The following is a 57,671-nucleotide window of genomic DNA, read 5'->3' on the forward strand; positions in this document are numbered from 1 at the left end:
AATAATTAATCCATTTTCCATTTACTTTACCGCTTATAAATTCTTGTTTAGGTTGCGCTAAACTATAATTCAAAAGATCGAAAACGCGTTTTATTTCTGCAGCCATATCTTTGTAATATTTGGTTAAGTTAAAAAATCAAACACAAAAAAGAGGTTAATCTTATTGGTTTTTTAGCAAAACATTCCTGAAAAATTAGCATTAGGTTGTATTAGTTACCCTTCAAGAAATTTGAAATAAACTTAGCAATTACAAAATTACTATGCAAGCATTGTTTTTTATTGTGATTGATATTTCCTTGAAAAACATAAACGGCATTAAAGTTGTTAGGCAGATATTACTATAGAAAACATAAATTTTAAAGAAGTATTATGAAAAAGTTATTTACAATTTTAGGCTTTATTGCCTTATTTGCCTTCACAACGGAAACAGTTAAAGCCCAAAATTATAAAACAGGCTTAGGTTTAGGAATTGATTTTGGTGACGGAGCCACATTAGTAGGGCCTTCCATCAGACATCATTTTAGCTCGAAAGCAGCAATACAAGGTGATGTTTTGTTTGGTGGAAATTCAACCATTATCCAAGGATTTTTACAGTATAATTCTGCAATCCCTGGCGCTAAAGGTTTAGATTGGTATTTAGGTGGCGGACCATCTGTACAATTGTACGATGGTGGATCTAGTTTTTATCTTGTACCAATGGTTGGTTTAGATTACAAATTTAGTGGAGCACCATTAGCTTTGGCTTTAGACTGGAGACCACGCCTATACATTGGCGATAATAACAGCGATTTTAACGCCGGACGATTTGGCTTAGGTTTTAGATACACCTTCTAGACAAAATTAAAACGTAAAAAAAACACCCGCCAGATTTCATCCTGGCGGGTGTTTTTTTTAAGGCTTGTTTTTGGTTACTTACCCGTCCATTTGGCAAATACTGTTTTCTGTGCTGGTGTAGCATTTTCATTAATCGTTGCCTTTAAGCGAACATTTGGATTTTCTTTCAGCGTTAAAGAAATTTCTTTTTCCAATCCATCGCGTTTGATTTTCAACTTCAATACATCACCAATATTCTTCTTATTTACAACTGGAAGTGTCTCTAGCGAAAGCATTGGACTTCTTAATTTGATGGTGGCAAGGGCATCCCCTACGGTAACATCATCTAGCGTAATAATTTCATCATTAACATTAAGTCCGGCAACCCAGGCAGCAGAATTACGGGCTATTGAAGTTACACTTATGGTACCTGCATTGGTTAACTGGCCACTTGCGCCACTTACAGGCTTACCCGGAGTAGCATTTTCTGCAGATACCGTTACGCCGGCATAACCAAAATATTTCTCATACTCGGCATCATCTACTCCATTAACATATTTCTCCCAAAACTTGGTAAAACTTATGCCAGCTACCTTCTCTACCATGGCCTTAAATTCTGCATCTGTATAGCCTCGTTTCAAGGTTTTGCATTGCAGGTACATGGCTTTCATCACATCATCTAAACTTTTCTGGCCTTTTGTAGCATTTATAATCTCCAAATCCATTAATAGACCAATCACTTCACCTTTGTTGTAATAAGAAATTGAATTGTTTCTGGAATTTTCGTTAGGGCGATAACCGATGATCCAGGCGTCGTAGCTGGAAGATGCGGCAGACTGATACTTTGCACCCGGGGTATTTAGCACCGTACCTACACCACCTGCAAGATCACTTACAAACTCTTCTGCAGATGTGAAGCCAGCCCGGTGCATGTACTTATTTTCGTAATAAGAAGTAAAACCTTCAGCAACCCATAAATTAGTAGTGTAGTTTTCATTGTCATAATCGAATGGACCCAAAGCTACAGGGCGCAAACGTTTAACATTCCAAAGGTGATGATATTCATGTGCAACGAGGGCTAAAAACCCTTTGTAACCTGCCTCGGTGTTATATGCGTTTCTTGATGCGCCAAGTGTAGTAGAGTTAAGGTGCTCTAAGCCGCCGCCGCCTCTTAAAAAGTTATGAACAATGAATACATAATGTTTATTGGGATTTTCGCCATAAACCTTTGTTGGTTCTTCAACAACCTTGGCCATGTCTACTTTAAGTTTCTCTTTATCGTAGTTGCCTCCGCCGTACATGGCCACCTCATGGCGAACGCCTGCCGCCATAAACTCGAATACATCTTGATTACCAACTTCAATTGGGCTATCATATAAAATATCAAAATCTGGAGCTTTATAGGTAAACTGAGCGCCTGATACAGGCTCTAGTCCGGTTGAGACTTTACTCCACGATGCGTGAGGAATAATTTTAACAGTGCTTGGAGATTTAATCATTCCATCTGGATGCATAAAAATTCCAGTTGGCGATAAAAATGCATGTGATACATCAATAAATGGTGTACGTACTGAAATATCGAACGCATACACACGGTAATTCACTTGAATATTTGCCGCCTTTGCAGAAAATATCCGCCAGGTATTTTTACGAACTTTCTCTACCTTAACCGCTTTGCCTGCTGCAGTAGCTTTAAACTCTTCAACACTTTTTTCAAATTCTCTGATCAAATAAGAACCAGGTGTCCATACTGGCATTTTAACATCAACATAATCTTTCACCAAGCCAGAAATATTCATCTGTACTTCTGCATAATGCGCTTGAGGCTCTTTAAAAGAAACTTCGAAGCCAATTTTTACCTGCGCCTTCGCTGCCATAATAAACGTTAGTAATACAACTAAACCTAAAATTGATTTTTTATTAAACATATTTACATGTGATTTGCCACAAATTTATATTTATTGATCAGGTTTTCGAATTAAATACTGGAAATTTAGCTTGCGGTATGCTAAAATAATAGGTAATGGTGATTGTGTAAACACATTAAGCATACATTTGGGCTTCTCAAAAATCACTTATTTACAGATTAATGCCGTGCCTCGCCGTTTCAAAAGCACTTTGAGCGCAGGCAGCGTTGGTGCCAGTAGATAAGTAACATCCTTAATACAACGAAATTAGGACTAAACTATTTAGATATTTTTACGCTCTATTACTGAATGTTGAAAAATCTGCATTCCAAAAACACACGACAAATCGAAATATGAAGAAAAGGTATATTTTCTATGCTATTCTGGCCTTGGGCTTAGCTTACTGGATTTATTACAGAATTAGCAACAATAACAAAATTGAAGGCAAAAGCGCCGGTGGCGGTGGACAGGCTAAGGGTGGTAAAGGCGGAGGTGCAGGCGCTCCATTGGTGGTAGATGGTATTATTGTTAAGCCAGTTTCTTTCGATAACGACCTGGAAGTTACCGGTGCTGTAGATGCTAATGAATCAGTAGTATTAAAAAGCGAAATTTCTGGACTTGTAACAGGCATTTATTTTAAAGAAGGAACTAATGTGAGCAAAGGAAGCGTATTGGTAAAGGTAAATGATAGAGATATTCAGGCCCAACTGCAGGAAGCATTAACCAAACAAAAACTTTCTGGCACTAACGAAAATAGGGCCAGACAGTTGCTGGAGAAAGGCGCCATAAGCCAGGAAGAATACGATACGTCGCTGGCAGATCTTAAATCATTTCAGGCACAGTCGCAGTTAATTAGGGCACAGTTGGCAAAGGCAACTATCAGGGCCCCTTTTTCCGGCCGCATTGGTTTACGTAGCATTTCAGCGGGAACATACCTAACTCCAGCTACGGTTATTGCCAACCTGGTGAGCACTAATCCTGTTAAAATTACATTTTCTGTACCCGAAAAATATGCAGGGCAAATTAAAATGGGCTCTTCAATTGGCTTCACTACCGATGGATCGTCAAAAGAATATACCGGCAAAGTGTACGCCATTGAGCCAGGGATAAATGCTGCAACCAGGACGTTGCAAATTAGGGCACTTGCCCCAAATGCAAACAACGAACTTCTACCAGGATCTTTCGCTAAAATAAAATTAGCATTGAATACGATGGAAAATGCAATACTAATTCCAAACCAAGCCATTGTACCCGTTCTAAAGGGGAAAATTGTGTATATCCAAAAAAATGGAAAAGCACAGGAGGTTAAAGTAGAAGCTGGTACCCGAACCGATGAGGATATCGTAATTACCTCTGGATTAAAAGCTGGCGATACAGTGCTAACCACAGGCGCTATGGCATTAAAGAAAGACGCTCCTGTTAAAGTTAAACTGGTTAAGCAATAATTATGAGTATCTCCACAACGAGTATAAAACGACCCGTTCTAGCCATCGTGATGAATTTGCTAATTGTCCTTTTCGGGATTATTGGCTATACATTTCTTGGTGTTAGGGAATATCCCTCTATCGACCCCACAGTTGTTTCGGTAAGGACATCTTATCCGGGGGCGAACTCTGATATTATTGAATCGCAAATTACAGAGCCTTTAGAAAAATCCATAAATTCTATCGATGGGATAAGAAATATATCTTCATCAAGTAACCAGGGTACCAGTAATATTACCATCGAATTTAACCTCGATAAAGACATTGAAGAGGCAGCGAACGATGTTCGCGACAAGGTATCGCAAGCGGCCAGAACGCTACCAAAAGATATTGATGGATTGCCTACGGTAAGCAAGGCTGATGCAAATTCCGATGCCATCCTTTCAATGACGATCCAAAGTGACAAAAGAAATACCTTGGAATTGAGTGATTTTGCAGAAAACGTAATTGCAGATCGAATTCAAACCATCCCAGGGGTAAGTAGTGTACAAATTCAAGGGCAACGCAAATATTCCATGCGGATCTGGATGGACCCTAACAAACTAAGTGCTTATGGGTTAACCTCGCAAGATATTGTTACAGCATTAGATAATGAGAACGTAGAGCTGCCATCTGGAAAAATTACCGGCGCTACAACAGAGCTTACAGTTAAAACCCTCGGGAAGCTAACTAATGAAGAACAATTCAATAACCTTATCTTAAAATCTGATAGCAACCAGGTTATTAAACTCAAAGATATAGGCTATGCGGTACTGGGATCGGAAAATGAGGAAACGGTACTAAGAGAATCTGGGCGACCGATGGTTGCAGTTGCCATTATACCGCAGCCAGGTGCAAATTACCTTGATATCAGCAACGAATTTTATAATCGGTTTGATAAGTTGAAGGCCGACATGCCAGATGATATCAAACTAAATGTATCATTGGATAATACCCAATTCATTAAGCGTTCGGTAACAGAAGTTGCAGAAACCATTGGCTTGTCTCTTGTACTGGTAATTTTAATTATCTATCTCTTCTTCAGGGACTGGGCAATTGCATTTCGCCCGCTAATTGATATTCCGGTATCGCTGGTTTTCACCTTCTTTATTATGTACGTTTTTGGCTTTTCCATTAATGTTTTAAGCTTGCTAGCCATTGTGTTGGCAACTGGTTTGGTTGTAGATGATGGAATTGTAGTAACTGAAAATATCTTTAAAAAGGTTGAAGAAGGCATGTCGCCATTTGAAGCGGCAATTAAAGGATCAAATGAAATCTTTTTTGCAGTAATTTCAATCTCTATCACACTGGCTGCTGTGTTCTTACCCGTAATCTTTTTAGAAGGCTTTGTGGGGAGGTTGTTCCGGGAATTTGGTATTGTAATTGGTGCGGCCGTATTAATTTCGGCATTTGTTTCCCTTACGTTAACGCCCATGCTTAATGCCTACTTAATGAAAGCAGGCGGACATAAGCCATCTAAATTCTACAACTGGACAGAACCTTATTTCATCAAACTAAATGATGCTTATGCATCAAATCTCGACAAATTTCTAACCAAGCGCTGGCTCTCAATACCAATTATTGTTATCTGTGTGGGATTAATTTTTATGTTTTGGAAGGTTTTACCCAAAGAAACTGCACCTTATGATGATAGAAGTGCGATCAACATCAATGCAACCTTACCAGAAGGAACTTCTTTTACGACCACAGATCAGTTTATCATGAAATTGAATCAACTGGTAATAGATTCGGTACCAGAGAAGAATGTGAATATTACCATCACTTCACCAGGCTTTGGTGGTGCCGGCTCTACCAATTCGGGTTTTGTTAGGATGGGTTTAATCAATCCTGAAGATCGTGAGCGATCACAAAAAGAGATTGCCGATATGCTTACGCGTATCACGAAGAAATATACTGAAGGCAAGGTTATTGTAAATCAGCAGCCTACGATTTCAGTTGGAAGAAGAGGTGGTTTACCCATCAGCTACATCATACAGGCGCAAAATTTTGAAAAGTTAAGGGAAAAAGTGCCACTTTTTATGGATGAGGTAGCTAAGAACCCCATATTTACGGTTTCTGATGTAAATTTAAAATTCAACAAGCCGGAGATAAATTTAACAATAGATCGAGATAAAGCCAAAGATTTAGGTGTATCGATCTCTGCAATTGCACAAACTTTAAACTTGGGATTGAGTGGTCAGCGTTTCTCTTACTTTTTTATGAATGGAAAACAATACCAGGTGATTGGCCAGTTTGATAAGAGTGATAGAAAAGATCCCTTAGATTTAAGCTCTGTTTATGTTAGAAGTGATAAAGGCCAGTTGGTGCAGCTAGACAATTTGGTTTCAGCTAAAGAAGAAAGTAGCCCGCCTCAGCTATATAGAAACAATCGTTTTATTTCTGCTACGGTTTCTGCCGGGCTTGCGCCAGGCAAAAGTATAGGCGAAGGTATCGATGCAATGGACGCCATTTCCAAAAAGGTTTTAGATGAAACTTTCTCTACAGATTTAAGTGGTGAGTCTAGAGATTTCAAGGAAAGTTCATCAAATACTGTCTTTGCATTCGGGTTAGCATTGTTGTTGGTTTATTTGATTTTAGCGGCTCAGTTCGAAAGCTTCAAAGACCCCGTTATTATTATTTTAACTGTGCCCATGGCCGTGGCAGGTGCATTTTTATCACTTTGGCTTTGTGGGCAAAGTTGGAACATTTTTAGCCAGATCGGCACAATTATGCTTATTGGTTTGGTTACTAAAAATGGAATTTTAATCGTAGAGTTTGCAAACCAGCTTAAAGAAAAGGGAATTGCAATTCCCGAGGCCATAAGAGAAGCATCGGTTTCTCGTTTACGCCCAATTTTAATGACTAGTTTGGCCATTGCCATTGGCGCACTACCCATTGCCCTGGCTTTAGGTGCTGCAGCAAAGAGTAGAATGAGTATGGGAACCGTAATTGTAGGCGGAACACTATTCTCACTCATCCTTACATTATTTGTAATCCCTGCGATTTATTCTTACTGGGCAAAACCTTACAAACCAAACAAACAATTAAAAGACGCCCATCGCTTTGAACAAGAAGCTTTACATAATGAAGAATAAGATGAGCAAGTATATAAAATTGATTTTCTTGTTGATGTGCCTAACCACGGTTGGTGTTGCACAAGAAAAATTAACACTAAAAGATGCAATCAGCATTGCCTTAGAAAACAACTACGATATAAAAATAAGTAGAAATGATTTGGCTATTGCAGCAAATAACAATAATATTGGAAATGCAGGGATGTTGCCAAACGTTGCAGCGAACTATAGCAATGGCGGCAGCAGGCAAAATACCCGTCAAACGCCAGCTACCGGACCCGACCGTGTAATTACTGGTGCCAAAAGTACAAACAACAGTTATGGTGCAGATTTAAATTGGACCGTTTTTGATGGATTTACCATGTTTGCCAACTACAATAGGCTTAAGGAATTAGAAAAGCAGGGCGAGGTAAACACCCGCCTTACCGTTCTTAATACAATTTCGAATGTGATATCTGCCTATTACGACGTTGTAAGGCAACAGCAATTATTGGTAGCCGCAGATAGTGCAATAGATGTTTCTGTATTGCGTACCAATATTGCAAAAACAAAACTACAGTTAGGAAGAGGTGCTAAGTTAGATGTGTTAACAGCACAGGTAGATTACAATACGGATACCTCTAACTACCTGCAAATTAAAAATGCGCTGCAAGTGGCGAAAGTGCGCCTCAATCAATTAATGGTTAGAGACATCAGCACAGATTTTACAGTCGCAGATAAAATTGATGTAGATACCGGAATTTTGTTTACAAAGCAAGCAGAAATGGCAGCACTCCAGAATCCCAATGTACAGAATGCTTTTATTAATCAAAAAATCGCAGCGCTGAATCTAAAGGCTATTCGCGGAGCCCGTTACCCGTCAATTAGTCTAAATTCGGGCTATAGCAGGGCTCAAAGTACAAGTCCAACGGGCTTTAACCAACAATTTGCGGCAAATGGACTTACATATGGAGTTACTGCATCTTTAAATTTATTTAATGGCTTTTTGCAGCGCCAAAATGAACGCAACGCAAAGATTGAAATTGAAACCTCAAAGCTTGATCTAGATAGAACAAAGCTCGATGTAAATACCCAGTTATTATCAGCTTACCAAAACTACACTACTTACCTGGATTTAATTAAGCTAGAACAACGCAATGTTGATATTGCCAAAGAAAGTTTGGATATTACCCTTACAAAGTACAGGCTTGGAAGCATTGCACCATTGGAATTGCGAGAAGCACAACGCAATGCCATCGATGCACAAAACAGATTTATTGAGATGCAGTTTCAAGCAAAGTTAGCAGAGACTACTTTAAAGGAAATTAGTGGAAATATAGATTTATCCAATTAATTTTTATATTTAAACTCATGATACTTGTTGCAGATAGTGGCTCATCAAAAACAGATTGGATGGGCTATATTGATGGTAAGACCATTAAATTTGATACGCCAGGAATTAACCCTTATTTTTTAAGTGAGGAAGAGATTTCGAAATTGGTTGCCAGAAATGAAACTATGATGCTGTATGCAGATAAGGTAAAAGAAATTTATTTTTTCGGTGCCGGTTGCTCTTCTCCAGATAAGCATGAGGTAGTTTCCAATGGCCTATCTGCTATTTTCAAAAATGCTTTTATCTCTGTTGATCATGATTTACTAGGATCTGTTTATGCTACTTGCGGTAATGCAGAAGGTTTAAACTGTATTTTAGGTACTGGCTCTAACATTTGTTATTTCGATGGAAAAAAGATTCATGATGGCCACCATGGCTTGGGCTATGTTTTAGGCGATGAAGGTTCTGGAACATTTTTCGGAAAGAAGATTCTGTTGTCATTTCTTTACAAAAAAATGCCTGCCGATTTATCTGCCGAATTTAAAAAGGCATTTCCATTAGAAAAGGAACAAATTATCACCAACGTTTATCAAAAACCGTTTCCAAATATCTATCTGGCCAGCTTTAGCAGATTTATGGCTAGCCACAAAGACCATCCATTTATATTGGAGATTTTAAGATCGGGTTTCCAGGAATTTGTAAACACGAATATTAAAGACTATCCTAAGTACACGCAGGTTCCTTGCCATTTTGTGGGTTCTATTGCTTATTATTATCAAGATGTATTGAAATCGGTTTTAGTAAAAAATGGTATTGAACCTGGGAAAATTTTACAAAAGCCGATACAGGAGCTGTTTAATTTTATTATCCAAAAGGAAGGGATTGCACCGCAACTTGGAGGCGTGAATTGAATATGAATTTACGGTTAAAATATTTTTAAGAATTTAAACATAACAAGTTACTTTTTGTTATAATTTTAACGGTAAATAAATTTCCACATACATATGAAGAGAATATTGGTAGTAGATGATGACATTGAGGTTTTAGAGACCATACAGTTAATATTGGAAATCGGAGGGTTTAAAGTGTCTGCACTTAATGATGGCGAAGAGGTTTTTAATCGAATTGAAAATTTCAATCCTGATCTGATCCTTCTAGATATCTCTTTAGGACATATTGATGGGCGTGTATTGTGTGAGCAACTCAAATCGATCGAGAGCACTTCAAAAATTCCAATTCTTCTGATTTCTGGATTGTATGACCCAAAAGATTTCACCACATTAAATTACGGACAGGATGATTTCTTATCTAAACCTTTTCAGATGGATATACTCTTAAAAAAGATTACCAAAATTTTGTCACTTGAGGAAGATCAGCGAAGTTTCTTGCTAAACTAAGCCTTAACAATATCGCAATAGAAGCCAAAAAAAGTAATGTTTTTTGGCTTTTTTGTTTTTGCGAAAACCAGTCTTACCAATAGCAAGCAATCCTTATTAGTAGGAATTGAAAACTATGCTGTCATTTTGGCAAATAACATGCTTTGGAACAAGGCTTGTGATGTGTAATTCAGATTAAACAATTTAATTACATATGAGCATACAAGAAAAAGGAAACATTTCCATCCACACAGAGAATATTTTCCCTATAATTAAGAAGTTTTTATATTCTGATAATGAAATCTTCCTTCGGGAACTTGTTTCAAATGCGGTAGATGCAGTTCAGAAAATTAAAAGACTAGGTTCGCTGGGTCAGTTTAATGGAGAAGTAGGACAGCCCCTAGTTAAAGTTGCAGTCGATAAAGATGCAAAAACCATTACCATAAGTGATAATGGTTTGGGAATGACCTCCGAAGAAATCAAAAAATACATCAACCAGGTTGCATTTTCTGGCGCAAGTGAGTTTGTTGAAAAGTTTAAAGACGCAAAAGATGCAAATGAGATCATTGGTAAGTTTGGTTTAGGTTTTTATTCTGCCTTTATGGTTGCAGATTTAGTAGAAATTCAGACTTTGTCTTATCAGGATGGCGCTGCACCTGCACGCTGGGTTTGCGATGGTAGTACAGAATTTGAGATTACTGAAGGCAATAAAACCACGCGTGGTACAGATATTATCTTGCATGTAAATAAAGATTCGGAAGAGTTTTTAGCTGAATCCAAGCTGCAGGAAATCTTAGATAAATATGCTAAATTTTTGCCTGTGCCTATCCAGTTCGGAACAAAAACTGAGTCGGTAGAAGATGGCGAAGATGAAGAGGGTAAGAAAAAGTATAAAGATGTTACTGTAGACAACATTATCAACACTACTAATCCAATCTGGACAAAAGCTCCTGCAGATTTGTCAGATGAAGATTACCTTAATTTTTATAGAGAGCTCTACCCATTTAGCGAAGAACCGCTCTTCTGGATCCATCTTAATGTAGATTATCCTTTTAATTTAACAGGCGTTTTGTATTTCCCTAAGTTGAAAAACGATTTTGAAATGCAACGCAATAAAATTAAGCTCTATTCGCGTCAGGTATTTATTACTGATGAGGTTAAAGATATTGTACCAGAGTTCTTAATGTTATTACATGGCGTAATCGATTCTCCAGATATTCCATTAAATGTATCACGTAGTTTCTTGCAAGCCGATAGTAATGTTAAAAAGATAAACAACTACATTACTAAAAAAGTTGCCGATAAGCTGGCAGAGCTATTTGCCAAAGACCGTAAATCTTTCGAAGATAAATGGAAAGACATTGGCTTATTCGTAAAATACGGAATGATTAGTGAAGAGAAGTTTTATGATAAGGCTAAAGATTTTGCGTTAGTAGGCAATACTAAAAATGAATTATTCACGCTAAATGAATACAAAGAAAAGGTAGCTCCTTTGCAAACCGATAAGAATGGAACAGTAGTTTATTTATATGCTAACGATGCTGCAAAGCAAGATGCATTTATCCAGTCGGCAAATAAAAAAGATTACGATGTATTGGTGCTGGATTCGCCTATAGATAACCACTTCATCAATCAACTAGAGCAAAAACTCGAAAAAACATCTATTAAACGTGTCGATTCGAGTGTTGCTGATAAATTGATTGACAAAGATGAGGTAAATGAGCATGTATTGAGTGAAGATCAGGTGAAAGAAGTTACTTCTATTTTCGAGAAAGCAATTACAAAACCAGGGATGCAGGTTGAAGTTGTAGCCTTGAATCCTGATGAGTTGCCTGTTACCATTACCATGGATGAATTTATGCGTCGCATGAAAGATATGGCTGCTATGGGTGGCGGAATGGGTTTTTATGGGCAAATGCCAGATAGCTATAAAGTAGCTATAAATGGAAACCACAAACTTGTGAGTAAGATTTTACAGACTAGTGGCGATGAACAGGAAAACCTTGCGAAACAAGCAGTAGATTTAGCTTTACTAGCCCAAGGTATGCTAACTGGTGCAGAGCTTACTGCTTTCGTAAGCAGAAGTGTGGCTCTGATTTAGTTAGATTAACATATTAGTTGATAAAAGGAGAAGCTTAGGTTTCTCCTTTTTTTTTTGGGACAAAAAAAAGTCCGGAAATCAATCAGGACTTTAATTTTTCAGAATTTTTCGGGAACTCTTAGATTAAAATAAAATAGGGTTAGCTAGCTACAGATTTTTGCTCAACGTTGAAGTAATCTTTATGATCTTCAATCATCTTAGCAATTGTTGCTGCTTTTGTATCAGTTAACTTAAACTCGAATAATGGTTCTTGGTTTTTCTTCGATTTAACCATTTTTTCAGTATAAAAGCGATAAACTAGGCCATTGGTAAGTAAACCATATTTCGCTTTTGTTTTACGGAAGTATTTAGATAAACGGGAGTCGTGTATGTCTAAACTATCTTCATGATGTTTGCACTCAACCAAAATCGTCGGCTCTCCATCTTTCATAATGGTGTAATCAACCTTCTTGCTTTTCTTTACTCCAAAATCTAAAACAGCTTCAGATTGAACTTCTGAAGGATCAAATCCTAAGATTTGAATAAAAGGCATAACTAAAGCATTCCTAGTTAGATCTTCTGATTGAACTTGTGGAAGCATTTTTTTGATTCTTACAGCAAATTGGCCGATTTCGTCTTTAAGTTCCATGGTAATATGTATGTTTTAGATGTATTAATTTTTCGGTTGTACATTAATTAAGCGCTTGCAAATGCTTTAATCACCAGCTTTTTCGCATATAAAGCCTTCATTAAAATGGCGCCATTATCTTTCAATTTTTCAAATTTAATGCATGCACCCAATTTGAAAGTAAGCTATCCGATCCTTAATCTCTACCGCTAAAAGTCCTGAATGTTAAAAATGATTTGAAGCATCTTTAGTAAAAACATCAATGCTTACCGTTTTTGAAGTTTACAAGATTTAAGAATCTAATTGTGTATAGAAACTAAATCTTTCATCAAAATCAACCGTTCAAATACATGTACATTACCTCATTAGAGTTAGTACAGGTATTTATTAACAAACATTGGGACAATTATTTAAACAATGAGTTAAGTCTCTGCTTTGTATTTCTCTTTTATTTTTTCAACTCTTTAACCCAATCTTGCATGGCCTGTTTCTTTAAACTTTTTATCAACAGGCTATACAAACTTGGGCAGGCAAATGTTAATTTAACCTGCACACAAACCTGTGCTGGTTAATTGTTTTTGGCAAACATTTTAAAGATTAGAAAAATATTAGAGGGTAATGATTTTTTTACATCAACCATGGAGTATTTTACACGAACACCCAAGTTCTTTAGACGAAACCATACCCGTTTTTTTTTAGGTTTGAAAGGCCAATACAATCCAATTTTTATTTAACTTGCATTGAAATCATTCCAGCACTCTTATTATAAAACACCATGAATCTAAAATGCGTTGTTATCGATGACGAACAGCATGCAATTGAGGTACTTACCGACCATATTGCCGAAATGCCTGGTTTAACAATCTTCAAGACATTTACTAGCCCCATCCAGGCATTAACAGAAATTAGTATCGATGATGAGATCGATTTATTATTTATGGACATTGATATGCCGGGAATCAACGGCTTAGAACTGGCAAAAAATATAAGAGAAAAAGCTAAATATCTTATTTTCACAACAGCGCATCCAGACTACGCGTTGCAGGCTTTTGATGTTCAATCAGACCAATACCTGCTTAAACCAATATCGTTCGCGAAATTTGCGCTAGGGATAGATCGAATTTTAAAGAAAGAAGCAAATAATGCCAAGGCTGCAGCAAAAGAATCAGATCAGGTGGCTGCCCTTTACATCAAAGGCGATCATAAGTATGCTTTTTCTAATATTGCGATTGATGAAATACTTTACATAAAAGCATTACAAAATTATATACAAATCATTACCAAGAGCGAAACGCACACAACCTATCTTACATTAAAGGAGATTGAAAAGGCTTTAGAAAACCATGCATTCATTCGTGTAAACAAATCAAATATCGTGGCTAAAGCTGCGATTAAAAAGGTAGATGGCAATATCATCCGCCTGGTTAATAATGAAATGATTCAAATCGGGGAAGGCTACAAAGAAGCTTTTTTCGCCTATGTACAGAGTAGTTTATTAAAATCTAACAGAAGTCAATAAATTAAAAACTATCTATAATGAAACTGGTCATAACTGAATGACTCATGTCGCCAGTCGGATTGGTAGAGAAACTGTTCTGAGATTTAACGTTTTTGTAGACGAATACTGTCTTTTTAGAAATTTTTGCACTCGGGGATTGATTTTTCATGATTCTAACAACTAATGTATTATAAATTATCGACAATAAAGCTAGTCATTACAGAGTGGCTCATATCACCAGTTGGATTGGTAGAGAAACTATTTTGAGCTTTTACGTTTTTGTAAACGAACACAGTTTTTTTAGAAATTTTACTTGGTGTATTTTGATTTTTCATCTTGTTAAATATTATAAGTTGTCAACGATAAAACTTGTCATTACAGAGTGGCTCATGTCACCAGTTGGATTGGTAGAAAAATTATTTTGAGCTTTTACATTTTTGTAAACAAACACAGTTTTTTTAGAAATTTTATTTGGTGTATTTTGATTTTTCATCTTGGTAAATATTATAAGTTGTCAACGATAAAACTTGTCATTACAGAGTGGCTCATGTCACCAGTTGGATTGGTAGAAAAATTATTTTGAGCTTTTACATTTTTGTAAACAAACACTGTTTTTTTAGAAATTTTATTTGGTGTATTTTGATTTTTCATCTTGGTAGATATTATAAGTTGTCAACGATAAAGCTTGTCATTACAGAGTGGCTCATGTCACCAGTTGGATTGGTAGAAAAATTATTTTGAGCTTTTACATTTTTGTAAACAAACACTGTTTTTTTTGAAAGTTTCACTAGGTTAGGAGTTTTCATAATAGGAAAGATTTAAAGATTATTGTTGTTGTTATTAATTTCTGTAAAGATGCACTGAAGATAAATTGCTGACCATTTTTTTACACAAAGCATCACTTTTTGAAGATAAAACCACTAATTAAATAGATATAACGCTAAAAAATGACCTTATTTAATACTAGAAAATTGTATCAGAAATATAAACTCCACCTCCTAGTTTGGAGTTTGTACATCGTTTACGAAGTGTTTATACTAGGCTTAGTTACTAATAGTTTTAGGCAGCCTGCAGCTTACTTAGTAGTATACTTAGTAAGTATAAGTACCTTCTACATTTATGCTTTGGCTTTAGAAAAAATCCTAAGGAGTGACACTAAATCGCTTAAGTTTTTGAAAATCACGTTGCTGATAGTAGCAATGATTTTTGCATATGTAATTTCTACTTATATACTCATTTTACTTTTCGAGCAGATACATCTTATCGCTAAAAATCCGGAAAGGGCATTCGATAAAGCATTCATCCTTTCATGTATATACCGCTCATTACTTTACATTGGTTATGCTACTGGTTATGTATATATATTAAAGTCGTTTTCCGACCAGAAAAGAGTCGAAGCGCTTGAAAGACAAAACCTCATAACACAGATAGAAAAGCAGGCCTTGGAAACAGATTTGGTTCAATCTCAAAATAATTTCTTACGCAGCCAGATTAATCCCCATTTCTTATTTAATACGTTAAACTTTATTTATAACGATGCACGTAAAAAGGCTCCGATGGCAGCAGATGCCATTATGAATTTATCTGAAATGATGCGCTATGCCCTGAAACGCCCCGAAGTATCAGAATTGGTTCCTCTGAGTGAAGAAGTAGAGCAAATAGAACATCTCATAAACCTACATCAGCTGCGCACCGCCAACACCGTTAATATCTCATTAGAAATTAATGGCGATTTATTTGGCCTAAGGTTTCCACCACTTATTTTATTAACCCTGGTAGAAAACATGTTTAAACATGGGAATGTATCTCATTCTACGCAAGCTGCGCTTATCAGAATAGAATATAGCCAGAGTAATTTGAACATCAGCACCATAAATATGGTAAATGATAATAAAGGCAAAGAACATGAGAGCCACCACGTTGGTTTAGAGAATATTACTAAAAGGCTAAATAATTTCTACAAAGACGATTACATTTTTAGGTATTATAAAGATCCACTTAACCGATACATTACAGAAATAGATGTTACGGTAAGCAATCCATTGGCGAAACTTAACTCTTTTCAATAGCAGTCTTTCGCTGCAAATCCTTAAGCAAAAAATAATACATAATCATTTCATTCGTTCTCTGTTCTTTATTAAACATCCGGTTCACGAACATGTGGATCAGATCAGTTAGCATTGTTCTTTTTTTACTTTCCTCAGCCTGCATAATTATCTCTGCGAAGGATTTAGCCAATTTGCTAAACAATACCTGTTGTTGCTGATCTAGCGGAATGATTGGTGCCGATTTATAGAGTTGGTATTGTTGGTTAAGCCGTTTATAGTCTGACGCATTTAATTGATGTTCGGTATTGAAACTGTTCGACATCCATTTGACTATTTCTGAAAGCACATCTGAACTGAAAATTTCAGCCTGCTGAAGATAATTTATCAGGTAAGAAGCGTATTTGTACTTGCTAAAACCATCTGGTTGTGCCGGTACAATTGATAATACAAATGCACTGTCGAGCATGAAGTGTGCTTCTACCATTTCAATCGAGGTTACGCCATATCGTTCCAACTCTCTTTTATAGGTCTTTAGCTGAACATCAGATACCAATCCAGCGGTTAAATACGGATTAAGATATTCATAAAACGCTGAGGTAAGCAACGCTGCCTGGTGTTGGTTGGCAAGCTTGAACCTAACCCTCAAATGGTTTCCATTCTCGTTGTAGCGGATAAAAAACCATGATGCGATTTCTGTTGAATGTTCGTTTAAAAATGGATCGATAACATTTGCCAAAATTTCATCACTCCTTTGCTCGTGGCAGAAAATCTCGAAGTAGAGCCACTCTTCTCCCGGAAGAAAAAAGCGCTTTACGTGGGAAGTAGACTCGCCAGGTTTAACAGGTTTATAGATATTGTCTTGATGAGTTAGACTTAGAATAAATTGGGCCAGATAAGGCTTACCATCACCATCCTTAACTAAACTTTCCCCTGGTAAAATAACTTCTTCCAGGTAAATAGTTTGCTGTTTCTGCATGTAACGTATAAATGCAATCAAGTCATCATCACTATCAATATCGAAGCATAAAGTTTGATCTGATACACCTGCTTTGAAGTATTTAGATATGTGTAAAGACTTCAAATAATTTCTACAATCCGTAACACCTATCGGCACCTTCCCAGTATAGAAGGTTTCTCTTTGAACCCGCCATTTCTGGGTACTAAGCAAAATATTTTGAAATTGAAACCTCGGATAGTATGTCAAATCTGGCAATATTGCATCTAATGGTAACGAAAGACTGCAATTAACTGCCTGGTATTGCAAATCACATAGCAATCTGAATACCGACAAATCAGATCTGGTATAATTGTAAGCAGAAGCCATGCGGGGGACTATCCGCTTATTAAGTTTTTTAGACCTTAAAATAACCTGCCCGCCCCTAACCGAAATTTGAATATCTTCTAACGATAGTGGGTCAATTGATGTATCGAAGTTTAAAATTGATAATTGATGGTCGTAAATAAGCTTCCTTCGGTTGATATTATCTACGTTGGTTTCTACCATATAAGCTACATCAAAATATGCAACATCTGGATTAGCATTTTGCTCTATTTGGGCAATTTCCTTGCAATAATGCGCTACTTGTTGACTAGCAAGAGAAAAACGCCCGGTTAATGCATTAGCAGTTGTACCACCAATTTGATCTACCACAAGCAAATCGTCTACAACAGACATCAGTAGGCTGAAGGAGTTAGGTAATGGCTTAGGATTTTCAACTAAATTCAAAGGTAGTTTATTCAAAAACAAAGTTTTTCCAACTTCAAAAGATTGTTTCGAAAGGTATTTCTCGATTTCTTCCTTTAAACTATTATTTTTTTCGACGCCCTTGTTTCGTGTAAATTGAGCTACAAAATCGTCATTTTCACCTGCCTGTTCCAGTTCGTCATATCCAACCCCCATCTCTGGGTCTAAGGCCACTAACAAAGAGATTTCCTGTTGCTCGAATTTTTTTGAAAACCGCTTAACAAATTGCTGAAGCGCATCTCGCTCGCCGTTCCGCACTATTATTTGTAAAAGGTCGATCATATTTGGGATGGCTTTTAAAAGCTTTCCATCAAGAGCTCCCTGGTTTGCTATCCGCTCCGCAATTAAATAGCCCGAAGAATCAGTCGGCTGTGCTACGCCAATTCTTTTGAAATAATCTTCACCGATAATATTGGGATCCTGATCTGTGAAAATCAACTGCAAAGCATGCATATCCTGGAGTAAAGAAAGCAACTGTTGTTCGTCACTTTCCGCTACATGAAGTTTATTCGCAAGATCATTGAACTTAATTGGCACCAAACAAGCATCTAAAACTAACTTTACTTGTTCATCCTTACCAATTTCGGCCAGTTCAAAAATACCATCTGTGCAAGCGATATACCTTAGTCCATCAATGGTCTCGTAGTGGCTACTATTGCTAAATAAGTAACAATTGTGGTTTATTATATCTGTTGGGTTAAATTGTAACTGATTTTTATAGGGCCAATCGATAAACTGATGGACCTTTTCTGATTCATTGATCACGATTTCTTCCGGATTATCCTTAATCGCATCTGTTAAAAGGGTAAAACTGGCAAAAGTTCCGTATGGGGTAGAGCGATACTTAGCTCTGTTGAAATATTTCCAAATGGTGAAATAAATTTTTGGAGGAAGTGTATTTAACTCGTCAGCCTTGATATCCTTTATGGTTTGGTAAAAATCATTAGAAGATATGGCTATTGCGCTTTTTAGTTGTTCCCAAGAAGCTGATAAATTGGCCTGATAAGAGAACTTTGGTGTTCTAAAAATTAGTTTTGGGAATGTATGAAGTTTCATGAAAGGGATTGACGAGGCGAAAATTACAAAGATTAATCTTAAAATCGATTAATTAACTAAGTAAAATGCCAGGTACACAAGGCTAATTCGGCTGTATTTCAGCGAAAAATACCAACAAAAAAAGTCCTAATAGCTTGTAGACCATCAGGACTTCGTGTATAGAATTTTAGCTTTTACTTAATTAGATTGTACAGCTCATCTAATTTCGGAGACAGTACAATTTCAATTCTTCTGTTTTTGCTCCTGCCATCAGCGTTAGCATTAGACCCTAAAGGCTGGAATTCACCTTTACCAGTTGCAGTCATCCTAACACTTTCAACCTTTTCATTTTCTGTTAGGTATCTTACCACAGAGGTTGCTCTGAGCACACTTAAATCCCAGTTATCTTTTATTTGACCCAGGTTATTAATTTTTTGATTGTCGGTATGCCCCTCAACAGCGATATTGATTTCTGGTTGTTGCTTTAATACGTTAGCCAGTTGCGTTAAGGCTTGTTTCCCTTTGTCATCAATAATAATACTTCCCGATGGAAACAATAACTTGTCGGTAAGGGACACATATACTTTTCCGTTTTTAATTTCTACTGTAAGGCCGTTCTTAGTGAAGCCAAGCAATGCTTGCTGCAATTTTTCTTTTAAAGCATTGGTTGCTTCATCGCGCTTGCGCAAAACTTCTTCCACCTCTTTCAACCGCTTCTCTCTGGCTGCCAAATCGCCAGATAGTTTACTAATCTCAGAAGTAGAATTATTTTTTAATTTTTGATAGCTGGCATCCATATCGTTATAACTATTCTGCAAATCCCGAAGTTCTTCCGCCATCATTGTGGTGTCTTTCTTTAGTTTAGCAACTTCTTTTTCGAGATTCTCAATTTTTATTAAACCTTCGTTGAAGGCGGTATAAAGAGAGTCTTTGCTACCTAGTAGAGCCTTATATTTTTTAGGTGACAAAACCACGCAAGAAGTTGTAGCCGAGATAATTAGTAATATTGCAAAAGCGAGAAAAGTATTTTTCATTTTGATACGATAAGTTTGAATTTCAATGTCGACGCGAAGCTAATACGCTATTGGTCTATGGCATTTCGTAAAAATGCAACTAATGGTTGAACCATGCTAAAAGAATTTATCAACTTATCAACTATTGTAGATTTCAGAAACGCTTCATCTGCTAATGGCATAGTGGCTTCAAAGCTCTTTAACTTCAAATATTCGATATTTGGATCTTCCGGATTATATCCTTTGGGTGCGTTTTTAAGCGCATTGCCAGTGCTAAGTTTAAAGTTTGCTTTAAATGCCTTATCATTAATAATCTCCTTAAAATCACCTATATTATAGTCAATCTCTTGCCTAATCAATTTTAGATGCGGTGCCTCGGGCATCCAATATCCACCAGCAATGAAACTTTTACCAGGTTGGATATGAAGATAATAACCAGGTTGGTTACCACCAGTATTTTTCGCAGAGAACCAAATCCCAAAATTATTTTTGTAAGGATCTTTATTTTTACTAAACCTCACATCGCGATAAATGCGCATCAAGCTCTTCTTAGCATCCGTTTCAGCAGATATCAGCGGATCAACCTTTGCAAGCTTTGGAATCAGCGCCGATACCAGATTCAAAGCATCTTGTTTCGCCTCTTCGTATCGATGTTTATTTGCAGCAAACCATTCGCGGTTGTTGTTTTCACTAACATCTTTTATAAAGTTTAATGTATCTTTTTGTAACATATTGATTGATTTACATGATGGAGCAATCGGAAATATCTGTACCTAGACCCCATCATAAAGCAAACACTGCTTACTTATCGTAATACGGTTTATATTTAATATTGGGCGATAGCACGTGTAAAAGTATCATCCTGGAGTATCGATAGTTGAATGGGTAAAGAATAAAACAACCCGCGAATATTACAATGAGGTAATGCCAAAAGGTAGCATCTGTTAAAGGCCCGAAAACAAGGTATGTTGCGAAACTAGCCATTAACATCTCTATCACATTCATGGCATAGCTAACGTACATGGCTGCGTAAAAGTACCCGGGTTCAATCTCAATGCGTTGTCCGCAGTGTGGGCATACTTCTTTAGTATGCTGAATGTTCCAACCATACATGCTACCTGTAAACACATCTCCTCTACGGCAATGTGGGCATTTACAATTAATAATAGCAGAAAGTTTTGAGGTTTGAGATGCCATTTACTAGTTCAAATGAAAGGGTTCCTTTTTCATTTCCAGGTGAACATTTTTTTTGCGGTACTTTTTGTACCACACTACACCTACCACCATTGCCATAATATAAGGGATAGCGAGCAAATAGAGTACGCCTGTATTTAAACCAGCTGAAACGGTATTACCATTCTTAACGCCCTGTTCTGCATTAATGCTACACATAGCACACTGTGCCTGAACATTTAAAGAAAAAAACATTACAAAAGCTAGCGCGAATAAGATAAAAGTCAGTTTCTTTTTCATTGATACAAATATACTGAATAAACGTTTGGAGGAACTTAAAAATTATGTCATAAAAAAACCCGCTGTGAGGAGGGGTATATCGGGAGCGAATTTATAATATTATATACTTCCGGTAAAGATAAAATCTTGATGTTCTACACTTTTAAACTGCGCCATCAATGCTCCTGTTGTTGGGTTAGTGAGATAATGGTGCCAATATTGGTCAACAGACATAAAGGCAACACCATTCAATAAGAACAAATTATACTTGAATATAAGCTAAACTATGCGTTTACCCATAAATAAAAATGAAATGGACAAGTAATTCGGCTTCTATCTGCAGAAACTAAAACCTATTAACTTCGCTAAGGGAATTAATCATGCTTCACCTTGAAATTTGCATCATCAGGAAGGGCAAAGCGTTTAATGGTTTTAGAAATTATAATACGGTGAGATCATTAAGTATACAATTACACCTGTTACAGCAACGTATAACCACATTGGAAAAGTAATCTTTGCTATTTTTTTATGTTTATCAAATCGCTCCGCAAGTGCCCTAACATAAGTAACCAACACAAATGGAATTATAATTACAGATAAACAGATATGGGTAACTAAAATGAAGTAGTAGAGATATTTGATAGCACCCTCTCCACCAAATTTAGTAGAATCGGATGTCATGTGGTAAGCAACATACATGCCTAAGAAAGCAACAGATAAGCAAATGGCGAACTTCATTAGGTTTTCATGGAGCTTTCGCTTCCCGTTTTTGATGGCCCAAACGGCTATGACCAAAACTATGGCAGTTAAACCATTGATAGATGCATAAATAGGAGGAAGAATGGAAAGCGGCTTAACATCGAAGCCTAACTTTCTCAAATTTACACCGAACAAAAGCGCAACAACCAGTGGAATGGCAATAGACAAAACCACAATCCATTTGTTATATTTTTTTTCTACTGAAGTCTTTTCCATGCAAACATTAACATATTTTAAAGGCAATTATCTGCCATCTTTCAAAGTTCTCAAATATTCAGCAATAAGCACTTTAATCTCGTCTTCCAATCTCTCAGTTGCTTGCTGGTTATCTCCTTCGTAAATGCCACGTATGCGATGAAGATGATCTATCAATAGAATTTTATTACTATAGATAAAGGATGGCTTTTGAGGGGTACCTGTGGCCACCACATCGAGCAGGAGACCTTTTCTTATTAAAGGGTAAACTTGAACAGTGTCTCCCGCTAAAAGATCTAGTTTAGCAGACAACACGTTAAACTGATCAGAGAAGTTTCTTAAACTAATTTGATCAATGGCATTAACAGATAAACTTGCAAATCGCACCAAAGGCTTGTTTTCGTAACTACTAGAAAGCCCTCTTATGTATTTATTGGTTGGCCGATCTCCACTTCCTGCATCAAATAGGTTAACAACAAGTATTTTATCTTTATAAGATTTCCAAGATATTGTATCGTTGCTTTGATTTATGAGCTTAAAATCTGGTATCTGATGGTAAATAGTATCAGGAATTTTTTTCCCTTTTACAGAATGAAAAGTAGAAGCAACAACTTTATCTCCAAAAATTGGAAGGCTCTTATACCTATTCTTAGCGAAGTGGGGCAACAAGTAAAAAAACAAAAATCCCGGTATAGCTAAAATGCTTACCAGGATTAATACTTTCTTAATGGGATTTCTCTTCATTAATGATTCATCATATGGATATTCAAAAATCCACCCTCAATTAACATTAAAACAATAAAGTAAATAATGAAAATAAATGAAACAGTCAAAGAAAGTTGCAAGCCCAGCTTCTCATACTTTAAGTGCATGAAATAAGCTACGATATAAAATGCCTTTAAAAGTGTTAAAGCGATGTATACGAAATTGCCAATGTGATGAGACATGTAACCGTTTGGCAATACCCATAGGGCAACAATAAATTCAATTACTGTAATAAGCAAAAGAATACCGAAAACCTGCCAAATTTTTCCTTTTGATAAACCAGCGTGTTCCTCATGTCCTTCTGTATGTGCGTGATGTTCTGACATAATAATATTTTTATAAGATGATAAATTAAACCAAATAGAAGAATGTAAATACAAACACCCAAACTAAATCAACAAAGTGCCAGTATAAACCAACTTTTTCGACCATTAAATAATGTCCTCTTTTCTCGAACGTACCATTAATAGTCATAATTAAAATGATGATATTGATCATTACACCACTAAATACGTGAAAACCGTGAAAGCCAGTAATTGTGAAGAATAGGTTAGCGAACTGTTGTGCTGCAACTAAAGATACATCGCCTGAAAATAAATGCTTCAACTCTTCGGATGAAGGGATTTGTCCCCACCAGAAACCTTCATGGTGTAAGTGGGTCCACTCTAAAGCCTGACAACCTAGAAACATAAAGCCACCAATAATGGTTGCAATCATCCACCAGATTACCTCTTTTTTAGCTTTTCTATGTCCAGCTTCTACTGCCAGTACCATAGTTACCGAACTCATGATTAATATAAATGTCATGATCCCCACAAACACAAGTGGGTAACCACCATCTGCCAAACCCGGTACCGATTGGAAAACTAAATCCGGATCAGGCCAGGTTAATTTGGAAAAGCGCTGAGCGCCGTAGTAGATCAATAATGATGAAAAGGTAAAAGCATCTGACAAGAGGAAAAACCACATCATGATTTTGCCATATTCTACCGACCACGGAGAACGGCCACCATTCCATGGCCCGGTTTTAACTTGATCTAATTGTGATACTGAATTCATTTGGAAATAGTATAATAGTTTGTTAACAAATTTAACGGTTCAAAAGTAAAAAAACATACAGATATATCCATAATATATCTATAAAATGCCAAAAAATAGAGGCAATTTCCATTCGGTAATTGCGTTTAGCTGGTGAAATTTGCTTGTAGCTACCTGCCAATGCGTTAAATATCAATCCAACACCTGCTATAATGTGCAATAAGTGGATACCAGATACCACATAAATAAAAGATATTGCTGCGTTATTGCCTACCAGTGTTGCGCCAGTTGCAACCATACTGCCCCATGCTTTAAATTGCATAACGCCGAATACGATAGCTAATGTTACAGTTAACCACAATAACAATTTCTGCGAAGAATAATTTAGCTTTTTGGCAGCTCTGGATGCTAGCATAAGCGTGATGCTACTTACAACAATCACAACTGTACTATAAATAAATGCATCAGGGAGTATTAATCCATGGCCTTTTCCTTTAGATGCCGAAAAAACCAGGTAATAACTCGTAAACCCACCAAACATAATCGTAGAGGAAACTACAAATAGCCAGATGATGAATTTCCGTGGCTTTGGATCAAATGTATCTTGAATGTTTTCCATTGTTAAAATCATAAATTATTTTGCAATAAAATTTAAAAGTAAACCCAATTGTACCGCTGGTATGTAGAAAAATGAGCAAAACATCACTTTTCTTGCATCGGCAAGGTCTTGGCTTATCAGAAGTTTAAATGCCAACCAACTAAAAATTGCACCTGCAACTAAAGATAATCCCGCTATGTAGTAACCACCAAAGCCATAAAATGTTGGCAATAAACTAACAGGGATTAAAATTAGCGTACTTAAAAATGTAAGCAATGCGGTAACCTTATCGCGTTTTTTTGTTGGTAACAATCTAAAGCCGGCTTTCTTATAATCATCATCGAGTACCCAGGCAATTGCCCAAAAGTGAGGAAACTGCCATACAAATTGAATTAAGAACAAAATGCCAGCGATGTAATAGTCTATCTCATGGAACATTTCGGCTTTCAAACTTCCAAATGCAGCTAAATAACCAATAAGTGGCGGCAAGGCACCAGGAATAGCCCCCACAAATACAGCAATCGGCGACTTTCGTTTTAATGGCGTATAAGCAAATGCATACAGTAAAATAGAAAACACAGAAAGCAAGCCTGTTTCAAGATTCAACCTTCCTAAAAGCCAGGTCCCCAGAAATGCCATAAATACGCCCAAAATCAATCCTTGTCCGGTAGTCATTCTTCCTGCAGGCATTGGCCGATCTTTGGTACGAGCCATTAATTTATCGAGATCTTTCTCAATAATTTCATTAAAGCAGTTTGCAGCGGCGGTAACCAGAAATCCTCCAAAAACTAAAATGAGCCAATTACCCCAGTCTATAGATGGAATATTACCTCTTCCTACCTGCATTTTCTGACCAATTAGGAACGATATAGATGCAGAAAACACAACCGTAAACGATAGCCTGAATTTGATGAGTTTTGAAAAATCCGAAAAAACCTGTTTCAACCTTCTTTATATTATTGTTTATAGGTGCTTGTTCGATAAACCAACAAGTACAGATAAAATTGTAAACTAAATAACAGCGTCGAAAATAAAATATGCACTGCTTGCGCCGCTGGGGGGAAAGCAATGTAAGCCAAAGCAAAACCACTAAGCAACTGAATGAATAATGTAGCGAGTATAAATCGGGCCGTTAATAAAGGTGCAGCCTTGCCACTAAAACGATCTATTACCATCTTGTAAACAATCCCATTTGCAATAACAACTAGAATAGCCAGCTCTCTGTGCAGTACAAACACGGATGATACTTTCGCTATCCATGTGTCCCTGAAGCCATAGGCCAAGGACTTCGCAACAACATCAACAGATTCTCTCACTTCTGTACCCACTATGATTTGAACAATGCTAATCATTAGTGTGAAAAACAAAAACCCTTTCAACCACAATATGCGGTACATAATTACCGAAGGGTTTTGATGCAGTTGTTTAGCGTAGTTATAAGTGTAAATTGATATTGCTAAAATTACCAGTGCCAGTAGCATGTGCAGGGTAACAATCCATTGTGCTAAATTTGTTGAAACCACGATAGAACCTAGCCATGCCTGATATCCTACTACCAGGATGTTTAGGAAGCTGAGTACAATAATTCTCTTACCACTTTTCTTGTAAACAAAAGAGCAAGCGAAGGTAAGCAGAAGAAAGATACCAGCCAATGCACCGACTAATCTATTTAAGTATTCAACCCATGTTTTTGTCGGGTTAAACTCTTCTGGCATTGTAATCGACTGATCATGGCGAATACTATCTGCCAGCGCTGCTTTACCTAATTGCTCAAGATATTTTGCAAACTTCTCATTCTTTTTTATTCTTCCAGCAACATATTTCTCCTTATAATCTGCAGGGAGTTGGTTTACATTGGTAGGAGGTATATAACGATCGAAACATTTTGGCCAATCAGGACAACCCATGCCCGATCCAGTACTTCTTACAATCCCTCCGGCTAGAATAACCATTAATGTAACAATAACGGTTATCAAATTAATCCTAATAAATCGTTGTTCTGATCTGCTGACCATATACCTATTTAGATGAAAAGGGTATCCGGATAAGCAGAAACTTAATCAGATACCCCTTTTGTATGTTAAAGCCAATAATTAGCCTTTATGTTCTTCAACCGGATTGGCTAATTCCCAATCTTGCTGAATTCTCTCTGCTTCTGCATTTCCTTCGAAATCGTGAGGCAAGTTAGAGCTCATGGTTTGCGAGAAAGGAACAGTTTGCGGAATAAAGTCAGCATCATGTCCTGGTTTACTATAATCGTATGGCCATCTGTAAACTGTAGGAATTTCCCCTGGCCAGTTGCCGTGAAGATGTTCTACCGGAGCAGTCCACTCGAGCGTATTGGCTTCCCATGGGTTTTGCGGAGATACTTTACCCTTAAAGATCGAGTAAAAGAAGTTAAACAAGAATGCAACTTGTGCGAGTGCTGCCATAATAGCTGCCCAGGTTACAAATACATTCACTGTTAACCATTTTTTCATAAACTCAAATTCCGTAAAAGCATAGTAACGACGTGGTACGCCATCTAAACCCAAGAAGTGTAACGGGAAGAACACCAGGTAAGCAGCGATAAATGTTAACCAAAAGTGCAAATAGCCCAACTTGGCATTCATCATCTTGCCAAACATCTTTGGAAACCAGTGATACACACCTGCAAGCATACCGAAGATAGCCGCCGATCCCATTACCAAGTGAAAGTGAGCAACAACAAAGTAAGTATCGTGTAGGTTAATATCTAAAGATGCATTCCCTAAAAAGATACCGGTTAAACCACCTGAGATAAAGAACGAAACTAAGCCGATAGCAAACAGCATTGCTGGGGTAAAACGAATATTACCTCTCCAAAGTGTAGCCAGATAATTAAAAGTTTTAACCGCTGATGGAACAGCAATGATCAGGGTAGTAATCATAAACACACCGCCCAATAAAGGATTCATCCCAGTTACAAACATGTGGTGTCCCCAAACTATAAATGATAATACAGTGATACCAATTAATGAATAAACCATTGCATGGTAACCGAAAATTGGCTTACGCGAGTTTACCGAAATTACCTCTGATGAAATACCTAAAGCAGGCATAATTACGATGTATACTTCTGGGTGACCTAAGAACCAGAATAAGTGCTGCCATAAAATTGGTGAACCGCCCTCATTTGGTAAAATAGTTGTACCCATTACAATATCAGACAAGTAAAAACTTGTTCCAAAACTACGGTCGAATACCATAAGCACCACACCAGCTACAAGAACCGGGAAAGATAGGATTCCTAAAATTGCAGTTAGAAAGAAAGCCCAAATGGTTAATGGCATTTTCCAAAGATCCATCCCTTTGGTACGCATATTTAAAATGGTACTTACGTAGTTGATACCACCCATTAAAGACGAGGCTACGAATAGAACCATACTTATCAACCATAAAGTCATACCTAAACCAGAACCAGGCATCGCTGTCTCAACTACAGATAGTGGCGGATAAACGGTCCAACCGCCAGAGGCAGGGCCAGTTTGGATGAAGAAAGAAGACATCATTACCACGCAAGCCATAAAGAAAAACCAGTATGAAAGCATGTTTAAGAATGGCGATGCCATATCTCTTGCACCAATTTGAAGCGGAATGAGCAAGTTACTAAAGGTACCGCTCAACCCTGCTGTTAGTACAAAGAATACCATGATGGTACCGTGAATCGTTACCAGTGCCAGGTAAAAATCTGGCTTAATTCTGCCACCCTCTGCCCATTTACCTAAGAAGGTTTCTAAGAAAGGGAAGTTTTGATCTGGCCAAGCCAATTGAATACGGAATAAGATCGATAAGCCCATTGCTATAACAGCCATGATAATACCCGTAATTAGGAATTGCTTAGCAATCATTTTATGATCCATGCTGAAGATATACTTCGAGATCAGGGTCTCTTTGTGATGACCATGATCAGCGTGATCGTGTGTGTGTTCGTCGTGTAATGCTATTGTTGACATAATCTTTCGCTCCTAATATTATTTATTTAACGCCATTTGGTTAGTATTAACCGCAGCCGAATCGGTTGCTGTTGTATCTGAGGCCGCTTCAGGCGCTGCAGGTGCAACTGGCAAATTAAATTGTTTTCTTAAATCATTGTTTAAGTATGTTTTCTGTTCAGCTATCCAGGTTTTGTATTCCGCATCAGAAACTACACGCACAACTTTCTGCATGTTATAGTGTCCTGATCCACAAATTTTTGCACAATAGAACAAATACTTAAAGTTCGGATCGTTTGTTTCCTGCTGCATTTCGGCAGTAGTTTTAGTTGGTGTGAATTCAAAAAATGTCTTCATACCAGGTACTGTATTCAACTGTATGCGGAAGTGTGGCATGTAAAAACTGTGAATTACATCTTTACTTGTCAAGATTAACTTAACAGGTTTACCAACAGGGATTACTAACTCATCAGCCATTTCATCATCCCTCGAATTAATATCTTTGAAATCAATTCCCAATTGATTAGTTGCTGTAGTTAACTTGTAATTTTTTGTACCAACAACCCCATCAGCTCCTGGGTAACGAATAGACCATTTGAACTGCTCAGAAGTTATTTCAATTTGTAAAGGCTTATTATTTGGATCTTCAGTTTTGAAGAAAATTGATCTCCAGGTTAAGAAACCCATTAAAACCAACACCGTTAATACTAATGCAGGAACAATAGTCCAGATTTTCTCAATGGTATTATTATGAGGGTAGTAGTAAGCTTTTCTTTTAGCAGAGTATTTGTAAATGTAAGAGAAACCGAACAAAAGAATGTGTGTTACGATAAATACGATTGTGGTAATAATTAACGTAAGGTTAAACATTTCATCAATTTTCTTCCCATGCTCTGATGCTGCTGCTGGTAATAACATGTTGCCATGAACCGTATATTCCCAATACACACCATACAAACCTAGAACCAAGAACAAAGCAAATAAACTTGCATGCACCCTATTCCAGTTAATACCAACAGGCTTACCTTGTGCTTCGCGGCTCAATTCGTAAACCTTGATTGATTTACCAATGATGGCAATAAATAAACATACAGCCAGGAAGATCAGAATATAGAATATTACTGATTTATAAACCTCATCCATATCAACTTTCGGTGCCGCGGCAGCACCCGCTGCTGCCTCTTGCGCAAATGCGCTCGTGTTTGCAAAAACAGTAATTAGTACTGCTAAAGCTGCGGTCGTTTTATTCGTGATAAACTTTCTTAAACTCATTTTCTTAAAAGTAGTACGCTGTACTTCTATATAATAATTAAATATTCGCTTTTATAAAATCAACAAACTAAAGTTGATGGTGCAAGCTTTCTTGTAATAAAGGGTGATTTTTCGCAATCAAAGGCTTCTTGCTCAAAGCACCTAAAACCGTGAAGGTAAACAAACCTACAAAACCAGCAGCAATTCCTATTTCAATAAAGCTGAAACCATTGGTTCCTTCTTCAACCGCACCCGGCATAATCATTTGATAGTAATCTACCCAGTGGCCTAAAAGTACCACGATAGAAACAAAAAGTAATTTCGCGTCGGTTCTTTTGTTATCTCTGTCCATTAATAATAATACCGGCGCTAAGAAATTCATCGCCAGGTTCAGGAAGAACCAAAATTTGTAATATTCAAAACGCTTGTAGAAGTAAACCGTTTCTTCAGGCATATTTGCATAGTAAATAAGCAAGAACTGTGCAAACCATACATAAGTCCAGAAGATAGAGAAACCGAAGATGAACTGACCTAAGTTATGTAGGTGGCTATTATTAACCCACTGCATGTAACCAGCTCTCCTTAGCAAAATAATGATAATTGCAATTGTTGCCAAACTGCTCACCCACATTGCTGCGAAATTATACCAACCAAACATAGTAGAGAACCAGTGCGCCTCTAATGACATGATGGTATCGAAAGCAAAGATTGGCGTAGTAAAGCCATAGATTACCAAAAAGATACAAGCATTTTTAAAACTTTTTCTATATGAATTTAATCCACCAGCTAAATCTTCATTATATGAAAACTTAACGAACATCATAGCGAAAAAACTGTATACACTTAAAAATAATAACTGGCGTCCTAGAAAGAATGGCTTATTAAGAAATACAGACTTACCTGCAATGATAGCATCATAATGTTCAGATCCTTTATCGGCTAAACCATGTGTTGCCCAGTGCTTATAAAGATATGGTACGCTAACATTCTGGCCGTGCTCTACAATGGTGTGCTCCATAAATAAGCCCGCCGCTACTATAGCAATAAGTATTACTGCAGCAATAGGTAATGTTTTAGCCATTGCCTGTGGTACACGTAAAATTGAAGCAGACCAACCTGCCTGAGCTACAAATTGAACAGCTAAGAAAAACATGCCTGACATACATACGCAAGCAAAATAATATCCCATAAGCAACAGGTTTGCAAAAGTGCGCTCTTGATGGCCACTTAAAAAACCGTAAACGACAGCAGCTATACCTAAAAGGATACCTACCATGCTCAAAGTTTTTACTTTACCTGTAAACTCAAACTGTTCACTAAAATTAATATTGTGAGTTCCCATTTATTTCTGCTTTACTATTGTCCTTTTTGTAATTGTTGAACATACATCACTACTTTCCAACGATCTGTTGGTGTAATTTGTGAAGCATGCGAGCCCATATTATTTACACCGTAAGTAATGGTATGAAAGATCTTTCCTGCGGTAAGGTCTACCATATTTCCACCTCTGGATGATGCACCTGTTTGATAAGCAGGAACACCGCTAAATTTCTCAATTTTCACTAAGTGTCCTTGTCCATCTCCCTTATCTCCGTGGCAAGGGCTACAGAAAACGGTAAACAAGTGCTTTCCTTCTGCTAAATTAACCGTATCTACTGGTAGCGGATTAAGCAGGCTTACACCAGCAGCTTCATAACCTTCTTTAGTATTTGGATAATTGCCATACTCTGAGAAACCTACAGGTTTAGTATGTGCAGGTGGCAATTGCGCTGCATGACCTTTAAAACTAGGTACTGCAGCAGTATCAACTGGCTGATCCGGATTTAAAGCAATCGGGTCATACATGTTTCTGGCATATTCTAAACCAGTACTGCGTTTATCTTTACAAGCCGTAACCGAAGCTGCAAAAGCAATCGCTAAAAACGCCGTAAAAACAAATTTATTCTTATTCATAGCTAATGTACTTCCTTTCATTATACTTTACTTCTAAAGCACCTGCATCTTTTAATAATCCATCAATTACCGTATGCGCTACATTGTCTTTAGCATCAACAGCGATTACAAAACGATCGTCTGTTGCACGAAGATCCATCACTCTTGGAGCTCTTCCTGGAAACAAATGCGTAGAAGCATAATAACTTAAAACCATACCGAAAGCACAAAATAGTACTGTAAGCTCGAACATTATCGGAATAAAATCCGGCAATGCAAACGATGGCTTACCACCGATATTTACTCTCCAATCGATTACTGCGCAAAAATAAATCAATGCAAAAGCTGCGCAAGTACCTGTGATACCGAAGCAGAAAGCTGCAATATCAATTCTCGATCTTTTAATGCCTAATTTGGCTTCTATTCCGTGTATAGGCATTGGCGTGTATACATCATAAATACTGATGTTATTCTCCTGAAGTTTTTCGATGCCATGCATCATCTCATCCGGATCGCCGAAGCTGCCTAAAATATATTTGATATCACTCATTGTTATATTTTTGCGTAATCTTCTTGTTTAACACTATCAAATTTCTCTAGAGATTCTATGTATTCAGCTACATACTCTTTATTCTCATGGCCTTCTTTAATCTGTTTCATTTTAGCTTGCTCACTAGCAGATTTCAAGAGTAATTTAACCTCTGCAATAGCAATAGATGGAAGAACTCTTAAGAATAATAAGAATAAGGTGAAGAATAAGCCTATCGACCCAACGAATACACTAACATCTACCCAAGTTGGATAAAACATAGCCCAACTAGATGGAATATAATCGCGGTGTAATGATGTTACAATAATTACAAAACGCTCGAACCACATACCAACGTTTACCACAATTGACAAAATCCATGTTGCTTTAATGCTTAAACGGATTTTCTTAAACCAAAGTAACTGTGGAGAAATTACGTTGCAGGTCATCATCATCCAGTAAGACCACCAGTACGGACCGGTAGAACGGTTGATAAATGCGTATTGTTCGTATTCAGAACCTGAATACCAGGCAATAAAAAACTCTGTTAAGTAAGCTACACCTACAATTGATCCTGTTAGAATAATGATTTTATTCATCGATTCGATGTGGAACATGGTGATGTAGTTTTCTAAACCTAAAACCTTACGGGCAACCAATAGAAGTGTTAACACCATCGCGAAGCCTGAAAAGATCGCCCCAGCTACGAAATAAGGAGGGAAGATTGTAGTATGCCATCCTGGTATTACCGAAGTTGCAAAGTCCATTGATACGATCGTGTGAACTGAAAGTACAAGTGGTGTAGAGATACCGGCTAAGATTAATGATACCGCCTCAAAACGTTGCCAAGTTTTTACACTTCCAGACCAACCGAAAGAGAAGATTGAATATATTTTCTTACGTGTACCTACAGCACGGTCGCGGATGGTTGCGATATCTGGCAATAAACCAGTGTACCAGAATAATAATGATACAGAGAAATATGTAGAGATAGCAAACATATCCCATACCAAAGGGGAATTGAAGTTTACCCAAAGTGACCCAAATTGATTTGGCAATGGAAGCACCCAATAAGCTAACCAAGGCCGACCCATGTGCGATACAACATAAGTTGCAGCACAAATAACGGCGAAGATCGTCATGGCCTCCGCAGAACGGTTAATAGAGTTACGCCAGTTCTGACGGAAAAGTAAAAGTACCGCTGAAATTAGCGTTCCGGCGTGACCGATACCAACCCACCATACGAAACCGGTGATATCCCAAGCCCATCCCACTGTTTTGTTTAAGCCCCAGGCACCGATACCATTCCAGAAAGTGTAACTCACAGCTACCACCCAAAGTAATGCACCTAATGCTGAAACGATGAAACCAATCCACCAAGCCTTGTTCGGCTTGTTCTCTACCGGACCTAAAATATCATCCGTAATTTTTGCATACGTGATATTATCGCCGGTAATTAATGGTTCTCTAAGTATTGATTCGTTATGTCCTGACATAATTTGTATTTTCTTTATACGAAAGCTTACGCTTGTACTGTTGTATCTGTGTTTCTAATTTTTGTCATGTATCCGATACCCGGTTTCACATTGATTTCTTCCAAAACGTAGTAAATACGCTCAGATCTCAATGCTTTTGAAACTTCTGAATTAGGATCGTTTGAATCACCGAATATGATTGCGTTCGCTGAACAAGCTTGCTGACAAGCCATTTGAATATCACCATCCTTCAACGGACGTCTTTCGATTTTAGCTTTTAACTTACCAGCTTGAATACGTTGGATACACATCGAGCATTTTTCCATCACGCCACGAGAACGTGTAGTTACGTCTGGATTTAATACCAATTGTGTAAACTCGTTGTTCAGGTAATTGTCAAAGCGAGAATCATTCCAGTAGTTAAACCAGTTGAAACGACGTACTTTATATGGACAGTTGTTCGCACAGTAACGAGTACCTACGCAACGGTTATAAGCCATGTGGTTTAGTCCATCAGAAGAGTGAACTGTTGCCAATACCGGGCAAACTGTTTCGCAAGGTGCGTGATCGCAATGCTGACATAACATTGGTTGGTGAACTACTGAAACATGGTCTAAATCTTCAAGTTTAGCAATTTCTTTCTCTCTTGTTACATCACCTTCTGCAGTTTCATAGCTATAATAACGATCGATACGTAACCAGTGCATCTCACGACGACGACGAACCTCATCACGACCAACAACTGGAATATTATTTTCTACGTTACAAGCTACAACACAAGAACCGCAACCAGTACAAGCATTCAAGTCGATAGCCATCACCCAGTTATTTCCAGGTTTTTCGTATTGATCCCAAAGATCGTAATCTTTATGCTCACCTTTCTCATTACCTGCAGCAGCATCTTTAAGGTATTCCTTAAACGTTGCTTCTTTAATTACCGCACGACCTTCGAAAGAGTGGTGTGTTTGTGTTTGCGCTAATTCGTAGTAGCCGCCCGTAGGGGTAATGGTTACTGAACTAGCATATTGCATGGTTCCGTTTACAAAAGAAACGAATGGGAAGGCATTTTTACCAACCTCATTACCAGCTTTACCGGCTTTTGTACGGCCATAACCCAATGCAATTGATGCGGTGCCTTGTGCCTGTCCTGGTTGAATTAAAACCGGAAGGTCAATAGCATATCCGTTAGCACCCTTTACGGTAACTACGTCAAATTCCTTAACTTTCAATTTCTCGGCAAACTTTGGTGCCAATGCCACAAAGTTATCCCATGTTACTTTAGATACTGGATCAGGAAGCTCTTGCAAGAAAGCGTTATTGGCATTTTTACCATCACGCATAGCGATGTTTTCGTAAACCTGTAATTCAACCTCTTTAGCTAAAGACTTACTGGTATTGACAATTGAAGTTGCAACAGCAGCCAATGATAATGAGAAAGTGTAAGTGCCAGCCGCTTTAGCTGTAACTGTTACTACTCCTTTTTCTAAAACATCGTTCCATTGTAATCCCAATGCTGGCAACATTTTGGTCTCCCAGTTACTACGCACAAACTGATAGTAATCTTTAACCGGAGCGTCAGCCCAAATTAACATGCTTTCTTCTGCCTGACGGCTATTGAAAACTGGGTTGATCGTTGGCTGAACGATTGAATAATACCCCTCGTATGCATTAGCATCTCCCCATGATTCCAGGTAGTTGTGGTTGATTGCAATCGCATCACAAACTGAAGCAGTTTCATCAGCACGATCAGCAAATGAAATTTTTGTAGGTACATTTTTCAATGCCGCTTCAAATTTCTTTGAGTCGATAAAATCGTAAACCGGATTGCTATTTAAAATTAAAACTGCTGCAACTTCACCACGGCTCATTTCAGCAACTAATGCATTAAATTCAGCATCATTACCAGCATATAGATAACAAGGGTTATCTAAATCGATAGTTGCTCCGTAACTGCCAATTGCAGCATTGATTGCATTTACTAAGATTTGCGTTGATACATCGTTAGAACCACAAACAACTAAAGCTTTTCCTTTAGCTTGTAAAAGTTCTTTTGCTGCTAACTTAATTACTTTGTCGGCAGTGGCATTGTTTCCAAGCGTTCCACCTGGTAAAGATTGGCCGGTAATTGCATTGTAGAGTGCAATTAAAGCCGGACCTTGTTCTGATAACTTAATCGGAACGCGGGTATCTGCATTTGAACCAGTTAAGCTCATTCCACTTTCAAATTGAATGTGGCGGCTCATTTTCTTTCCTGCTAAGGACTTATAGTTACGGTTAGCTGTATATTGAGAAGTAGACTCTTCACCGCTAATCCATGTTCCTAAGAAATCTGCTGCAAAGCTTATAATCAGATCTGCTTTATCAAAATTATACTTCGGCAATACCGCTTTACCAAAACTATTTTGGTTAGCCTGAATAATACCTGTATAGGAAACAGCATCATACTGAACCAATTTAGCTGCTGGATATTTTGCAATAAACTGAGCTAAAACAGCATTCGTAGATGGACTGTTAACTGTTGATGAAACAATACGTATTTTTTTTCCAGAAGCCTGTGCTTTAGCTAATTCTGCTTTTGCAAAACTATCTATCTTGGCCCAGGTAGTTTCTTCATTTTTAAGCACTGGTGCTTTAAGTTTAGATACATCATATAAATCTAAAACCGAAGCCTGTGCTCTTGCATCTGTACCGTTGTTAAATTGCCCTGCATTAGGATTTGGCTCAATTTTAATCGGACGACCCTCTCTTGTTTTAACTAAGATACTTTGGCCATTAAAGCTCGAAGTATAATAGTTCGGAATACCTGGAGTTACTTCTTCAGGCTTTACCAGATAAGGAATAGATTTATGAACCGGTGCAGTTTGACATGCTGCCAAAGTAACGGCACCTAAACCAAAACCTAGCGCCTTTAAAAAGTCGCGGCGTGGGGTAACGGTACTTAACCCTGCTTCATTTAAAACATCTTCTATTGGAAGTGGCTCGGCAAATTCGTTTTTGTTATTCTTAACAAAATCGGGTGTATTGTTATACTCCTCTAAGCCTTTCCAGTATTTTTTGTTGCTTTCCATTTAAGCTATATTACTGTTTATTCGAACGTTCTTACTAAACTCTATCTATTAATAGTGGCATTTACCACACTCTAAACCACCCAATAATGCTGGGGTAACTTTCTCGCCTTTTTTAATTTTTTCGTGCGCCTCAATTACTTTGGCGTAGAATGCATTATTTTTCTGACCAGAAATGTCTGTTTCCTTATGGCAATTGATACACCATTTCATTGTTAATGGAGAATACTGGTAAATCTCTTCCATCGTATTAACCGGACCATGACAAGCAAAACAAACTGGCTCTGTTGGCTGCAAACCTTTCGCTTTACGGATAGCCTCTTCGCCAACTACCACGTGTTGTGAGTGATTGAAATAAGCGAAATCCGGTAAGTTGTGTACACGTACCCACTCCATTGGTTTCGATTTGCTTTCATCGTATTTCTGCGTTTCAGGATCGTAACCTAAAGCGTTATAGATTTTCTTGATCTCCGGCGAAATTTCACCATCATATTTATCTCTAGCCTGCACCGCTTTGTGGCAATTCATACACACATTTAACGATGGAATGGTAGAGTTTTTAGATTTGAATGCTCCGTTATGGCAATATTGACAATCGATTTGATTGATACCCGCATGCAACTCATGTGAAAATTTAATCGGTTGCACTGGTTGATATCCTGTATGTACACCTGTATTCCACATGCCCATCCAGCCGAAAGAACCTAAGCAGATTATCAAACACAAAATGAAGAACATAACAAACTTTTTGTTCTTAAACATCTTACGTACACCAACTTTAAGCGGAACATCTTCCTCGATCTCAATTCCTTGTTTCTGAAGAATTAAACGCTCTAAGATTTTGCTTGCACGACCAAGAATCACCAAAATAACAATCGCAACAACTACTATAGCGATAATACCAGCCAATGACAAACCAGAAGTACCACTTTCTTCTGCAGCGGCTTTTGGTGCATTTGGATCAACAGCAGCTTTAGGCTCACCTTCCTGGATGTAAGCTAAAATGCTTTTAACTTTCGTCTCATCCAATTCAGGAAAAGAAGTCATGGCTACCTTGCCATTATCGTTGTACAACTTAACTGCTTCTGGGTTTCCTGATGCAATTAGAGCCTGAGAATTTGGAATCCATTTCAAAAGGAATTCCTCTGAGTGACGATCGGACACGCCTGTTAGGGCCGGACCAACTAATTTCGCATCTAAGGCGTGGCATGACGAACATTTAGCCTTGAAAAGCGTTCTCCCCTCTTTAGCATCCTGCGCATTTACGGTAGAAACCGCTATTACGGACATTGCTGAAAATACGAATAACGACTTCCAAACGCTTTTTAAAATCATCGAGATATCTCTCATAATGAACACTTTATACTTATTTAATTTACTTTTTGTTGTGAAAATGATGGTTTGGCAGTGATAGCCTTACCAAAACTTGAACAAAAGTATAACTTATTAATAAATCCCATGACATAATACTGACGTGAAATACAATTTATAATCATTCTAAACAAATGAGCTTTTCTGCCATTTTGTAAAGAAAAAGCCCATTTTTGAACAAAATCTAAGATGGGCTTTAGCTAAATTGGTTTGGTTTATTAAAATGTTATCTTTATTGTTTCAGGATCCAGGCAAACATCAGTGGCGCCACAATTGTAGCGTCGCTTTCTACTATAAATTTTGGTGTATGAACATCTAATTTCCCCCAAGTGATTTTTTCATTTGGAACGGCTCCTGAATACGACCCATAAGAGGTAGTTGAATCTGATATCTGGCAGAAATAGCTCCAGAATGGAATGTTTTCCATTTCCATATCCTGATATAACATTGGTACAACGCAGATCGGAAAATCTCCGGCAATACCCCCACCAATCTGGAAGAAGCCAATTCCTTTGCCGCTACTATTGGCAATATACCAGTCGGCTAGCCACCCCATATATTCAATACCACTTTTCATAGTGGTTGCTTTTAGTTCCTTTTTCATTACGTATGAAGCAAAGATGTTACCCATGGTAGAATCTTCCCATCCTGGAACTACAATTGGCAAATTCTTTTCGGCCGCAGCAAGCATCCATGAATTTTTAGGATCGATTTCATAATATTGCTCCAAATCTCCGCTTAATAACATTTTGTACATAAATTCATGTGGGAAAAATCTTTCTTCCGCTGTATCTGCATCTTTCCAGATCTTATGTATATGTTTCTGCAACCGACGGAAAGCCTCTTCTTCAGGAATACACGTATCAGTTACCCTATTATAATGGTTTTCTAATAAGTCCCATTCATCCTGCGGACTTAAATCGCGGTAGTTAGGCACACGTTTGTAATGTGAGTGCGCTACCAGATTCATAATATCTTCTTCAAGATTGGCACCTGTACAGGAAATAATCGCCACTTTATCCTGACGGATCATTTCTGCAAGTGAAATTCCCAATTCTGCAGTACTCATCGCCCCTGCAAGGGTAATCATCATCTTACCACCTTCGTCTAAATGCGTTTCATAGCCTTTAGCAGCATCCATCATTGCCGCAGCGTTAAAGTGGAGATAATTACGCTCCATGAATTGAGATATCGGTCCTCTTGTATTGCTCATCTTTTTATCTTATTTGGCGCAAAAATAGACAAACCGATCGCAATTTGCAATTTACTGCTTTGATTGCTTCTATAAACAATAGCACTAAGCGTAAATTAATTTAGCTCGTAATCATTTGGAATAAACAAATAATTTAAAATGCTTTTCTTTGCGGCATGAAAAAGTTATTCATCACCATCTCCATTGGTTTTCTGTTTTTTTCAGCATCTGCACAATTGAAACTCATCAAAAAGATGCTTTCGAACGAGAAAGACACCACCAGAAAAGCGAGTTTCTTGCCCATTCCTTCTTTTGGTTATGCACAGGAAACTGGTTTCGAGTTTGGTGTTGGCGCAATCTATTCGTATTACACAGATAGGAAAGATACCCTTACCAGAAGTTCTAACTTTTCTTTAAATGCCACCTACTCTACCAAAAAAACCTACAATATTGCCTTAAAGGGCGATGCCTGGTCGCCGGGTAATAAATATCACTTCATCGGCGATATGCGCATCAAGAAAATGCCATTCAATTTTTATGGAATTGGCAACAACACCAGTAAGTTAGATGAAGACAAGTTAGTGATGAATCAGATCAAGTTGCTCTTCGATGCAGAAAAAAGTTTTGTAGACTATGCGTATACTGGGCTTTCTCTTGGTTTTGAGCATTATGCATTTACTGATGAAATTATTGGTGGTATCTTTTCTACTCGTCAAAATATTGCAGACAAGGATGGTGGCAATGTAGCTTATGTAGGTTTAAGCCAAAGTTACGATACAAGGAATTCTAATAACTATGCTACGAGGGGTTTTTTCGGCAGGCTAACCTATCAATATGCACCGGATCTCTTCGGCGGAGAAAATTTTACAGGCAGCCAAATTAAACTCGATGTAAGAAATTTTTGGTCAATAAGCCGAAAAATTGTTCTTGGCCTGCAAGGTATTTACTATACCATACAAGGAACTAATACACCTTTTTACGTATTGCAACAAATGGGAAATGACCAGATCATGCGTGGTTATTATGGCGGGCGATACCGCGATGAAAATCTTATTGCGTCTCAGATGGAACTTCGTTACCGTTTTATGAACCGTTTTGGCATTGTCGCTTTTGCTGGTGCTGGAAAGGTTTTCGATAACCACAATGTAAACCTAAATGGTCTGAAACCAAACTATGGCTTGGGTGGCAGGTACTTTTTTGATACTGCGAAAGGTTTAAGCGTTCGCTTAGACTATGGCGTAGGTGAAAAGCTGGCTAATGAAAAACGACAAAGTGGTTTTTACATTAGCTTGGCTGAGGCTTTTTAACTTAGCGGCTCGAATGATATCTGAACCTTTGATCTTTCAAATCCACAAACACGCTGTCTGCAATTAGTGTTTTTCCATCACTCGCTCGCATTTGGGCATTTACTACCGTGATCATATTGCTTGATGAATCGAATATGATCTTAGACCCCGACAAATTTATATTCTTAAATGTTATTCTTGCATCGCCATAAAGCGTTACAATCTTATTTCCTTTGCTAAACTTTACCGAATCGGCAGTATAAACAACCTTACTATTTGCTGCGGTATCTTGCGTTAAATTAATTTCCTTGTTTGAATACCTAGAATAGGTTTGTTTTGATAGGTCGAATCTAAATTCGTCTGCCTCTTCTGTAATTCCATTTTTCTCAAATGAAGCTCCTTTAGCCACAATAAGTTTTTCCTTTTCGCTATAAATAATCCGTTCCCCAGATAAAATACCTCCATTTACTTCTATTGTTGCTCCAACTAAATCATAGGTGGCACTTTTAGTGTTGCCTTTTAGGTTTCTATAGGATATTATTTTTGGTTTTATCGCATATTGTTTCACATTCGAATTTGGTTCAGCGCTTCTCTTTGGGCTGCTATCTCGGAGCACCGCTTGTGGAACCTTTTTTTGTACAAACACTTGCAGACTATCTGCCGGCGCTATCAGCCGCTTCAATTCGATATCGTGAGCTTCGACTATATTAATGCTTATATAACAGAATACAATTAATACCAAAGGTATATTCCATAGGTAGCGTAACTGATTCACCCTGTTAGATTTCTCTCCAAATAGCATTTCTATTCGCTCTTTCAAAGGACTTTTGGCCAGATGATGCATTAAAGAAAATGAAGTTTTAGCCGTAGCTACTCGCAACAAAACATTTGCATAGGTTTTTTTACCGAAAGCGCTTGATGTTTCCGCATCTGCCTCATACTCGTGTAATTGCTCCAAATACCTATCAATCAAATAAATGAATGGATTAATCCATAGTATTGTTTTTGCAAACATGAGCAAAAGCTTATCCACGGAATGAAGCTGACTAGCATGAACTTTTTCGTGGGTGAGAAGTACATGTAAATCCTTTTCCGCCAAGTGAGCTTCATCAATAAAAACATAGTTAAAAAAAGAGCAGTTGGTAAAGCCTAGGTTTTTATGCACGATTTGTATGCCATATTTGTGTTCTGAATATTTTCGTGCGTAAGATAGTAACTGTAAGAGTTTGCCTACCGAGAGGCTGAGCAAAACTAATGCAACTGCGATATAGCAATACACAATAAGCGAAATCCAATCTATTTCTTTCTGAGCAATAGGAATTTCGAGCTGAGTAGCCAGCGGCATGCCATTTTTGGAGTTGTACGCAGAGCCGGTATATGTAGCGTATAGCAAACCTTGCTCAACCTGACTTTTACTTTCAATATCGATTTGCATCGCTGGAATAGCAAAACTCATTAATAAAGTAGATAGTAGGTAAAACCTATTCACCCTAAAGAAAGTAAGCCTTCTTAAGAACAATTGGTAAAAACAAAAAAACACTGCAGTACAAATACTTACCTTTCCAAGATAGATCAATAATTCCATGATATTTGGTTTAAGATTTTTAACACGCTAAACCCTGTGCGAGATTAAGTTGGCAATTCTTTTCAAATTAAATTCTCTTCTTACATATATCAAACTAATTTTACACCCACGAAACTTAAGTAAATTAATAAAAATCATGGTTAAGGGTTTTCGTTAATTATTTTCTTAATTTCCTCAAGGTCACGATCACTTATTTGCTCTTCTTTCACCATAAAGGATAGTAAGCTAGTGGCAGAGTTATCGAAATAACTTGCAAACATTTTTGAAAAGGTGGTTTTCGTATATTCGTCTTTTGTAATTGTTGGGAAATACTCGTAAGTTTTTCCATAAGCTTTGTAGTTAACATAACCCTTCTTTTCCAATAAGCGCACTATAGATGATATGGTATTGTAGGGCGGCTTAGGTTCATCGTCAAGCTCATCTATAATATCTTTGACGAATGCTTTTTTCAATTTCCATAAAACCTGCATAATACGCTCTTCAGATTTTGTAAGTTCTTCCATAAATCAAACTTATAACTTATTTTTAAGTTATACAACTATTTTATAAGTTATATTCCTGAAAAATCAGTTTCTAAATTTGAAAGACTGTGGAAAGCAAATGCATTTTTCTTAGGAATCACTAGGCCCGTTATTCGCTGTAGCCCTCATGAAAAATTCGGGGCTGCCGCTACTACCGGGTTTAAGTGGCAAAGGCAGTGCGCTGTAAAATGGGCGTTGTAAGTAGTTATTATGGTAACAAACAAGCTTTTGTATTTAAACCCGATCTGAGTGGATGCCCCCAATTTTTCATTGGGGCAGGAACGGGAGCGGGACTACCGGCCGCCAAATACTGCTGCCGTTCATTTCCAAAAAAAATCCTGCTTGCTAGTCTTAATCTACTAGGTTATAAATTCTAGCGGCAATTTAAAAGTGCGTATGTAGCGGAATAAAAGATACCATAGGCTGTGAGATGAGGTTTACTTACTTAACCCAGCAAGCGCATTGATAGTGAGCGCTACAATAACCGTATTAAAAATGAACGCAATTAAGCTGTGGAGTAACGACAGTCGCCTAATTTTACGAGATGATATTTCTACATCAGATACCTGGAAAGTCATTCCCAATACGAAAGAAAAGTATGCAAAGTCGACAAAATCTGGCTCGCTATCGCCTGGGAAATCTAAGCCAGCTCCCTTATGAGCATCAAGCTTGTTTGTTTTGGCGTAGTATAAATGAGCGTACCTTACTGCAAAGGTGGTATGCACCAAAAACCATGATAAAAACATGCCCGAAATGGCCACGACCAGATCGAGCGGTGCAACATCCTTACTTACCAGTAACAATATCACGGCCAGCAAGCCTGCAAAAGTAGAAACTACTACAATGGCAAAAATTTCTCCCCTGGTTTCATCTTGCGTTATCGCTTTTAAATGTGTTTCGGAAACGGATGTGTTGAAAAACATGACCCAATGAAGCGTAATTAACACCAAACAAAATACATCCCAACCGAGCATAACACGGGCTAGGGCGCCCATGGTAAGTATTAACGAGGCGAAATATACTCCCAGTGCGATGGCGAAACTAATTAACAAAATATAAAGTGCCGATAGCTTTTGGATGCCTTGCAACCTGGGTTCTAGTTTCATTGCTTAAATTTCAGTTTAAAATGCTCTTTGGCCTGCCCTTTTTTAAAGTAAACAAGTCCGATCCAGAATAAATCTACCGTTACGGTTACATCGGGATGGTTTTTAATTTCAGCCCAAGCTTCTTTCATGCCTTCACTCCAATAAATATCATCAAAAATGAGCAGTGAGTTTTCGGTAACTTTTGGCAAGCACCACTTAAAGTAATTTAAGGTAGCATCTTTACGGTGATTTCCGTCAACGTAAACAAAATCTAGAGTAGGCTGCTTCGCAATTAAATCAGGGAGGATTAAATCGAAGTTACCTACGTGGAGTCCAATATTATTTAAATCCAAATCTTTAAAGTTCCCTTTGGCAACCTCGGCGGTTTCTGGACAGCCCTCTATGGTAATAATTTCTGCATTGGGACAGGCTTTTGAAAGGTATGCGGTTGTAATACCCAAACATGTACCTAGTTCTACCACGGTTTTAGGTTGGGTATTTTTTGCCAAACGATAAATCAGTTGTGCTAAACGTTTACTCTTTAAGGCATTTTTTGCTATTTGGTTAACCTTTTTTGTACGGTTTTTATTTAGGTAAGAACCCGCTCCAAGATCTGTTACAGTGATGGTAGTATCGTCAGAAAAAAGTTTTTTTCGTTGTTGTTCGATATTTTTGTATTCAGATTTGTCGGCAAAATCGTAAATTACCTCGTCGGCCAGCTTATATACAAAAGGCGAGTGCGTTCCATGCCGGCTTTTTGCTGTTAAACGGTGTTTAAAGTAATCGGTAATAAATTGAAATAGCATATAGTGCAAAAGTAATTATTCGCCGCATACAGGTTATATGTTTTTATGGAAAATATCGCAGAGATTAGTGCTTTAGTTAAATTGCTTGATGATCCGGATGAGGAAATATACCATCACGTAGAGAAAAAGCTGCTGGAATACGGCGGCGAGGTAATCCATTACCTGGAGCATGCGTGGGAACAATCTTTTGATGGATTAATGCAAGAGCGGATAGAAAATATCGTTCATCAAATCCAGTTTGCCAGTGTTAAAGAAGATTTGGGTTTGTGGTATCTGAGTGGTGCTTTCGATTTATTGCAGGGCGCTATGATTGTTAACCGTTACCAGTATCCAGATCTGGATGAACAGAAAGTTATTATCCAACTGGAAGAAATTAAAAGAGACATCTGGTTAGGCTTACAATATGAGATGAGTTCGGTGGAGAAAGTGAAACTGATTAACCACGTTTTATATCAACAGTATGGCTTTGGAGGAAATACAAAAAACCACCACGACCCCCAAAACAGCTACCTTAACCAAGTATTGGAAAGCAAAAAAGGAAACCAAATTTCTTTAGCCATTATATATTCGACTTTAGCACAAAAATTAGATTTGCCCATTTATGGAATTAACTTGCCGCAACATTTTATTTTAGGCTATATTGATGATAGCAAGCAGGAAGGAACGGACTATAGCGTATTATTCTACATCAATGCATTTAACAGGGGCAATATTTTCGGGAAACACGATGTAGATCAGTTTTTGCGACAACTAAATTTAGAGCCCTTGCCGGAATATTATAAACCCTGCTCGAACACAGATATTATTCGTAGGGTAATTAGAAATTTAGTTTCTGCTTACGAGAGTGCAGGTGCAATAGAGAAAGTTGCGGAATTAAACGAGTTGCAGGATATCTTAAAAGATGAACCTAAAACCGATTAACGCAATGATTAAACCTAAGCTTTGGCTCCGTTTTTCAATTTTCATTTTGTTGATGTTTTTCGTGTTTAGCTCCCAGTTATCGAACGCACAAAAAATAACAAAACCAAATGTTATTGCCTACTCAACCGGTAGTGGAACGCCTATACACCGATTCCGCATAGAAGAGATTACGCACTTAATTTACAGCTTCGCAAAGCTGAAAGGAGACAGCTTACACATCAAAACCGCTAGGGATTCGGCCTTGATTAAGGAGATGGTGAGCTTAAAAAAAAGGAATCCGAATTTAAAAGTGATGATTGCAATGGGCGGATGGAGCGCCTGCGAAAGCTGCTCTGAAGTTTTTAGTCGAGACAGCGGCAGAAAAACATTCGCCAAAACCACGAAATCGATTTTGGATTATTTTAAGGCTGATGGTATTGATATCGACTGGGAATACCCAGCGGTTGTGGGCTATCCGGGGCACCGCTACAGACCTGAAGACAAACAAAATTTTACGCTTCTTGTAAAAGAATTGCGAAAAACAATAGGCCGAAAAGCCGAAATTAGTTTCGCTGCCGGAGGAACTAAAAACTGTATTGATTCTTGTTTCGAGTGGGATAAGGTAATGCCTTTGGTGAACAGGGTAAATTTAATGAGCTATGATTTGGTAAGCGGTTATGCAAAGCTAAGCGGCCACCATACACCTTTATTCTCTACCAGCCAGCAGCAGATTTCTACTGATTATGCTATTAATGAGATACTTAAACTTGGCGTTCCTGCCAGCAAGATTGCTTTAGGTGCGGCATTCTACGCAAGAGTTTTTCAAAACACAACCGAGGCAAACCAAGGCTTATATCAACCCACTAAGTTTTTAAAAAGCGTTTCGTCGAAAGATTACCAGAAAGCGTTTGACAATGGAAGCGGTTTCAAATATTTTTGGGATCAGGAAGCAAAGGCACCCTTTTACTACAACGCAGCGCTGAAACAAATTGCTAGTCTTGATGATGCCAAATCAATTAGCATCAAAACGAGGTATGTAATTGATAGAAAGCTAAATGGAATAATGTTTTGGGAACTTAAAGATGATCTTCCTGCTAACGGTTTACTGGATGTGATTGCCGAAACCATTAGAAGCGAGGAGTTAAAATAAGCAATATATTCCCTTTAGAAACTGCCGCTTACTTTAAACTTTTGGGTTTTCAACCAACCAGCCATTAGCTTAAACCAATCTACATCTGAAGTTTTATTGGTAAGCCCAAAGCCATGGCCGCCCTTTTCGTAGTACAGCAAGTTACTGGGCACATTAGCGGCAAGTAAGGCCTGGTGCATCAATTCGCTATTGGCAACCGGAACCACCTGATCGTCTTTGGCATGAACGAAATAAACAGGAGGTGTTTGTCGGTCTACATTCTTATTTGCTGAAAAATAGGTGCTCAAACTATCAGATGGTTGATCGCCGAGCAAATTTCTCTTTGTGCCCGCATGCACCGACTCTTGGAAACTAATTACCGGATAAACTAATACGCCAAAATCAGGCTTCAGATTTATTTTTTCGGGATTATCGATTTTAACATCCCCATAATGTGTTAACAAGGTAGATGCAAAATGGCCACCAGCCGAAAACCCTAAAACACCAAGTTTGTTAGATTTGATGTGGTATCGCTTTGCGTTTTTCCTAACCAGGTAAATTGCCTGCTGCGCATCCTGCAAACAGGCGAAGGTTTTATCGACCATAATTTCATCGCTTGGTAAGCGGTATTTTAGTACAAAGGCAGTAACACCGATGGCATTCAATCGTTTGGCAACATCTATACCCTCATGACTGAAAGCCAGCGCCCCGTAACCCCCACCAGGACAAATGATTACAGCCGTACCAGTAGAAATAGCTTCCGGTGCTTCAAAAATAGTTAGGGTAGGTACCGAAACCTTTGTAATACTTAACGTACCATTAGGCCTCACTTCGGTATTTTCTACATAGGTTTTGGGTGTAGCTTTGGCTCCAGGAATTTGTCCGTTATAAAGCGGAAGAACCTCCTGAGCTCTGCTAAGGGATGCAATCATCACGAAAAACAAGATGTTAAGTGCCAGTTTTGTCATTTCTATTATGCTAGAATTCCATTAAATATGCTTTCAAAAACTCATTGATATCGCCATTTAAAACAGCATCGGGATTAGAGGTTTGGTAATTCGTACGATGATCTTTTACCCGCCTGTCATCTAAAACGTAACTGCGAATCTGCGACCCCCATTCTATCTTTTTCTTAGCGCCCTCTACTGCAGCGGTAGCCTCCTTACGTTTACGCTCTTCAACTTCGTAGAGTTGCGATTTTAGTAAACGAATTGCATTTTCCTTGTTTTGCAACTGCGATCTCGACTCTTGATTCTTAATGATGATACCCGATGGTTTGTGGTACAAACGAACCGCAGTTTCTACCTTGTTTACATTTTGTCCGCCAGCACCCCCTGCCCTAAACGTTTCAAATTCTATATCTGCCGGGTTGATATCAATTTCTATGGTATCATCTACCAAAGGATAAACGTATACTGAAGCAAAAGAGGTATGCCTACGGGCATTAGAATCGAATGGAGAAATACGCACCAAGCGATGAACACCATTTTCGCCTTTCAAATATCCATAAGAAAAATCACCATCGAACTGTAGCGTAACTGATTTTATTCCGGCAATTTCACCTTCCTGGCTGTCTTGTTCGGTGATTTTATAGCCATTCTTCTCACCCCACATTAAATACATCCGCATTAACATATACGCCCAGTCGCAACTTTCGGTACCACCGGCACCAGCTGTAATTTGCATCACGGCCGAAAGCTGATCTTCCTTGTTGCGCAACATGTTCTTAAGCTCCAACTCCTCAACAGCCCTTGTACTATTCTCGAATTGTTCTTTAAGTTCTGCTTCCGTAGCATCACCAGATTGAAAGAACTCGAAAAGGACTGCTGCATCTTCCACAGCACTGTTGGTTTCGTTAAAACCATCTGTCCATTTCTTTTTTGCGCTGATTTCTGCTAGAATTTTTTCTGCTTTTTTTGGCTCATCCCAAAAATCGGGAGCCATGGTTAGTTTTTCTTCTTCGCGAATGGCGTAAAGTAACTCATCAACGTCAAAGATGCCTCCTCAGAGACGTTATTCTATCTCTTAAATCCTGAAGATTTTCTTTTGTCATAGCGACAAATGTAGACATTTAAATTTCTTTTTTCTTCGTATTAAACCTTTTACGTTAACCTAAATCTATTTCACAAAACATAAACTAAATGTTATGAACATTAAATTGACAGGAGCTTTAATCATTGCAGCACTTGCATACGGCTCAACAACATCGGCACAAACACCCGCCACAACGAACAAAGTAACCCCCAAAGAAATTCGCCAGCGAGACAAACAAAGGGTAAAAACTGGGATTGAAGATGGTGAAATTACGAAGAGGGAAGCAAGGGCTTTACGAGGTCGAAATAAGAATCTGAAAAATAGCGTTAAAGATGCAAAGGCCGATGGCAATGTTTCAATAGATGAAAAGAAAAGCATTGCTAAAAATGAAGCAAAATTGAGTAAAAGCATTCATGCTAAAAAGCACAATAGCAGGAAACGCATTTGAAATCAACATTTGAACCAAAAAAAGCTATCGGTAATCCGATAGCTTTTTTTCTATTTTTTCATCGACATGTAATCTAAAGTAAGATTTGCCAACAACTTTACGCCCAATACAAAGCCACTTTCATCTAAATAGAAATCTGGCGTGTGATGAGAGGCGGTTTTTAGAGGGTCTTTACCCTTACGCATTCCACCAAGAAAAACAAAAAGCCCCGGCACTTTCTCCTGAAAAAAAGAAAAGTCTTCGGCACCGGTAACAGGTGGCTTTAACATCACATTCTCTGCGCCTGCTGTAGCTTTCATACTTGGAAGCATTTTTTCGGTTAGGGCAACATTGTTGAATGTTACCGGGTAATGATTGCTATAAGGTATTTTTACCTCGGCGGTTGCGCCATTTGCTTCTGCCGTTTTGGTAGCAATAGTTTTTATCCTGTCGATAAACATAGCTTCGTCTTCCTTGCTAAAGTTACGAACCGTACCAAGCATTTCGACTTTTTCTGGGATGATATTGGAACGCACACCACCATTAATGGCCCCAATGGTTACTACGCCCGGATTTTCGGTAAGATTTAGATTTCTACTAACAATCGTTTGCAGGTTATTAATGATCTGAGCTGCAGTAACAATTGGATCGATACTGCTCCACGGATATGCGCCATGCGCCTGACGCCCAGTTACGGTAATTTTCATATCGTTCACGGCAGCCATTGTACCACCCGGACGATAGGTTACTTTACCAACCTCTGTTTGAGCATTTATGTGTAGTCCAAAAATCACATCAACCTTTGGGTTTTCTAAAACGCCTTCTTTAATCATGAGTGCAGCGCCGCCTTCTTCACCAGCAGGAACGCCCTCCTCGGCAGGTTGAAAGATCAGTTTTACAGTACCTGCAATATCTTTCCTCATGCCACTTAATACTTCTGCAACCCCCATCAAAATAGCGACATGGCTATCGTGCCCACAAGCATGCATCACGCCAACTTCCTGGCCATTATATTGTGTTTTAACTTTCGATGCAAAAGGCAGGTCGACCCGCTCTGTAACTGGCAAACCGTCCATATCTGCTCTTAATGCAACTACCGGACCAGGCTTGCCGCCTTTAAGTACACCAACAACGCCAGTTTTTGCCACACCTGTACGCACCTCAAAACCCAGGCTGGTTAAATGCTTAGCTACAATGCCAGCAGTTCTCTGCTCCATATTTCCCAGTTCGGGATGTTCGTGAAAATCTCTACGCCATTGAATTACCTTCTGTTCTATTTCATTTGCCTTTTTTGAAACGTTAGCATTCAATGGGGCATTCTGCGCCATAGACTGGTATGTCATAAACACAAGTCCAAGTAAATATATTTTCTTCATTAGTTAGTTTGCTGATGTACTAAGCTAATAAAATTTAAGCTGATAAAGCAATCAGGGCACCCGAAATGAAAATTGAATTAGACAAGTTCATGAACACCAGATGTATTGGCATAAATGAAATGCATTTTACACACAAAAAATCTGTTTTAAATATTAGCTTTATTACTTTTACAAAAAGAATAAACTATGTTACCAAAGATAAATTTTAATGAAACCGAGGCATATAAATATTTGGCCGATCATTTTATAGATGTTAATGAGAAAAGCATTAAAGATTTTTTTTCTGAAGATGCAGACCGTTTCAACAAATTCTCGGTGTTTTTCGAAGACATCTTATTAGATTATAGCAAAAACCGAATAAATGATGAAACCCTCGCTTTGCTATTGCAGCTGGCCCGTGAGTGCAAGTTAGATGACGCGATAAAGGCCATGTTTGCTGGTGATAAAATTAATGAAACAGAAGATCGGGCGGTATTACATACGGCTTTACGTAACCTCAGCAACACTCCTGTTTTGGTTGATGGAAAAGATGTGATGCCTGATGTAAATGCTGTTTTAGCAAAAATGGAGAAATTTAGCAACAGCATTATCAATGGCGACTGGAAGGGTTACACTGGAAAAGCAATTACAGATATTGTAAACATTGGTATCGGTGGATCAGATTTAGGTCCGGTGATGGTTACCGAAGCGTTAAAGCATTATAAAAATCACTTAAATGTGCATTTTGTATCTAACATTGATGGAACACATATTGCCGAAACGCTTGCTGCCTTAAATGCAGAAACTACGTTATTTTTAGTAGCATCGAAAACCTTTACCACCCAGGAAACCATGACCAATGCACACTCTGCACGAAGTTGGTTTTTGGAGAAAGGCGCTACCGAAAAAGATATCGCGAAACACTTCGCTGCCCTGTCAACCAATGCCAAAGATGTATCAGCTTTTGGTATCGATACCGAAAATATGTTTGAGTTTTGGGATTGGGTTGGTGGTCGCTATTCTCTCTGGAGTGCGATTGGTTTGTCTATCTCTTTAAGCATCGGTTTTGATAATTTTAAGGAACTATTAGCTGGCGCCTACGCTGCTGATAATCATTTTCAAACAGCCTCTTTTGAAACCAACATCCCGGTTATTTTAGGCTTACTTGGCATCTGGTACATCAATTTCTACAATGCGGAGACCCAGGTAATTTTACCTTACGACCAATATATGCATCGCTTTGCGGCGTATTTCCAACAAGGTGATATGGAGAGTAACGGCAAACATGTAGACCGTAATGGAAACGAGGTAGATTATGAGACTGGTCCGATTATCTGGGGCGAACCTGGCACAAATGGGCAACATGCTTTCTACCAACTGATTCACCAGGGTACACGAATTATTCCTGCAGATTTCATCGCACCCGCACAAAGCCTTAACCCCCTAGGCGAGCATCACCCTATTTTACTTTCTAACTTCTTTGCTCAAACAGAAGCATTAATGAATGGCAAAACAGAAACTGAAGTTGTTGCAGAATTGAAGAAAGATGGAAAATCAGATGAGGAGATAGGCAAGATTGCACCATTTAAGGTTTTCGAAGGAAACAGACCAACCAATTCGATTTTATTAAAGAAAGTGACGCCCTATACTTTAGGAACTTTGGTAGCGATGTATGAACATAAAATTTTCGTACAAGGTGTAATCTGGAACATCTTCAGTTTCGACCAGTGGGGTGTTGAACTTGGAAAGCAATTGGCTAAAAAAATACTTCCAGAATTAGAAAATAACGACGTTATAAGCAGCCATGATAGCTCTACGAATGGATTGATTAACCAATATAAAGCCTGGAGATAGGAAAAACTATCATCATCACATATCCTATTTGAGCCATCGCAGTTTGCGATGGCTTTTTTTGTGAAAAAAATAATTTCGAGGCAACCAATTCAATTCACCCATCGTAATCCAGACAAAGCACCCAACCAACCAAGCTGTAGTAAACCCAACAAGCCTAAAACACATCAGCATGAAAAAAAACAAACTCCATTTGATCGTTTTCGTTGCCCTGTTTTTAATAATTCAGATGCCTGGTATAAAAGCACAGAATTATATTTCGAATAATGTAAAGATATCTTTCTATTCATCAACCCCAATAGAAGATATTAAAGCTGCAAGCAACAAAACATCTGCAGTTTTAATTGCCCAAAACGGAGCGTTCGCTTTTCAGGTTGCCATTAAAAGTTTTGAGTTTGAGAAGAAACTTATGCAAGAACATTTCAACGAAAACTACATGGAGAGTGATAAATTTCCTTATGCGACGTTTAAAGGCTCTCTTTCGCCAAACATCAATTGGAAAGAGGATGGCGAATATAAATCGATTGCCAAGGGTATTTTAACGCTGCACGGTGTGAGTAAGCCTAGAAGTATCCCCACCAAAGTGACAGTAAAAAATGGCGTGATTTCAGTGAGTGCAGATTTTGAGGTGGCCTGTTCAGATCATGACATTGACATTCCAACTTTGGTCTTTACGAAAATTGCGAAAGTAATTAGCGTGAAAGTAAATGGAACCCTTAACCCAAAACCTTGAATATATGATTAAACATGCTACAATTTGGTGCCTTGCTATTTTCTCCACTGTCAGCGCCTTTGGTCAGGATGCAGATTCGCTTTTAAAATCGATAGCGGATACCACACAAAAAGTTATGCAAAATCCTGCCTTCAAATCAACCAGGATTGTGTTATCACACTCTACAGAAACGCAAAAAAAACACGACCTCGACATGCGCATCAGGCATCATTTTGGAGATATCGGAGGTGAATTTGGAAGCGCTCATACGCTGTATGGATTAGATGTAGCTTCTGATTTGTTTATTGGTTTCGATTATGGCATTACAGATAACTTAACCGTAAGCATCGGCAGAAGCAAGCACGATGAGCTTTACAATGGTTTTTTGAAGTACAAGATTTTAACACAGGGAGGTGGCAAAAATGGCAATGTACCAATTAATGTTACGTTCTTAGCTCAAATGGGCTGGATTGCGAGGGCACCATTCAACAATACGGAATTCAGCGCTTATGCTAATCGGTTTTCTTATTTTCTGCAGCCAATATTTTCCAGAAAGATTACTCAAAAACTGTCATTGCAGGTTGCACCGGCTGTTTTAATACGCAAAAACACCACAGAACCAAACGACCCACAATCGCTCTTTAGTATAGGCTTCGCCGGAAGATTCAAATTAACAAAACGTCTTTCTTTCGTGGCCGACTACACCCTGGTAAATGGTTTGAACAGACCAAAAGACCTGGTTCAGCAATTTTATAATCCCTTGGGTGTAGGCTTGGAAATTGAAACAGGAGGACACGTTTTCTCATTGAACTTTATGAATGCCGAATACATTTCTGAAAATAGCTTCATACCAGACACTAAAAAATCGTGGGGAAACGGAGGCGTACGCTTTGGCTTCACCATTTCCAGGAATTTCACACTTTTTAAATCAAAAGACAAAGACCTTCAAACCAAAATTTATTAAAAAACAATATTATGGAACGTAACGAATTTATCAAATCATTAGGGCTGGGAGTAGCCATGGTGTGTACGGGTGCATGTTTCTCTGCATGTGGCAAAAAAGGCGACTCGCCAGATCCAAGTAAACCAGCCGGCGGAGGTGTACCTCCAGGCACTACTGCCAGTGTCGATTTGGGTACGCAATTACTTACAGTTGGCGCTTCGGTGGTAGTAAGCGGTATTTTATTTATTCGAACTGCAACAGGAAATGCAACCACTTCATTTGCTGCAACACAAGCTGTATGTCCTCATCAAGGTGGCTCGTTAAGCTTTATTCAAGCCAATAATTATATTCAATGTAGTTTGCATAGTTCGAGGTACACTACAACTGGTAGCGTATTGGCACAACCTAACGACGGCGGAACAACTAGCGCTTTAAAAGTTTATCCCATTACGGTTTCTGGCACCACACTAACCGCAACGGCATAATTGTTTCATTTTAGGGTTTAGGCAGTACCGATATGGTACTGCCTTTTTTTTGCCTAACTTTAAGAAATAATCTCCGCTAGGTTTATGGAATAAGACAAACTCATACATCCTTAATTTGTTATATCATTAAACAAAACAATATGAAACAATTAAAATTAGTGTTGAGCATCGCATTGGTAACAACAGCCATGCAGCTGTTTGCACAAACCGATAAAGAAACTACCGTTAAAATTCTTAACGAACAAAAATACACTTTCGTGGCCAATTCAGCCATTCCAATGGCTAACATGGATGTTTCTCAGGTTTTATCTAGAATGCCTGGAGGAATGGGTGGAGGGATGATTAACCTGACAGGTAGCCAATACGATTTAAGGGTTACCAAAGATAGTGTAGTCGCTTTCTTACCTTACTTTGGCAGAGCTTTTAATGCACCTACAAACCCAAGTGAGGGGGGAATTAAATTTACTTCCAAAGATTTTAGCTACAAAGAATCGACCAATAAAAAAGGCGCCAGAACAATCTTGATTAATACGAAAGATAACAAACGAGAAAATTATCGTTTAACGTTAAATGTTTCTACTAATGGATATGCAACGCTTGTTGCCACAGGCAATAACAAACAGCCCATTACCTTTAATGGGTATTTGAATGAGCCGAAAAAATAGCTTAATAGTGGAAGCCAGATTTAATCAATCTGGCTTTTCTATGTTAGGATTTAGAAATTTTGATCTCGAAAATATGCGGCCATTTCTTACCGGTAACATATAGTTTTTTGGCAACTTTATCGTATGCAATACCATTGAGAACATTGTTTGCCCGCTCATCCTCGGTTTTAAAATAGTTGTTTGGCAGTAAGCCTAACAAGTTAATCTTTCCTTCTACGGCGCCAGTTGCCGGGTTAATAATTAAGATATTGTTAGTGGTATACACATTGGCATAAATTTTACCATCGATATACTCCAGCTCATTTAGCTGCGATATTGCCCCTTTATCATCGAACACCTCTATTGCACCTATAACTTTGTAGGTATCCTTATCAAGGAAAAAAATACTATTCGACCCGTCGGTTTTGAGGATTTTCTCACCATCGAAGTTTAATCCCCAGCCTTCCTGTGTGCCTTCGTTATATGTAAATTCCGATAATTTTTTGAAACTATTCTTGTCGTAAACAAATCCGGTTTTTTCCCGATAAGTAAGCTGGATAATCTTATCTCCAACTACCGTCATTCCTTCACCAAAAAATTGCTGTGGTAGATCTACTTTTTGCACTATTTCGCCGGTAGCAGGCACTACCCTTCGTAGACTCGAGTGCCCGTAATCTCCTGCACTTTCATAAAAGAAACCGTCGTGGTACTCTAATCCTTCTACATAAGAAGCAGTATCATGCGGCAGGGTTTTAACTATTTTATATGTATAATCTACGGGTGCTTGCCCAGCTAAAATATTAACGTTCGAGGTAAGTTCATCTGCCGCACCCTCACCATAAATCTTCGCCGTGAGCAAATGGTTGCCCAATTTTAAGCCAGTGGTTTCCATTTTAATCGCTGTGGTATCGGTTCTAGCCGCTATGCGTGTACTATCCAGAAAATAAACTACAGAATCTACCTTCTTCTCTTTTCCGAAAAGCAACTGCACATCGAACGGTTTCCCAGATGCAATGTTAAGCCCCATCATGGGAGATACGAAGGAACGGTAGGTACTTGCCGACTTTTCCTTACATGCATTTAAAAATGCAGTGCATGCTATAAGTAAAAATAATTTGGTTGGTTGATTAGTCTTCAGGCCAAAAAGCATCTTCAATATGTTTAAGTGTGTAATTTTTATTTTTTGTAAATGTAATTGCAATAATATCAAAACGGATGTCGTTTTGGTGATTCATAATTTCAATATATGCTGTAGAAGCCAATTCCATTTGTTTTTGTTTGGCCTTGTTCACAAAAGCTTCAGGATCGCCAAAGGCAACAGAGCTTCGAGTTTTCACTTCTACAAAAATCATGATGGCATTTTTGTAGACAATTAGATCAACCTCCGATTTACCATAAGTCCAGTTTTCATCTAAAACCTCATAACCATTTTCCGTTAAGTATTTTTTAGCGATTTCTTCCCCTTGTTTACCCAAATCATTATGACTTGCCATAAGCTTTGCGCTAATCTATTTTACAATTACCGAACCTAAAAATTTCGAAATCTCTCGTTCAACTCCCTTAATTACGCCATAACGTTGCATAAGAATCATTTGATTATCGGTGTCTTTTTCATCCTTTATTTCTTTTAAAAGATTACTTAAAATCCGATCTACCTTTCGCTTTTTGAGGTGGAATATGCCGCCCAATATGGTTGCTTTAAGGTTCATCGATTCATCCTTAACATAAATAAGGTGTTTATTTAACCAGTTCTCGCTCAGCGCATATTCTGAAGTCGAGAGTGTGATGGCTAAATCCGCAATCTCTCTTTTTTCATGTTTGATAAAGTGATTGGCTGTGGGCAACCGGCCGTTGTCAATTTCAGTTTTGTAATATTCGATGATGTCGTTACAAATAGGGTTTTCAAAAACTACATCTGCTAGATTCTGCATCACGAACGAACCGATGTACATGTCATCGATGTGATCCCAATTTACCAACTCATGTCCGTATGCAAGTAACAGGCGAACAATTTCTTTCTCTTGGATCTCATCACTTTCTACGGTAGGTTCTCCATAGCCTGATGGCCCTGCATTGTCATCCCAAAGATGATCTGGCGGACCCAGCGGTTCTGGTTGACCGCTATTATAAGAACTAGAATGGTTAGCCTGGGTTGCCGCCCGCTGGTTGTTCTCAAAATTCTTCTTTACCCTAGTAGAGCGCATTTTGTTAAGCTCAGCAAGCAGAATACTTTCTTCAATGGATAGGAGATTGCTACTTTCTCTGATAAATAACGATGCCTTGATGGGATCTGGAATTTTAGCAATGCTTTCTACGATATCGCGGATAATCCCTGCCCGTTT

The 57,671-nt window shown here is 38.1% G+C and carries 57 protein-coding genes (2 of these 57 only partly in view); 18 read left to right on the forward strand and 39 right to left on the reverse strand.

The annotated features are described in order from the left end of the window. Nucleotides 1-106: the start of an AMP-dependent synthetase/ligase gene (locus OQ268_RS01815; protein WP_265854351.1), read on the reverse strand. Its footprint begins 1,670 nt before the window's first position; 106 of the gene's 1,776 nt are visible here — the first part of the coding sequence; it begins with the start codon at nt 104-106; its stop codon lies off the left edge, out of view. 263 nt (nt 107-369) lie between these two features. On the opposite strand from OQ268_RS01815, the gene OQ268_RS01820 reads away from it, so the two are divergent. Next, nucleotides 370-834 carry a hypothetical protein gene (locus OQ268_RS01820; RefSeq protein ID WP_265854352.1) on the forward strand — a complete coding sequence of 155 codons (465 nt, stop codon included), beginning with the start codon at nt 370-372 and terminating at the stop codon, nt 832-834. Nucleotides 835-908: 74 nt separating this feature from the next. Here OQ268_RS01820 and OQ268_RS01825 read toward each other — a convergent pair whose 3' ends face one another. After that, nucleotides 909-2,741, reverse strand: a complete 1,833-nt coding sequence (locus OQ268_RS01825) for a M61 family metallopeptidase (protein ID WP_265854353.1) — start codon at nt 2,739-2,741, stop codon at nt 909-911. A 332-nt stretch (nt 2,742-3,073) separates the two neighbouring features. On the opposite strand from OQ268_RS01825, the gene OQ268_RS01830 reads away from it, so the two are divergent. From OQ268_RS01830 to htpG, 6 genes are all read left to right on the forward strand, one after another. Then, a complete protein-coding gene (locus OQ268_RS01830; protein WP_265854354.1) occupies nt 3,074-4,165 on the forward strand; it encodes an efflux RND transporter periplasmic adaptor subunit in 1,092 nt (363 codons plus the stop codon). 2 nt (nt 4,166-4,167) lie between these two features. Next, nucleotides 4,168-7,278 carry an efflux RND transporter permease subunit gene (locus OQ268_RS01835; protein ID WP_265854355.1) on the forward strand — a complete coding sequence of 1,037 codons (3,111 nt, stop codon included), beginning with the start codon at nt 4,168-4,170 and terminating at the stop codon, nt 7,276-7,278. A 1-nt stretch (nt 7,279) separates the two neighbouring features. Then, complete coding sequence (locus OQ268_RS01840) at nt 7,280-8,590, forward strand: TolC family protein (protein WP_265854356.1); 1,311 nt, start codon at nt 7,280-7,282, stop codon at nt 8,588-8,590. A 17-nt stretch (nt 8,591-8,607) separates the two neighbouring features. After that, the gene (locus OQ268_RS01845) at nt 8,608-9,480 is read left to right on the forward strand and encodes an N-acetylglucosamine kinase (RefSeq protein WP_265854357.1); all 873 of its coding nucleotides are present in this window, start codon (nt 8,608-8,610) and stop codon (nt 9,478-9,480) included. A gap of 93 nt (nt 9,481-9,573) precedes the next feature. Continuing rightward, nucleotides 9,574-9,966 carry a response regulator gene (locus tag OQ268_RS01850; RefSeq protein ID WP_265854358.1) on the forward strand — a complete coding sequence of 131 codons (393 nt, stop codon included), beginning with the start codon at nt 9,574-9,576 and terminating at the stop codon, nt 9,964-9,966. Nucleotides 9,967-10,159: 193 nt separating this feature from the next. Then, nucleotides 10,160-12,046, forward strand: a complete 1,887-nt coding sequence (htpG, locus tag OQ268_RS01855) for a molecular chaperone HtpG (protein WP_265854359.1) — start codon at nt 10,160-10,162, stop codon at nt 12,044-12,046. A 139-nt stretch (nt 12,047-12,185) separates the two neighbouring features. On the opposite strand, the gene OQ268_RS01860 is transcribed toward htpG, so the two are convergent. Beyond that, nucleotides 12,186-12,674 (reverse strand): type I restriction enzyme HsdR N-terminal domain-containing protein, encoded by a 489-nt coding sequence (locus OQ268_RS01860; RefSeq protein WP_265854360.1) that lies wholly within the window; start codon nt 12,672-12,674, stop codon nt 12,186-12,188. Between the two features lie 754 nt (nt 12,675-13,428). Between OQ268_RS01860 and OQ268_RS01865 the strand changes: the two genes are divergently transcribed. Beyond that, nucleotides 13,429-14,172 (forward strand): LytR/AlgR family response regulator transcription factor, encoded by a 744-nt coding sequence (locus OQ268_RS01865; protein WP_265854361.1) that lies wholly within the window; start codon nt 13,429-13,431, stop codon nt 14,170-14,172. A gap of 1 nt (nt 14,173) precedes the next feature. Here OQ268_RS01865 and OQ268_RS01870 read toward each other — a convergent pair whose 3' ends face one another. From OQ268_RS01870 to OQ268_RS01890, 5 genes are read right to left on the reverse strand one after another with little or no spacing between them, the layout of a single operon-like run. Then, nucleotides 14,174-14,320 (reverse strand): hypothetical protein, encoded by a 147-nt coding sequence (locus tag OQ268_RS01870; protein ID WP_265854362.1) that lies wholly within the window; start codon nt 14,318-14,320, stop codon nt 14,174-14,176. A 19-nt stretch (nt 14,321-14,339) separates the two neighbouring features. Next, entirely contained in the window at nt 14,340-14,486 is a 147-nt protein-coding gene (locus OQ268_RS01875; protein WP_265854363.1) for a hypothetical protein, read from the reverse strand. A gap of 11 nt (nt 14,487-14,497) precedes the next feature. Then, nucleotides 14,498-14,644 (reverse strand): hypothetical protein, encoded by a 147-nt coding sequence (locus OQ268_RS01880; RefSeq protein WP_265854364.1) that lies wholly within the window; start codon nt 14,642-14,644, stop codon nt 14,498-14,500. Between the two features lie 11 nt (nt 14,645-14,655). Then, nucleotides 14,656-14,802 (reverse strand): hypothetical protein, encoded by a 147-nt coding sequence (locus OQ268_RS01885; RefSeq protein ID WP_265854364.1) that lies wholly within the window; start codon nt 14,800-14,802, stop codon nt 14,656-14,658. An 11-nt stretch (nt 14,803-14,813) separates the two neighbouring features. After that, complete coding sequence (locus OQ268_RS01890; RefSeq protein WP_265854365.1) at nt 14,814-14,957, reverse strand: hypothetical protein; 144 nt, start codon at nt 14,955-14,957, stop codon at nt 14,814-14,816. A gap of 141 nt (nt 14,958-15,098) precedes the next feature. Between OQ268_RS01890 and OQ268_RS01895 the strand changes: the two genes are divergently transcribed. Beyond that, the gene (locus OQ268_RS01895; protein WP_265854366.1) at nt 15,099-16,220 is read left to right on the forward strand and encodes a sensor histidine kinase; all 1,122 of its coding nucleotides are present in this window, start codon (nt 15,099-15,101) and stop codon (nt 16,218-16,220) included. On the opposite strand, the gene OQ268_RS01900 is transcribed toward OQ268_RS01895, so the two are convergent. The 21 genes from OQ268_RS01900 to OQ268_RS02000 all read right to left on the reverse strand — a co-directional run bounded on the left by OQ268_RS01900 (nt 16,204) and on the right by OQ268_RS02000 (nt 39,587). Continuing rightward, complete coding sequence (locus OQ268_RS01900; protein ID WP_265854367.1) at nt 16,204-18,999, reverse strand: lantibiotic dehydratase; 2,796 nt, start codon at nt 18,997-18,999, stop codon at nt 16,204-16,206. The two genes, OQ268_RS01895 and OQ268_RS01900, sit on opposite strands and share 17 nt — an antisense overlap. A 173-nt stretch (nt 19,000-19,172) precedes the next feature. After that, on the reverse strand, nt 19,173-20,012 hold the full coding sequence (locus OQ268_RS01905; RefSeq protein ID WP_265854368.1) for an OmpA/MotB family protein: 840 nt from the start codon (nt 20,010-20,012) through the stop codon (nt 19,173-19,175). Between the two features lie 47 nt (nt 20,013-20,059). Beyond that, a complete protein-coding gene (locus tag OQ268_RS01910) occupies nt 20,060-20,722 on the reverse strand; it encodes a DUF2461 domain-containing protein (protein ID WP_265854369.1) in 663 nt (220 codons plus the stop codon). Nucleotides 20,723-20,792: 70 nt separating this feature from the next. Continuing rightward, nucleotides 20,793-21,188, reverse strand: a complete 396-nt coding sequence (locus OQ268_RS01915) for a DUF983 domain-containing protein (protein ID WP_265854370.1) — start codon at nt 21,186-21,188, stop codon at nt 20,793-20,795. A 3-nt stretch (nt 21,189-21,191) separates the two neighbouring features. Beyond that, nucleotides 21,192-21,464, reverse strand: coding sequence for a hypothetical protein (locus tag OQ268_RS01920; RefSeq protein WP_265854371.1), 273 nt, complete (start codon nt 21,462-21,464; stop codon nt 21,192-21,194). 411 nt (nt 21,465-21,875) lie between these two features. Then, the gene (locus OQ268_RS01925) at nt 21,876-22,418 is read right to left on the reverse strand and encodes a DUF420 domain-containing protein (RefSeq protein WP_265854372.1); all 543 of its coding nucleotides are present in this window, start codon (nt 22,416-22,418) and stop codon (nt 21,876-21,878) included. Between the two features lie 27 nt (nt 22,419-22,445). Continuing rightward, a complete protein-coding gene (locus tag OQ268_RS01930; protein WP_265854373.1) occupies nt 22,446-23,141 on the reverse strand; it encodes an SCO family protein in 696 nt (231 codons plus the stop codon). Continuing rightward, on the reverse strand, nt 23,141-23,488 hold the full coding sequence (locus OQ268_RS01935; protein ID WP_265854374.1) for a cytochrome C oxidase subunit IV family protein: 348 nt from the start codon (nt 23,486-23,488) through the stop codon (nt 23,141-23,143). The genes OQ268_RS01930 and OQ268_RS01935 overlap by 1 nt, the downstream gene beginning before the upstream one ends. Before the next feature lie 25 nt (nt 23,489-23,513). Then, nucleotides 23,514-24,221, reverse strand: a complete 708-nt coding sequence (locus OQ268_RS01940; RefSeq protein ID WP_265854375.1) for a cytochrome c oxidase subunit 3 — start codon at nt 24,219-24,221, stop codon at nt 23,514-23,516. Nucleotides 24,222-24,252: 31 nt separating this feature from the next. Further along, nucleotides 24,253-24,819 carry a cytochrome c oxidase subunit 3 gene (locus OQ268_RS01945; protein ID WP_265854376.1) on the reverse strand — a complete coding sequence of 189 codons (567 nt, stop codon included), beginning with the start codon at nt 24,817-24,819 and terminating at the stop codon, nt 24,253-24,255. Between the two features lie 15 nt (nt 24,820-24,834). After that, nucleotides 24,835-25,743 carry a heme o synthase gene (gene cyoE, locus OQ268_RS01950; RefSeq protein ID WP_265854377.1) on the reverse strand — a complete coding sequence of 303 codons (909 nt, stop codon included), beginning with the start codon at nt 25,741-25,743 and terminating at the stop codon, nt 24,835-24,837. Between the two features lie 11 nt (nt 25,744-25,754). After that, the gene (locus tag OQ268_RS01955) at nt 25,755-26,813 is read right to left on the reverse strand and encodes a COX15/CtaA family protein (RefSeq protein WP_265854378.1); all 1,059 of its coding nucleotides are present in this window, start codon (nt 26,811-26,813) and stop codon (nt 25,755-25,757) included. 78 nt (nt 26,814-26,891) lie between these two features. Next, complete coding sequence (locus tag OQ268_RS01960) at nt 26,892-28,772, reverse strand: cytochrome c oxidase subunit I (protein ID WP_265854379.1); 1,881 nt, start codon at nt 28,770-28,772, stop codon at nt 26,892-26,894. Between the two features lie 18 nt (nt 28,773-28,790). Beyond that, nucleotides 28,791-30,023 (reverse strand): cytochrome c oxidase subunit II, encoded by a 1,233-nt coding sequence (locus tag OQ268_RS01965; protein ID WP_265854380.1) that lies wholly within the window; start codon nt 30,021-30,023, stop codon nt 28,791-28,793. A 67-nt stretch (nt 30,024-30,090) separates the two neighbouring features. After that, nucleotides 30,091-31,344, reverse strand: coding sequence for a quinol:cytochrome C oxidoreductase (locus tag OQ268_RS01970; RefSeq protein ID WP_265854381.1), 1,254 nt, complete (start codon nt 31,342-31,344; stop codon nt 30,091-30,093). Nucleotides 31,345-31,358: 14 nt separating this feature from the next. Further along, a complete protein-coding gene (locus tag OQ268_RS01975; protein ID WP_322973920.1) occupies nt 31,359-31,955 on the reverse strand; it encodes a c-type cytochrome in 597 nt (198 codons plus the stop codon). Beyond that, entirely contained in the window at nt 31,948-32,484 is a 537-nt protein-coding gene (locus tag OQ268_RS01980) for a DUF3341 domain-containing protein (protein WP_265854383.1), read from the reverse strand. The genes OQ268_RS01975 and OQ268_RS01980 overlap by 8 nt, the downstream gene beginning before the upstream one ends. Before the next feature lie 2 nt (nt 32,485-32,486). Next, a complete protein-coding gene (gene nrfD / locus OQ268_RS01985) occupies nt 32,487-33,959 on the reverse strand; it encodes an NrfD/PsrC family molybdoenzyme membrane anchor subunit (protein ID WP_265854384.1) in 1,473 nt (490 codons plus the stop codon). Between the two features lie 26 nt (nt 33,960-33,985). Further along, nucleotides 33,986-37,006 (reverse strand): TAT-variant-translocated molybdopterin oxidoreductase, encoded by a 3,021-nt coding sequence (locus OQ268_RS01990; protein WP_265854385.1) that lies wholly within the window; start codon nt 37,004-37,006, stop codon nt 33,986-33,988. Nucleotides 37,007-37,054: 48 nt separating this feature from the next. After that, complete coding sequence (locus OQ268_RS01995; RefSeq protein WP_265854386.1) at nt 37,055-38,353, reverse strand: c-type cytochrome; 1,299 nt, start codon at nt 38,351-38,353, stop codon at nt 37,055-37,057. Between the two features lie 253 nt (nt 38,354-38,606). After that, a complete protein-coding gene (locus OQ268_RS02000) occupies nt 38,607-39,587 on the reverse strand; it encodes a deoxyhypusine synthase family protein (RefSeq protein ID WP_265854387.1) in 981 nt (326 codons plus the stop codon). Between the two features lie 155 nt (nt 39,588-39,742). On the opposite strand from OQ268_RS02000, the gene OQ268_RS02005 reads away from it, so the two are divergent. After that, on the forward strand, nt 39,743-40,873 hold the full coding sequence (locus OQ268_RS02005; RefSeq protein WP_265854388.1) for a BamA/TamA family outer membrane protein: 1,131 nt from the start codon (nt 39,743-39,745) through the stop codon (nt 40,871-40,873). Between the two features lies 1 nt (nt 40,874). Here the strand turns inward: OQ268_RS02005 and OQ268_RS02010 are convergent, their stop codons facing one another. From OQ268_RS02010 to OQ268_RS02025, 4 genes are all read right to left on the reverse strand, one after another. Beyond that, the gene (locus OQ268_RS02010) at nt 40,875-42,437 is read right to left on the reverse strand and encodes a M56 family metallopeptidase (RefSeq protein WP_265854389.1); all 1,563 of its coding nucleotides are present in this window, start codon (nt 42,435-42,437) and stop codon (nt 40,875-40,877) included. A 140-nt stretch (nt 42,438-42,577) separates the two neighbouring features. Next, nucleotides 42,578-42,940 (reverse strand): BlaI/MecI/CopY family transcriptional regulator, encoded by a 363-nt coding sequence (locus tag OQ268_RS02015; protein WP_265854390.1) that lies wholly within the window; start codon nt 42,938-42,940, stop codon nt 42,578-42,580. A gap of 455 nt (nt 42,941-43,395) precedes the next feature. After that, nucleotides 43,396-44,064, reverse strand: a complete 669-nt coding sequence (locus tag OQ268_RS02020) for a DUF1345 domain-containing protein (RefSeq protein WP_265854391.1) — start codon at nt 44,062-44,064, stop codon at nt 43,396-43,398. Beyond that, nucleotides 44,061-44,849 (reverse strand): O-methyltransferase, encoded by a 789-nt coding sequence (locus OQ268_RS02025; protein WP_265854392.1) that lies wholly within the window; start codon nt 44,847-44,849, stop codon nt 44,061-44,063. The genes OQ268_RS02020 and OQ268_RS02025 overlap by 4 nt, the downstream gene beginning before the upstream one ends. 45 nt (nt 44,850-44,894) lie before the next feature. Between OQ268_RS02025 and OQ268_RS02030 the strand changes: the two genes are divergently transcribed. Both OQ268_RS02030 and OQ268_RS02035 read left to right on the forward strand, forming a co-directional pair. Continuing rightward, complete coding sequence (locus OQ268_RS02030) at nt 44,895-45,770, forward strand: transglutaminase-like domain-containing protein (RefSeq protein WP_265854393.1); 876 nt, start codon at nt 44,895-44,897, stop codon at nt 45,768-45,770. Between the two features lie 4 nt (nt 45,771-45,774). Next, nucleotides 45,775-46,899 carry a glycoside hydrolase family 18 protein gene (locus OQ268_RS02035; protein WP_265854395.1) on the forward strand — a complete coding sequence of 375 codons (1,125 nt, stop codon included), beginning with the start codon at nt 45,775-45,777 and terminating at the stop codon, nt 46,897-46,899. Between the two features lie 14 nt (nt 46,900-46,913). Here the strand turns inward: OQ268_RS02035 and OQ268_RS02040 are convergent, their stop codons facing one another. Then, the gene (locus OQ268_RS02040) at nt 46,914-47,846 is read right to left on the reverse strand and encodes an alpha/beta hydrolase (RefSeq protein WP_265854396.1); all 933 of its coding nucleotides are present in this window, start codon (nt 47,844-47,846) and stop codon (nt 46,914-46,916) included. Between the two features lie 10 nt (nt 47,847-47,856). Next, nucleotides 47,857-48,931, reverse strand: a protein-coding gene (prfB, locus tag OQ268_RS02045) for a peptide chain release factor 2 (protein WP_265855154.1) whose coding sequence is annotated in 2 segments (ribosomal slippage) — nt 47,857-48,870 and nt 48,872-48,931 — 1,074 coding nt in all. Because the reading frame shifts where the segments join, the coding sequence is not laid out codon by codon here. Between the two features lie 93 nt (nt 48,932-49,024). On the opposite strand from prfB, the gene OQ268_RS02050 reads away from it, so the two are divergent. Next, nucleotides 49,025-49,360 (forward strand): hypothetical protein, encoded by a 336-nt coding sequence (locus OQ268_RS02050; protein WP_265854397.1) that lies wholly within the window; start codon nt 49,025-49,027, stop codon nt 49,358-49,360. 50 nt (nt 49,361-49,410) lie between these two features. Here OQ268_RS02050 and OQ268_RS02055 read toward each other — a convergent pair whose 3' ends face one another. Beyond that, complete coding sequence (locus tag OQ268_RS02055) at nt 49,411-50,715, reverse strand: amidohydrolase (RefSeq protein WP_265854398.1); 1,305 nt, start codon at nt 50,713-50,715, stop codon at nt 49,411-49,413. 186 nt (nt 50,716-50,901) lie between these two features. On the opposite strand from OQ268_RS02055, the gene pgi reads away from it, so the two are divergent. From pgi to OQ268_RS02080, 5 genes are all read left to right on the forward strand, one after another. Then, entirely contained in the window at nt 50,902-52,548 is a 1,647-nt protein-coding gene (gene pgi / locus OQ268_RS02060) for a glucose-6-phosphate isomerase (protein WP_265854399.1), read from the forward strand. 169 nt (nt 52,549-52,717) lie between these two features. Continuing rightward, nucleotides 52,718-53,278, forward strand: a complete 561-nt coding sequence (locus OQ268_RS02065) for a YceI family protein (protein ID WP_265854400.1) — start codon at nt 52,718-52,720, stop codon at nt 53,276-53,278. Nucleotides 53,279-53,282: 4 nt separating this feature from the next. Continuing rightward, nucleotides 53,283-54,221: a DUF5777 family beta-barrel protein gene (locus OQ268_RS02070; RefSeq protein ID WP_265854401.1), complete on the forward strand. Its 939-nt coding sequence runs from the start codon at nt 53,283-53,285 to the stop codon at nt 54,219-54,221. A gap of 11 nt (nt 54,222-54,232) precedes the next feature. Beyond that, the gene (locus tag OQ268_RS02075) at nt 54,233-54,685 is read left to right on the forward strand and encodes a QcrA and Rieske domain-containing protein (RefSeq protein ID WP_265854402.1); all 453 of its coding nucleotides are present in this window, start codon (nt 54,233-54,235) and stop codon (nt 54,683-54,685) included. Between the two features lie 140 nt (nt 54,686-54,825). Further along, complete coding sequence (locus tag OQ268_RS02080) at nt 54,826-55,350, forward strand: DUF4251 domain-containing protein (protein WP_265854403.1); 525 nt, start codon at nt 54,826-54,828, stop codon at nt 55,348-55,350. Nucleotides 55,351-55,393: 43 nt separating this feature from the next. On the opposite strand, the gene OQ268_RS02085 is transcribed toward OQ268_RS02080, so the two are convergent. The 3 genes in view from OQ268_RS02085 to dnaG are tightly spaced (at most 15 nt apart) and all read right to left on the reverse strand, a layout consistent with a single transcriptional unit that may run on beyond the window. Continuing rightward, nucleotides 55,394-56,479 carry a glutaminyl-peptide cyclotransferase gene (locus OQ268_RS02085; RefSeq protein WP_265854404.1) on the reverse strand — a complete coding sequence of 362 codons (1,086 nt, stop codon included), beginning with the start codon at nt 56,477-56,479 and terminating at the stop codon, nt 55,394-55,396. Beyond that, complete coding sequence (locus OQ268_RS02090; RefSeq protein WP_265854405.1) at nt 56,457-56,822, reverse strand: YraN family protein; 366 nt, start codon at nt 56,820-56,822, stop codon at nt 56,457-56,459. Before OQ268_RS02090 ends, OQ268_RS02085 begins: the two co-directional genes overlap by 23 nt. A gap of 15 nt (nt 56,823-56,837) precedes the next feature. Next, nucleotides 56,838-57,671: the 3' end of a DNA primase gene (dnaG, locus tag OQ268_RS02095; protein WP_265854406.1), read on the reverse strand. The gene runs 1,152 nt beyond the window's last position; 834 of the gene's 1,986 nt are visible here — the last part of the coding sequence; its start codon lies off the right edge, out of view; the stop codon is at nt 56,838-56,840.

The organism is Pedobacter sandarakinus, from assembly GCF_026240095.1.
Lineage (GTDB): Bacteria > Bacteroidota > Bacteroidia > Sphingobacteriales > Sphingobacteriaceae > Pedobacter > Pedobacter sandarakinus.

Excerpts from the sequence above, each read along its gene's own strand:
- OQ268_RS01820 (WP_265854352.1), top strand. The coding sequence starts at position 370 with ATGAAAAAGTTATTTACAATTTTAGGCTTTATTGCCTTATTTGCCTTC.
- OQ268_RS01825 (WP_265854353.1), bottom strand. The coding sequence starts at position 2,741 with ATGTTTAATAAAAAATCAATTTTAGGTTTAGTTGTATTACTAACGTTT.
- OQ268_RS01830 (WP_265854354.1), top strand. The coding sequence starts at position 3,074 with ATGAAGAAAAGGTATATTTTCTATGCTATTCTGGCCTTGGGCTTAGCT.
- OQ268_RS01835 (WP_265854355.1), top strand. The coding sequence starts at position 4,168 with ATGAGTATCTCCACAACGAGTATAAAACGACCCGTTCTAGCCATCGTG.
- OQ268_RS01840 (WP_265854356.1), top strand. The coding sequence starts at position 7,280 with ATGAGCAAGTATATAAAATTGATTTTCTTGTTGATGTGCCTAACCACG.
- OQ268_RS01845 (WP_265854357.1), top strand. The coding sequence starts at position 8,608 with ATGATACTTGTTGCAGATAGTGGCTCATCAAAAACAGATTGGATGGGC.
- OQ268_RS01850 (WP_265854358.1), top strand. The coding sequence starts at position 9,574 with ATGAAGAGAATATTGGTAGTAGATGATGACATTGAGGTTTTAGAGACC.
- htpG (WP_265854359.1), top strand. The coding sequence starts at position 10,160 with ATGAGCATACAAGAAAAAGGAAACATTTCCATCCACACAGAGAATATT.
- OQ268_RS01860 (WP_265854360.1), bottom strand. The coding sequence starts at position 12,674 with ATGGAACTTAAAGACGAAATCGGCCAATTTGCTGTAAGAATCAAAAAA.
- OQ268_RS01865 (WP_265854361.1), top strand. The coding sequence starts at position 13,429 with ATGAATCTAAAATGCGTTGTTATCGATGACGAACAGCATGCAATTGAG.
- OQ268_RS01870 (WP_265854362.1), bottom strand. The coding sequence starts at position 14,320 with ATGAAAAATCAATCCCCGAGTGCAAAAATTTCTAAAAAGACAGTATTC.
- OQ268_RS01875 (WP_265854363.1), bottom strand. The coding sequence starts at position 14,486 with ATGAAAAATCAAAATACACCAAGTAAAATTTCTAAAAAAACTGTGTTC.
- OQ268_RS01880 (WP_265854364.1), bottom strand. The coding sequence starts at position 14,644 with ATGAAAAATCAAAATACACCAAATAAAATTTCTAAAAAAACTGTGTTT.
- OQ268_RS01885 (WP_265854364.1), bottom strand. The coding sequence starts at position 14,802 with ATGAAAAATCAAAATACACCAAATAAAATTTCTAAAAAAACAGTGTTT.
- OQ268_RS01890 (WP_265854365.1), bottom strand. The coding sequence starts at position 14,957 with ATGAAAACTCCTAACCTAGTGAAACTTTCAAAAAAAACAGTGTTTGTT.
- OQ268_RS01895 (WP_265854366.1), top strand. The coding sequence starts at position 15,099 with ATGACCTTATTTAATACTAGAAAATTGTATCAGAAATATAAACTCCAC.
- OQ268_RS01900 (WP_265854367.1), bottom strand. The coding sequence starts at position 18,999 with ATGAAACTTCATACATTCCCAAAACTAATTTTTAGAACACCAAAGTTC.
- OQ268_RS01905 (WP_265854368.1), bottom strand. The coding sequence starts at position 20,012 with ATGAAAAATACTTTTCTCGCTTTTGCAATATTACTAATTATCTCGGCT.
- OQ268_RS01910 (WP_265854369.1), bottom strand. The coding sequence starts at position 20,722 with ATGTTACAAAAAGATACATTAAACTTTATAAAAGATGTTAGTGAAAAC.
- OQ268_RS01915 (WP_265854370.1), bottom strand. The coding sequence starts at position 21,188 with ATGGCATCTCAAACCTCAAAACTTTCTGCTATTATTAATTGTAAATGC.
- OQ268_RS01920 (WP_265854371.1), bottom strand. The coding sequence starts at position 21,464 with ATGAAAAAGAAACTGACTTTTATCTTATTCGCGCTAGCTTTTGTAATG.
- OQ268_RS01925 (WP_265854372.1), bottom strand. The coding sequence starts at position 22,418 with ATGGAAAAGACTTCAGTAGAAAAAAAATATAACAAATGGATTGTGGTT.
- OQ268_RS01930 (WP_265854373.1), bottom strand. The coding sequence starts at position 23,141 with ATGAAGAGAAATCCCATTAAGAAAGTATTAATCCTGGTAAGCATTTTA.
- OQ268_RS01935 (WP_265854374.1), bottom strand. The coding sequence starts at position 23,488 with ATGTCAGAACATCACGCACATACAGAAGGACATGAGGAACACGCTGGT.
- OQ268_RS01940 (WP_265854375.1), bottom strand. The coding sequence starts at position 24,221 with ATGAATTCAGTATCACAATTAGATCAAGTTAAAACCGGGCCATGGAAT.
- OQ268_RS01945 (WP_265854376.1), bottom strand. The coding sequence starts at position 24,819 with ATGGAAAACATTCAAGATACATTTGATCCAAAGCCACGGAAATTCATC.
- OQ268_RS01955 (WP_265854378.1), bottom strand. The coding sequence starts at position 26,813 with ATGGTCAGCAGATCAGAACAACGATTTATTAGGATTAATTTGATAACC.
- OQ268_RS01960 (WP_265854379.1), bottom strand. The coding sequence starts at position 28,772 with ATGTCAACAATAGCATTACACGACGAACACACACACGATCACGCTGAT.
- OQ268_RS01965 (WP_265854380.1), bottom strand. The coding sequence starts at position 30,023 with ATGAGTTTAAGAAAGTTTATCACGAATAAAACGACCGCAGCTTTAGCA.
- OQ268_RS01970 (WP_265854381.1), bottom strand. The coding sequence starts at position 31,344 with ATGGGAACTCACAATATTAATTTTAGTGAACAGTTTGAGTTTACAGGT.
- OQ268_RS01975 (WP_322973920.1), bottom strand. The coding sequence starts at position 31,955 with ATGAATAAGAATAAATTTGTTTTTACGGCGTTTTTAGCGATTGCTTTT.
- OQ268_RS01980 (WP_265854383.1), bottom strand. The coding sequence starts at position 32,484 with ATGAGTGATATCAAATATATTTTAGGCAGCTTCGGCGATCCGGATGAG.
- nrfD (WP_265854384.1), bottom strand. The coding sequence starts at position 33,959 with ATGTCAGGACATAACGAATCAATACTTAGAGAACCATTAATTACCGGC.
- OQ268_RS01990 (WP_265854385.1), bottom strand. The coding sequence starts at position 37,006 with ATGGAAAGCAACAAAAAATACTGGAAAGGCTTAGAGGAGTATAACAAT.
- OQ268_RS01995 (WP_265854386.1), bottom strand. The coding sequence starts at position 38,353 with ATGAGAGATATCTCGATGATTTTAAAAAGCGTTTGGAAGTCGTTATTC.
- OQ268_RS02000 (WP_265854387.1), bottom strand. The coding sequence starts at position 39,587 with ATGAGCAATACAAGAGGACCGATATCTCAATTCATGGAGCGTAATTAT.
- OQ268_RS02005 (WP_265854388.1), top strand. The coding sequence starts at position 39,743 with ATGAAAAAGTTATTCATCACCATCTCCATTGGTTTTCTGTTTTTTTCA.
- OQ268_RS02010 (WP_265854389.1), bottom strand. The coding sequence starts at position 42,437 with ATGGAATTATTGATCTATCTTGGAAAGGTAAGTATTTGTACTGCAGTG.
- OQ268_RS02015 (WP_265854390.1), bottom strand. The coding sequence starts at position 42,940 with ATGGAAGAACTTACAAAATCTGAAGAGCGTATTATGCAGGTTTTATGG.
- OQ268_RS02020 (WP_265854391.1), bottom strand. The coding sequence starts at position 44,064 with ATGAAACTAGAACCCAGGTTGCAAGGCATCCAAAAGCTATCGGCACTT.
- OQ268_RS02025 (WP_265854392.1), bottom strand. The coding sequence starts at position 44,849 with ATGCTATTTCAATTTATTACCGATTACTTTAAACACCGTTTAACAGCA.
- OQ268_RS02030 (WP_265854393.1), top strand. The coding sequence starts at position 44,895 with ATGGAAAATATCGCAGAGATTAGTGCTTTAGTTAAATTGCTTGATGAT.
- OQ268_RS02035 (WP_265854395.1), top strand. The coding sequence starts at position 45,775 with ATGATTAAACCTAAGCTTTGGCTCCGTTTTTCAATTTTCATTTTGTTG.
- OQ268_RS02040 (WP_265854396.1), bottom strand. The coding sequence starts at position 47,846 with ATGACAAAACTGGCACTTAACATCTTGTTTTTCGTGATGATTGCATCC.
- OQ268_RS02050 (WP_265854397.1), top strand. The coding sequence starts at position 49,025 with ATGAACATTAAATTGACAGGAGCTTTAATCATTGCAGCACTTGCATAC.
- OQ268_RS02055 (WP_265854398.1), bottom strand. The coding sequence starts at position 50,715 with ATGAAGAAAATATATTTACTTGGACTTGTGTTTATGACATACCAGTCT.
- pgi (WP_265854399.1), top strand. The coding sequence starts at position 50,902 with ATGTTACCAAAGATAAATTTTAATGAAACCGAGGCATATAAATATTTG.
- OQ268_RS02065 (WP_265854400.1), top strand. The coding sequence starts at position 52,718 with ATGAAAAAAAACAAACTCCATTTGATCGTTTTCGTTGCCCTGTTTTTA.
- OQ268_RS02070 (WP_265854401.1), top strand. The coding sequence starts at position 53,283 with ATGATTAAACATGCTACAATTTGGTGCCTTGCTATTTTCTCCACTGTC.
- OQ268_RS02075 (WP_265854402.1), top strand. The coding sequence starts at position 54,233 with ATGGAACGTAACGAATTTATCAAATCATTAGGGCTGGGAGTAGCCATG.
- OQ268_RS02080 (WP_265854403.1), top strand. The coding sequence starts at position 54,826 with ATGAAACAATTAAAATTAGTGTTGAGCATCGCATTGGTAACAACAGCC.
- OQ268_RS02085 (WP_265854404.1), bottom strand. The coding sequence starts at position 56,479 with ATGCTTTTTGGCCTGAAGACTAATCAACCAACCAAATTATTTTTACTT.
- OQ268_RS02090 (WP_265854405.1), bottom strand. The coding sequence starts at position 56,822 with ATGGCAAGTCATAATGATTTGGGTAAACAAGGGGAAGAAATCGCTAAA.